Genomic DNA, 57,671 nt, shown 5'->3' with positions numbered 1-57,671 from the left:
CCCAGGTTGAAAATATCGCTGTTATTGCCTTTACGCAGGTAATCTACAGCACGCAGATGGGCGTCAGCCAGATCGCTGACATGAATATAGTCACGGATGCAGGTGCCGTCAGGGGTATCATAGTCTTCCCCGAACACTGAGATATGTGGCCGCTGCTTCAGGGCCGCCTGCAGCACAAGCGGAATCAGATGGCTCTCCGGACGGTGATCCTCCCCGATTTTACCGCTCTCATGCGCCCCGGCCGCGTTGAAGTAACGGAGGGACACGTACTTGATGCCCAGCACTTTATCAAACCAGGCCATCATGCGCTCCATCATGAGCTTGGTTTCACCATAGACGTTGGTAGGCTCCGTGCGGTCTCCTTCTTCAATCGGCACCTTTTCAGGCTCGCCATAAGTCGCAGCTGTGGAAGAGAATACGATTTTGGAAACACCCGCCTCCTTCATCGCCTCAAGCAAGCAGAGCGTCCCGAATACGTTGTTGTCATAGTACTTGCCCGGGTTCTGCATGCTTTCCCCAACGAGTGAATTTGCCGCAAAGTGAATGACTGCATCAATCTCATTTTCCTTGAACACTTTGGCAAGCAGTTCCTTGTCGCGCAGATCCCCCTCATATAGCTTGCCGCCAAGCAGCGAACCGCGATGACCAGTCTGCAGGTTATCCACAACTACAACATTTTCGTCTCTGTCCAGCAGAGCCGCAACGGTATGAGAACCAATATACCCGGCTCCACCTGTCACCAAAATCGTCATCGTCACATGTCCCCTTTCAGTTCTTTAACTCCGTCGCCTACTCCGCAAACGTAAAAGCTGCCTTCAAGTCCGGTACGAGTCTTATACGCCTCACCGACCTGCTTTACAAACTGATCCACATCCCCTTCATGCACCAGGGAAACTGTACAGCCTCCAAAACCCGCGCCTGTCATACGTGCCCCGAGCGTTCCAGGAATGCGCCGTGCTTCCTCCACCATCACATCCAGCTCCGTGCAACTGACCTCATAGAGATCGCGCAGGGAATCATGGGACGCATTCATCAGCTGTCCGAATGTGACCAGGTCGTTTTTGCTCAGTGCCTCGACCGAGGCCAGCACACGGGCGTTTTCTTCAACCACGTGCCGGGCCCGTCTTCTGACCGTCTCATCTTCGATCCGGTTCTCCAGTGCCTTGAACTGCTCCTCGGTGAGCTGTGCCAGATATTCCAGCGATGGCATCTCCTTGCGCAAAATGTCCAGTGCTTCGACGCATTGAGTACGGCGCTCATTATAAGCGGAGTCCACCAGCCCCCGGCGTTTGTTTGTATTGCCGATGATCAATTTATAATTGCCTGTCTTAAACGGTACCTTCTTATATTCCAGCGTGTCACACATCAGCAGGATCGCATGATCCCTGGCGCCGTTGGCCACAGCAAACTGGTCCATGATGCCGCAGTTCACGCCGACATAACGGTTCTCGGCCCGCTGGGAGAGCAGGGCGATTTCAACCGTGTCCGTTGCCTGTCCCTCAAGGGACAGCAGCGTGTAACCCGTAACCACCTCAATCGATGCCGAAGAAGACAATCCCGCACCGTTTGGAATCTCTCCGTGGAACAGCAAATCGTATCCGCTGGAGAGCTCAATGCCTTTTTCCTTCAGTTCAACGATCACGCCGACCGGGTAATCCACCCATTCGCCTGTTTTCTGCTTGCCGGCGTCTTTGACGGGTATGACCATCTCATATTCAAAATTGGTGGAAGCAAAATGCAGCTCGTCATCATCCCTTGCCCGTACCACCAGTGTCGTTCCGAATTCCAGTGCCGCAGGCAGCACATACCCGCCATTATAATCGATGTGCTCCCCGATCAGGTTGACCCTGCCCGGCGCCTGAAACAGGCGCAAAGGCTGGGCTCCGTCCCCGTATTTTTGCTTGAATTGTTCTGTCAGCTCATGTGTATTCACTTATTATCCACCCCACTGCAATAGTCAGTTCTTGATCATGTGCGGCTTCGGCATAACCGGGTTGCCGACCGCGCCGTTACAGCAGCATTTGATGATTCTGCTTTATGTAGACAGTATAATTGAAAAACGCTCTCGATGTAATGCAGCCATGTGTTATACATATGGATAAATGTGACCTCGGACAGTAAAATGAAGATAAACGCGACCGAAGTCCCAGACCCTGCTTTAGAAAGGAGGAGGCATTATGGATCATTCGGCACACACTTATTCCGTAGCTTCCAATCCGGTGTATTACGAGCACAGCCCGCTTCATGTGCTGTTCGCCGGAGAAAGCCAGACGAAACCGGGGCATGCGCTTGGTCCCAAGCTGTATGATTATTATCTGCTCCATTTCGTGGAATCCGGTCACGGCTGGTTCCGGACGGAGCAACGGACCTATCACCTGAGTGCAGGAGACTGCTTTCTGATCCATCCGGGCCAGTTGGTCAGCTATGTATCCGATACCGATGCCCCCTGGCGGTACAGGTGGTCCGCCTTTATCGGCAGCGAAGCCGACCGTCTTATCGAGGAAGCCGGTTTCGGAACGGATGCACCGGTATTCAAAGCTTTCGGAGACAGCCGGATTCCGCAATGGATTCACGCCATGCAACAGACCTTTTATGGCAGAAAAGCAAGCTCCCATCCTGCTTCCCTCGGCTATCTGTACCTGATCCTCGCCGAGGCGGGAGAGCATCTGACGGAAGCTGCCAAGCTGCCTGGGCCTGACTCACAGGTCAGAATCACGGTCAAACAAATGATTCAGTACATGTCTACACAGTATGCCCACCCGGTGTCCATCGAACAGATGGCCGCCAGCCTCGGTTATAACCGGGCCTACTTGTCCCGTATTTTCAAGAAGGAAACCGGCCTGTCACCGGTGACTTATCTGCTCAAACTGCGGATCGACAAGTCGCGGCAGCTGCTGCGCGAACGGCCGGAGCTGTCCATTGAGCAGGTCGCCGCCTCGGTGGGGCTGCCGGACGCACTTTATTTTTCCCGCCAATTCCGGCGCTTCTACGGGCAATCCCCGACAGAATACCGGATAACGGTCGGCAAATAAAGCCCGGATAAGTCAGCAGCCCGCTCTTATTGGCGGGCTGCTTTGCGAACGGCTTCTGATGCGCCGTCCTATTATACCGTTTATTTATGGCCTTCCTGGCCCCCTGCGGGCTGAAGGATGGAATCAATTCTTTCCAGTTCGTCATGCGTAAATTCCAGGTTCGAAAGAGCCGCAACGTTCTCTTCAATCTGCGACACCCGGCTTGCGCCGATCAGAGCCGAGGTCACACGCCCCCCGCGCAGCACCCAGGCCAGCGCAAACTGCGCAAGGCTCTGCCCGCGCGCAACAGCCATCTGATTCAGGGCCCGCACTTTACGGATCGCTTCCGGGGTAATTTGCTCTTTATTCAAAAAGACCGACGTGCCTGCCGCCCGCGAATCCTCTGGTATCCCGTTCAAATATTTGTTCGTCAGCATTCCTTGGGCAAGCGGGCAAAAGGCGATGCTTCCAATGCCGTTTTCATCCAGCACATCCTGCAGCCCGTTTTCAACCCAGCGGTCCAGCAGCGAATACTTCGGCTGATGGATCAGCAGGGGTGTGCCCAATTCCTTCAGAATGCGGCTCGCTTCTGCGGTCTGTTCGGCATTGTAATTCGACACGCCCACATACAGCGCTTTGCCTGACCGGACGATATGGTCCAGCGCCATCATCGTCTCCTCCAGCGGAGTCTCGGGGTCAAAACGGTGGGAATAGAAGATGTCCACATACTCCAGTCCCATTCGTTTCAGGCTCTGATCCAGGCTGGAGATCAAATATTTGCGCGATCCCCACTCGCCGTAAGGGCCGGGCCACATATAATAACCGGCCTTTGTGGAGATAATCATCTCGTCACGGTAGGGCTTCAGATCGCCGGCAATCACCTGACCGAAGAATTGCTCCGCCGAGCCGGGTGGTGGTCCGTAGTTATTTGCCAGGTCAAAGTGGGTAATGCCTAAGTCAAACGCCCGGGTAATCATGTTGCGTCCGTTCTCAGCATTGTTGATTCTGCCGAAATTATGCCATAATCCCAATGAAATGACCGGCAGCTTCAGCCCGGATTTACCGGTACGGTTGTATTTCATGCCTTCATAGCGGTCTTCGCTAGCCAAGTAAACCATACCCATCCCTGCCTCTCTGACTATGAAATAGTAACTGATAAATACTTCCAGAGTTCATCATAGCTCTTTTATCCGGCCTTTGACAAGAAAACGATTACAGTCTTCCTGCATCAAGCTTGGCCTGTGGACAATATTACCGCCACCCGCTCCATCACCTGTCCGATCGGATCGGTAATCAGCAGATTCGCCTTTGCATCGTAAGGGGTCGAATCGGCATTCATAAGCACGGTTCTCGCCCCTCTAAAATAAGTAACCAGCGACGCTGCCGGCTGAACCGTCAACGAGGTGCCTCCGATGATCAGCATATCCGCACGGGAAATGGCCTCGACGGAATCGTAAAGCGTCTCCTGGTTCAGCTCCTCCTCATATAAAACGACATCAGGCTTGATGATCGCACCGTCATGCTGACAGCGCGGAACCGCATCCTCTGCCGCCATAACTTCCTCCAGACTGTAAAAACGTGCGCATTTCATGCAGTAATTCCGGTGCACAGAGCCATGAAGCTCCAGCACCCGGCTGCTGCCAGCCTTCTGGTGGAGTCCGTCAATGTTCTGTGTGATGACCGCCTGCAGCCTGCCCTCCATTTCAAGGCTGGCCAACAGTCGGTGGCAGCCATTCGGCTCTGCGTCAGGATGCAGCATTTTACTGCGGTAAAAATCGAAAAAAACGTCCGGATGCTCCATAAAAAACGTTCTGCTCAGCATCACCTCCGGCGGATAGGGCAGCTGCTCTTCCTGCCGATAAAGCCCTGCGGCAGACCTGAAATCAGGGATACCGCTTTCCGTCGATGTTCCCGCTCCTCCGAAAAATACAATATTGCGGCTTTCGCCGATCCATTGTGCCAGCCTTTCCTCCGGCTTCATCTTTTATCCGCCTCCATGACGTTGAACTTGTTCAAAACCTGACCTGCAAATCCTCGTAGCTGTGAAAAATGATATCCGCATCCGCCAGATGCTCTGTCAGCTTCGGGTCGGGGGCAAAGCCCAGCTTCAGCCTCACACCGGCATGCTTTCCCATCTGCATATCCCCGTTGCTATCCCCGATGATCACCGTATCGGCCGGGGCTACATCCAGTTCTTCACAGGCTTTCAGCACCATATCTGGTGAAGGTTTCCCTTCCCTGACATTATCATAACCGATCACGGCCGCAAAATGGTGGCGGAAGCCGAGCCAGTGCAGATGCTCCACCGCTTCCTTCCCGGCGTCCGAAGTGACGACCCCAAGCTTCAGTCCGGCTGCCCGGCATTGTTCAAGAAATGGGGATAGTCCCGGAAAAGCCTGGGCAGGACGGCGGTTGCGAAGATCGGTCATGGCTGTTTTGCTGAAATGCCTGACCTGCATCACCGCCTCATCCCATGGCACCCCGGCTGCGTAGAGCTGCCATGCCAGCAGACCGGTCGTTTCCTCAACCGTGCCCATAGCAAACGGTCCGCGCAGGTCGTAGCTGACAACACACCCCTTACGGTCAAGCACAGTTCCCAGAAGCCGCTCCTTGCCGCCGATAATTTCGGCCCCGATGACAGCCAGATGCCGTTCCATCATATTCAGGACAGAGCCCGCCCATGGTCCCCACATCTGCAGGAAATGCAGCAGCGTCCCGTCTTTATCAAACAGGATCGCCCGGCAGGGCTCAAGACGTGTCCCGATCTGCAACTCAGGCATGCTCTTCCTCCCTTACGGCGGTATCCCTGTTCACGATTCCCGCACTGGATGATTCTCCCTAATTATAACTCACCTTTCCGCAAAACCATATCAAAGGAGAGATGTTAGGAGCCACCCAGAAACGAAAGCAGCAAGCTTTATCAAAGCGTATCACCATGGCAAAAGGCCGGTCAAATTCAGGGATCAGGCACTCTTACCCGCTCCCTCCATACAACCGACACAATTCAGGTAAATGTGAGCGTTTACTATTGTGAATATTATCACAATATACACTGCCGGAATATCGTATGTTTGGAATATAAGATTTTTAGAAAATACGGCGGCTGTGCCGACCGTATGGAGGGATAGGTTATGAACGGCGTGTCGGCCCGTAGTGGAGATGCTTTTTTTCTGAACTTAAGATTTTTATTGATCGTATGCGTGTTTGCTGCCAATGCGCTAGAGCCTTTAATATATGTCAGCAGTCTGGCAGACCGTTGGTATACCTGGATCTTTATGTTTCACATGCCGCTGTTTGTGTGGGTGACCGGTTATTTTACCCGTCCGAACCTGAAAGGTGAAACAGGTGTTAAAACACTGCTGCAGATTATGGTTCAATACATTATTTTTCAAAGCCTGTACTCTCTGCTCGACGCTGCTTTCTTCCACGTTCAGGGGGTTCATCATTCCTTTTTTGCCCCTTATCTGCTGCTGTGGTTCCTCGCCAGCCATTTCTGCTGGAGACTGCTCCTGTTGGCCATGCGGCGGCTGTCGCCGTCGATACAGATTACCGGTTCCATCGTGCTGGGCACGCTTGCCGGATACATCCCCTTTGAGGGGACGTGGCTGAGCATATCCAGAACCTTTGTGTTTCTGCCTTTTTTTGTGCTTGGTTATCATATAACTTATGAAAAAATATCATTTCTCCTGACCCCACGCTTCAGATCTGCCGCTATTGCGGGGTCCCTGCTGATGCTCGCTGCAGCGGTCTGGACATCTGCCCATCTGCAAACAGGCTGGCTGTACGGAAGCATGACTTTCGCCGGGCTGGGACACGGAGAATGGTATGCTGGTTTATTCCGGATCGGCATCTACCTGCTGCAGCTCGCAGCGTCGGCTGCCTTCCTTGGATTCGTGCCTTTTGCTGCCGGCTGGCTGTCACGGTTGGGAAGCCGGACTTTATATGTGTTCCTGCTGCACGGATTTATTATTCGTGGGGCGGCCTCATTGGGAATATATGCTTATATCCATACAACCTTTGGCACCCTATGCGTCATGATCGTAGCCTGCCTGCTGACCGTCCTGCTCGCCCTGCCTGCCGTCAAGCGTGCTGTGCATCCGTTAATTGAGCCGAATGTGGGTTGGATCTTTAAGCGCATATCCAAAATTTCTTCATCTTTCAAAAAGCACTTCTTCAAAAGGAGTGATTTGTTATGGCACGAAATCGCACACAAGAGCGGTAAAAACTGATCGTGCGTCTAGTTCCAGGAAGCTTGTCTCGCAGTAGCGGTGACAGGCTTCTTTTTTGTGCAAAGCTCTTTCATCTTCTGTAATATATATAGAAAAAAAGCCACAGTTATGGTAGACTTTCTAGAAACCATTCACTGCTTTCAAGCGTTGATTTGCAGCGCTAAATCAATATAGGAACCTGGGAGGACAGACTTCATGACAGCTAACAAGAAGAAGATGCGATCAGATATGATCAAAAAAGGCTTTGACCGTGCGCCTCACCGCAGCCTGCTGCGGGCGGCGGGAGTAAAGGAAGAAGATTTCGACAAGCCGTTCATCGCTGTGTGCAACTCTTACATTGATATTGTTCCCGGACATGTTCATTTGCAGGAATTCGGCAAAATCGTTAAAGATGCCATTCGCGAGGCTGGTGGTGTGCCTTTCGAATTCAATACCATCGGTGTGGACGATGGCATTGCCATGGGACATATCGGCATGCGTTATTCCCTGCCAAGCCGCGAAATTATCGCCGATTCCCTTGAAACGGTTGTGTCCGCACACTGGTTCGACGGCATGGTCTGTATCCCCAACTGTGATAAAATCACGCCTGGCATGATGATGGGCGCCCTGCGCGTCAACATTCCAACCATCTTCGTCAGCGGCGGACCGATGAAAGCCGGTAAAGACAAGAACGGCCGCTCCATCTCCCTGACTTCCGTATTTGAAGGCGTAGGCGCTTATCAGGCTGGCAAAATTGATGATCAAAGTCTGCTGGAGCTTGAACAATACGGCTGTCCGACCTGCGGCTCCTGCTCGGGCATGTTCACGGCCAACTCCATGAACTGTCTTGCTGAAGCATTAGGTCTCGCGCTTCCGGGCAACGGAACCATTCTGGCTGTTGCTCCTGAACGCAAAGAATTTGTTAAGCGCTCTGCAGAGCAGCTCATGGAACTTATCAAAATGGATCTGAAGCCACGTGACATCGTGACTAAAGAAGCCATCGACAACGCCTTCGCACTTGATATGGCCATGGGTGGCTCCACGAATACGGTGCTGCATACTCTTGCGCTGGCTAATGAGGCGGAGGTCGACTATCCGATCGAACGCATTAATGAAGTTGCTAACCGTGTACCGCATCTGTCCAAGCTGGCTCCCGCTTCTGATTATCACATCGAGGACGTTCACAATGCCGGCGGCGTAAGCGCCGTGCTGAATGAGCTATTGAAAAAACCGGGCGCTCTTCATGCGGACTGTATTACCGTTACCGGTAAAACGCTACGCGAGAACGTGCAGGATCAGCCAATACTGGATGAGAATGTTATCCACCGTCTTGACAACCCTTATTCCGAGCGCGGCGGACTTGCCGTACTGTTCGGCAATCTCGCTCCGGAGGGCTCCATTATCAAGGTCGGTGCTGTGGATCCATCTGTTGGCGGATACCATAGAGGCCCTGCCATCTGCTTTGATTCTCAGGAAGATGCCCTGGCTGGCATCGCCAACGGTAAAGTCAAGGAAGGACATGTGGTCGTTATCCGCTATGAGGGGCCGAAAGGCGGACCAGGCATGCCGGAAATGCTCGCTCCTACCTCCCAGATCGTCGGTATGGGCCTTGGCGCCAAGGTTGGCCTGATTACGGACGGACGCTTCTCAGGCGCTTCCCGCGGCATCTCCATCGGCCATATCTCTCCGGAGGCGGCTGAAGGCGGACCCATCGCTTTCGTGCAAGACGGCGATTTCATCGAACTGGATCTTAACAACCGCACGATTCAGCTTGAGATCAGCGACGAGGAATTTGACCGCCGCCGCGCCAACTGGAAAGGCTTCGAGCCGAAAGTAAAAACAGGCTATCTGGCCAGATATTCCAAGCTTGTTACGAATGCCAGCAACGGCGGTATCATGAAAATCTAATCGTAAAACACAAAATTCCTGCCCCCATCCTTCACGGGGAGCAGGAATTTTTTCTGGATATACCACCCTTTTTCATGCAATCGTGCTTGTCGTGCTGTTCACCGTCTGGGCGGAAGCGGTACCCATGCCCATCTCTTCCGCAGGCTCGGATAGCGGATGATCTTTCAGGGTCATACCGGTCCTTGCAGAATCATTCTTCAAGAAACGGCCCATTAACACAGAGGCCGGCATGACGATGAGCTTCGGCACGAGCAGATCTGAGCGATGCTTCAGCCTTTCCTGCCCGGATGGATGGATGACGCTCAGCAACAGCCGCAGATACAGCGTCGATGAGGCCGCGAACAAGCCTGCGGGAAGGTCACGGATGATAAAACCGAGCTTCTCCGCACCACGGTTGATCATGCTGACACCGTAAATGGCTTTGACTCCTGCAAGCCTGGGATCATTAGCGACTTTTGCCGCCAGATATGGCAGCTGTTTCTCTACGGAACGGATTATCTGGATCGCTACATGCATGGGTGTCTTGGCAGTAGAGCCGATCTGGTATAGCCTTTCATTATCAAAATGCAGTTCAAGCACCTCATCACCTTTGACAAGTGAGGAACCATCGGCAAAATCTACAGGACTTCCCTTATATGTGCGCTGTCTGAAATGCAGAAATGGCTCCTGCGGGTTCGCAGGCTCAAGCCGGAACAGGGCGTGAAAGACACGTTCATACAGCATCCAGCCCCGGACTATGCCTTTTTTGAACCAGCCTGCAGAATGCTTTGTGCTCATTTCCACTGCACCTCCTGCCAACTCGTCTATCCGTACACTACGCAGACCTCTGCGGCCAGCCTCAATCAGCACCCGCTCCAGCGCAATCAGCATATTTTGGGGAGCGTCGGCATTGGCGCCGAGCGTCCTGCCACAATCGTGCAGCAGCATAACTTCCCCTCCGCGCAGCTTTTGCAGCATTCTTCGGGTCAACCGGTCCGCCCCCGTCTTGATGCGCCAATCCCCGAACATGGAAGACCAGAGAACGATGCGGCGTCCATTCGATTTGGCGAAGTCGAACAGATTCACAATGCCCCAAGGCGGTCGGTAATAGGCCGTACGTTCGCCGGTGACTTCATGGATGATTTGCTCTGTGCATAAAATCTGCTTGCGCACGGTTGCCGGACGCATAAACCAGTTGGATTTATGCACATAATTGTGGATACCGATCAAATGGCCCTCTTCATAGATTCTCCGCAATACAGCCGGATGCTGCTCTGCATTCGCGCCCACGACAAAAAAAGTCGCTTTGGCATTGAAACGCTGCAGCAAATCCAACAATTGAGGGGTATAAACGGGATCAGGCCCGTCATCAAAAGTAAGGGCGAAAGCTTGCTCCTCCTTCTTTCCCCGCCGGAATACCCGGAAGCCGAACAAGCGGCTTATAATCCCGGGGATAAAAGCGTAAAATGATGTAATGTAAAAAAGCCATAGCAGTACATTCTGCAGCACGTCTTATTCCCCACTTCTCTATTTTGACATAGCGTGCCGTTCGCCTATTTTTTTCAATCCACGCTCCTGTGTAACGAGCGACCTGAGGAAAACTCACTAACTTTATTTTAACATAAAAGGCTAGAAAATAAGGCTGACTTTATATAAATAGTGTACAATATACAAAATTGATCTTACCCGAAAAAGGAGTCGTTGTATTTTATGCTGCCACTTTATAAAAAGTATTGGCGCACTGCCTTTGATATAGCACTGATTGCGCTGACCGTCTATCTGATTCTGTTCGTATCCAGCCAATTGTACCATATCGCGGCACCCGTGTTTCTCTCTTTCGTCGTATTCTGGTGCATTGAACCGTTGGCCCGTTACCTTCACAAAAAGGGGATGCGCAAGCCGTTCGCTTCAGCTATTTCCGTGCTGCTGTTTATCGTCATCCTGCTCGCTTTATTTTTCGGGCTGGGACTGATTGTGGTAACACAGCTCATGCGGCTTGCCGACGATCTTCCGCAATATACCTCCATTGTGCAGCAGGCGTTTGTAAATCTGACCGCTTTTTTGCAGGGTAAAGCCGCCAGTTTACCGCCGTCGATCACGCAAAATATCAACGATTATTTTACAACAGCCACGAAGCTGGCCACAAACTGGGGTACCAGTGCCCTGCAGCACGTCGTTGCCTTTCTCGGCACGTTCTCTACCTTCATGACCAACTTCGGGATTGCCATCATCCTGGCTTTTTTTCTCAGCATGGAGATCGATCTGTGGAAGGTCATTGTGCGCAAGAAGACACCGCATACGCTGAAAACCGCATTTAGCTTTTTCAGAAACCATGTTTTGAAAGCGATCGGATCGTATATAAAAGCCCAGGCTATTCTTGTATCGATCACGTTTGTCATTATTTTTCTCGGACTGCTGATTCTCGGCACAGGCAATGCCTTTGCAATTGCTCTCATAGCAGCGGTGTTTGATATTCTCCCGCTGCTGGGCGTGCCGGTCATCCTGATCCCGTGGGCCGTCTATCTGTTCATCATCGGCAATACCGGTCTTGCCATCGGGCTGTTGGTGCTTTTGGCGGTTGCCATGCTCGTGCGCCAGCTGGCCGAGCCGAAGATTGCAGGCAATTCCATAGGCGTTACCTCGGCCTATCTGATGCTGTCGTTCATGTTTATCTCGCTTTCGATTTTTGGGGTAGCCGGTCTGATCCTCTCCCCGATTCTGCTCATACTGATCAAGGAGCTGTGGCAGCAGGGCTATCTGCAGAAATGGATTCGTTTCCCGAAAGAAGAGTTCGAAGAACCGCCGTTTCTGGCCAAGCTTCAGGAGGAAGAAACGCCTTCTTCCGAAGAAGCAAGAAAGTCCATGACTTGACCAAACAGTTTTGTAGCCTGGTTCGGCGTATCCGCCGGAGCATTCTGTACAAGGACGGCCACCGCATAGCGCGGCTTTTCCACCGGACCATATCCGATAAACCATTGATTGTTAACCGCCCTGCCGGCCTGTCCGGTTTGGGCGGTTCCTGATTTCCCGGCAAGCTTCCACTTGGCGGAAGCCAACCCTTTGCCGGTTCCCTCCTGTACAACCTTCTCCATCCAGTGCAGCAGGGTATGCGCAGTGTGCGGGTGTATTTTTCCTGTAGCCGCAGGCAGAGCATGAGCGGGCAGCTCAAGAAGAGTTCCCCCGTTCGCATATTGAATGCGGCGCACCAGCCGCGGCGAGCGCACTTCTCCGTTATGCAGCAGTGTGACCACAAGATTCGCCGCCTGTAACGGAGTCATTCTCACATCCCTTTGCCCGATGGCCGTCTGCACGCGTGCTCCTGTATCCTCCGCCTGAGCCCGGCTGTCGAATATGCGGCCAGCCTCCTCGCCATCGAACAGACGGAGCTGCTTCATTCCGGCCAGATTCACTCCCTCCCAGCCGACCTGCCGCCCCAAGCCAAGAGCCTCGGCCATCTGTACAAGCTGTCTGGAGCTCAATCGTTCCGCCAGCTTGGCAAATACGGTGTTGCAGGACTCGGCAAAGCCTTGCTCAAGGGATAGTGTCCCATGGCCCTCTTCCTTCCAGCAGGCCAAGCCGTAGGCACCATAATCTCCGTGGCAGTGAAAGGTTTCGCCCTCCTTGGCAGCTCCGGTCTCCAAGGCGGCTGCAGCTGTGACAATTTTGAAAATGGAGCCGGGTACGGCCGCCTTCACAGCGCGGTTGGACCAATCGGAGCCCTGCGGATTGACATGGCGGGGGTCGTAAAAAGGACGCGATACCATTGCAAGCACATCGGCGTTGCCGGCGTCCAGCACCACCACTGCTCCTTCCTTCATTGGGCTGTGCTCTGTCAGGCTTTCGATCTTGCGCTGCAGGGCAAGATCGATCGTCGTTTGCACCTGCAGCGGATAATAGCTGTTGGAAGGCTTGTTCATTTGCAGCCCCGTAGCGGGAAGCGTATGACGCTCAGCATCTACCAAATGGGATATAAAGGTTTCTCCTTCTCCTTTCAGCAGCGGCTGCAGTGTTTTCTCCAAGCCGGCTGCTCCTGACGATGTACGGTATGAATCCTCAGGCTCGTATAGAAATCCAAGCCACTGCATGCCGTTCCGCGCCCCCTCGTACCTTCTCCTGTATGGCAGCACTTCTGCCGCCCCGGGAGCAATCCGGGCAATGTAGGCGGCTTCCCGGTCCGTCAACTCCAAAGGCATGCCGCGGCTGTCTTGCCAGATCAGGGGCGAACCGAGACCTTTCCAGCGGCGGAGAAGCTCAGCAGGAGCGGTATTCAGAATCCGGGCCAGTTGCCCAAGCCTGTCATCCTGCTTCACAGGCCCTCCGGGAAACAACACAGGCACCCGGACCCAGGTGCCTGTTATGCTGCGCCCGGACCTGTCCGTAAAATCTCCCCGGCCCGTATCCACCACAATCCCCTCCTGCCGCTGAATAACGGCTTGCTCCCTTACGGTTCTGTTTCCGTTAGGGACAATGCTGCGCACGAAAAAGGTCTGAATCCATCCTAAACGGATGATAAGGATAACTATGAGCACAGAAAGCACAACCGTTACATATTGGATTCGCTGATGCCGTTCGTTCCTGTTCGTCTGGTGCCGCAATCTCGGTCCGCCTCCTGTAAGCTGATCTTGGGAATAGTATGTCCCCGTGCCGTTGCTGTCAAACGCCCGCCTTCCCGAAAGGTCACTGAACACAGAAAGGGAGCAGCCGTAGCAGAAAATCTGCTTGCAGGCTGCTCCCTTATACCCATCATACGAATGCGTTGCTTTGCTTATATTCTGAAGTTGGACAACGTTTGCTGCAGGCTGCCAGATACGTTTTCAAGCTTCTCGGATAGCTGTACGAGCTGACTGGCGACATTTTCCTGCTCACTGCTGAGCGAAGCGACCTCCTCTGAGGTGGCGGAGGATTGCTCTGCTACAGCGCTGACATTGCCCATGGCATCAGACAATACCTCCTGCGATTGATTAAGTTCTTCAATCGACCCGGTCACCGCAGTCAGGCTGCTGATGAAGTCCTCCATCTGCTGCTGTACAGACTGGAATATTTCCGAGGTCTCTTCAACCGCTTCAATTTGCTGCCTGAACAAAGGATACGCGTCTGTTAACGCCTCCACCGTCTCATTCATTTCGGTAACGATGTTATTAATGATGCCGCTAGCCATAATAATGGCCTGCCGGGATTGATCGGCCAGCTGCCGGATTTCATCCGCCACCACCATGAACCCGCGTCCGGCCGCGCCTGCACGTGCCGCTTCGATGGTTGCATTCAGGGACAGAATATTCGTCTGCTTCGTAATGTTCTGCATCGCATCCAGCATCTTGAACACTGTGGAAGTGGTTCCCTTCAGCTTGTCCATTTTGGCGACGAGTGAGCGTGTCGTTTCTTCCGTTACCTTGGTCTTGCCCATCAATTGCTTGAGCTGCTCGCTGCCTGTTTCACTGGAGCGTCCCACCTCCCGCGCTGCCTCTCCCATTTGCGAATTGGAAGCGATAACGATCTTCATCTGGCGCGTAATATTGTCGGTCAGTGTACTGCCGCGCTCCGCCTCTGTAGCGAGACTGGAGGCGCCGTTCGCAATTTCCTCGGTCGCTACGGCAATTTCCCTTGCTGAGATGGCTGTCTTTTTGGAAGCATCGCTCAGTTCGGAGGCTGTCAGCAGAACGTCCTTGGCCGTTGAATTGGTCTGCTGCACCAGCTCCGTAATTTGCTCCATCATTTCATTAAAGCTTGTGGAGAGCTGACCGATTTCATCCCTGGACCGGTAATCAGTGCGAACACCCAGGTTGCCTTTGGCTCCTTCGTTCATGAGATCCTTCATCCGCTTCAGCGGACGACCGATCATGCGCACCATCAACCAGCCAAGCAGTACAGCTACGATTGCAGCCGCAATCACAAACACCCAGGTAAGAATCAGAATGCCTTTGGTGCTTTGCAGCAGCGCGGATACGGGCACGATTCCGTTCAGAATCCATTGGGATGTGCCGAGCGTCGTATGAACGGACAGCACTTCCTGGTCCTTGCCATTCAAATCCACCCTAACCGTATTGCTGCCCTGAGGTTCTTTCAACTCTTTCACATAATCCAGAGTCTGTCCGCTTCCCACCATATCCTGCTGGTTTGACGCCACCGGGATGCCATCCTTGGTTACCAGGTGAATGGCTCCGCCATCTCCCAGATCCAGCCCCTCCAGCTGCTCTTCAAGAGAGCTCAGCTTGAGGTCCATCACCAGCACATACTTGGCGCCGAGCACGGACAGATCATTCATCGAACGGACCAGACGGTAGGTCTTGATGCCGGAGCTGCTGACTTCCGTTGGCAGCCAGCGGACCCCTGTGTTTTGCAGCATTTCTGCGAACCACGGCTCTGATCTTACATCCTTTTTATTGCCTGTTCCCATGATGACCCCATTCGGGTCTTCGGGATACAAATAAATGGACTCGATCGCTTTATTGTTAAACGCCACGTTGGTCAGCTTCTTGGTCACCGAATCGATCGCCATGAATGCATCATAAGAAGAGATATCCGGATTGCTTATCGTCCGCAGCAGATCGGCAATTTCCGTATCGAAGAAGATTTGGGTTGAAGTATCCAGAAAACGCTCCAAAATGATGTCCAGCTTTTCGGATGTCTGATTTACTGTCTGCTGATAAGCCAGTGCAGCATTCTGCTCGATTGTATTGCGAGCGGTTGCATAAGATATCGTCCCCAGGCTGACCACTGCGATCATAATCGTAATAAAGAAAATCAGGAACAGCTTCATCCCCACAGACTTCACAGGATTCGCTTGTTTGATCAAGGATATGTAATTCTTTGGTGATTTTTCAAAATCCGTGCCGCTTCCTTTTCTCATTCCCGGGTCTTTCTCCCCACCATTGACCAAGCCTTTTATCCGCTCGCGAACCTTCCAGTTCATCTTCATTGAAGGCAATTTCAGTTTGTTCTTCAGGCTTGACGCCTGTGCCTCTTTCTTTTCAGTTTTTTTAGATTCTTCAGTTTTTTTCTCTCTTGTTGGCTTTACGCCCATTTTTCTCACCTGCCGGAAGTTATTCAATTCCCCACACTATCCTTAACACTCTTTTTATGTATTTAACGATATTATACGACAAAAGTTGGTCTTGTCAGCCTAAATTGCCAAAATAAACTGAAACTTTTTTCCTATAAAGCTATAAAAAAAAGAGGCCTCCCGACCGATATACGAGAACCTCAAACATATATTCCCAAAAAAATGTTTCTTTATTTCCGCTTGCGCATCATATCAAAATAGGAAACAGGCTGGTCTACGATCATCTTTACCGGCTGCAGCGGATGACGGGCAGCGTCCAGTTCGTTGCCTTCTTCATCCCATAGCTTGCCTACCGTTTGCTTGAAGAATGTGCCCCCAGGTCCGAAAAATTCGATCTGCTGCCCAGGCTTGAAATGGTTACGCTGCTGAATCGTCGCCAAACGTGTCTCCGGATCGTAATTTAGCACCAGTCCGGCGAAGTCGTAAGGTACGGCCTTTTCTTCCGGCTCGTAAATATGATCCTCATGATCCGGCGTATCATAGAAAAAGCCGGTGTTCAGCGGACGGTTAGCCGCTTTATTCATTTCCTCGATCCACTCCGGCTTCAGCACGTAGTTGTCCGGATCAGCCATGTACGAATCAATCGCCTGGCGGTATACATTGATCACCGTTGCCACGTAATGGATGGATTTCATCCGTCCTTCCACTTTGAAGCTGTCCACACCGGCATCAATCAGATCGGGGATATGCTCGATCATGCACAGGTCCTTGGAGCCCATGCTGAACGGGTTATCCTGCTCATCATACAGCGGGAGCTGGTTCACTCCAAGACGAAACTGCTCCAATACCCGGTTATCTCTGGCTTCTTCCTCAGATACCCAAACCGTGGATGAACGAGCGTCTTCAAATAAATCATACTTCCAGCGGCAAGACTGACAGCAGCCGCCACGATTGGAGTCACGGTCTGTAAAGTGATTGGACAGCACGCAGCGGCCGGAGAAGGAAGAGCACATCGCACCGTGAATGAACGCTTCAATCTCGATATCCACATGCTCCTTGATTTCCGCGATTTCATCCATGCTCGTCTCCCGGCCCAGTACGACACGTGGCAGCCCTTCCTCTTTCCAAAACTTCACGGCTTGCCAGTTCAGCGTCGATTGCTGTGTGCTCAGATGCACCTCCAACTCAGGCACGGCTTTGCGAGCCACCTGGATAATGGCCGGATCGGCCGCAATGATAGCAGAAATCCCCGCCTCATGCAGCTTGCGCAAATACGCTTCAATGCCTTCAACATCTTCATTGTGGGCATAAATATTCGTAGCCACGAACACCTTGGCGCCATACTTTTTGGCAAACTCGACGCCTTCCTTCATCTCCTCAAAACTGAAATTGTCGGCGTTGGAGCGCAGGCCATAATGCTGGCCGCCAATGTAAACGGCATCAGCGCCATAATGAATGGCAAATTTCAGTTTTTCCAGATTGCCGGCCGGAGCGAGCAGTTCCGGTTTATCCAGACGGTAACGTGTGCCCGTATATTTACGCTTGGTTAAAGTCCCCACCGTTTCGTTCCCCCCTATATTTTTTAATAAACCTGTTCTTTATAGAAAAACCCGAAGGAAAGCTCCCTTTCCGGGTCCTGCAGTCTGCGCACTTCATCCAGCCATGCTTCATCATAAGCATAGTCTTCCGGATTGTTAAAGTAGCTGTCGATAGCCGTACGGTAAGCTTTAACCACCGCCTCGTTGTAGGCTGTCGGCTTGAGAAGGCCCTCGATTTTGAAGCTGTGCACTCCTGCTGTCATCAGTAAATGGAGGTCTTCGATAATGCATATATCATCTGAGCTCATAATATGAGTCCCGTTGATATCCTCATAGATCGGAAACTTCTCTTCCCTGCGCTCAGCCTCGATCAGGAACAAATGACGGTCCTTCCCGAGATCACCCTCCACCGGTCTGCCCTGATGCTGCATGTAGCTGGCCACCAGACGCCGCTTGGAATGGTAAATATTCGTCATCCCGTGCACCTGCACCTGGGCTTCAATCTTCAGATCGGGGATCATTCCCGTTATCTCATCCATATTGAGCTCCCGTGCCAGCACAACACGGGACGCTCCCTTTTCTCCCCAATAATTGGCGGTGGAATAGTTGGTTGAGGTCATTTCCGCATTCCAGAACAGCGCGATACGGGGAGCATACTCCTTCACGGCTGCAAGCACGGACGGATCATTGAACTCCACCGCATCCACCCCTATGGAACCGAGCATCTGCACATAATCCGGAATTTCGCGAAGCAGATCATTGGTCATCAGATTATTCATGGAAACATATACTTTGGCGCCACGTGAATGCGCAATCTCTACCGTATCTTTGATTTCGTCGGGTGTAAAGCTGCCCGCCAGACGCATGCCGAACCGGTCTTCTCCGATCAGCAGCGCATCCGCGCCTGCATCCAGCATCTGTACAGCTTCCCCCGGTGAAGCTGCCGTTACGAGCAGTTCGGGTTTATCAGCCACTGGGTTACCTCCTATTGTGTCACACTTTGACTTTGTTGGATATTGTTTAAATGTTCCTGATATGTCTTGGCGAATAAGTGCTCCTGCGAGCCATCCTTTTTCGTAACATAGAAAAAATAATCCGTCTTGGCCGGCTCAAGCGCCGCTTGAATGGAGCTTAAGCTCGGGCTGGCAATCGGGCCTGCCGGCAGACCCTCATTCGTATACGTATTATAAGGCGAATCTACTTCCAGATCTTTAAACAGCAGCCGTTCCTTCTGCTTATTCAGCATATATTGAACAGTTGCGTCAATTTCAAGCTTTTGCCCTTTCTCCAGCCGGTTATAGATAACCCCGGCGACAATCGGGCGCTCCTGATCCACAACCACCTCACGCTCCACCAGAGAAGCGACAGAAAGCAGTTCATGAAGCGTTTCGTGGCGCTCCTCAAGCTCTTGCTCCAGATTCGGAATACTGTCCAGCTCTTTCTGAGTCTGCTCCAGCATAGCCGCCATAATTTCTTTCACCGAGCTGCCCTTGGGCAGTTCATAGGTTTCCGGAAACAGATAACCTTCCAGCTTATACCTCAGCTGCTTGTCCTCCGGAATATGCGCCAGCAGGGGCATGTCAAATTGTGCCGGGTCATTCGCAAGCTTCAGAAACTCTTCCTTGTCAGCAATGCCTTCCTGCTGCAGTCTATCGGCAATTTGCAGCACCGTAAATCCTTCGGGAATGGTAAACTGGATCATCTCCTCCGGCACAACATCTCCGCTGGACAGCTTGGCAATCAATTGCTCATATGTGATGCCCGGCTGTACTTCATACTTGCCGGCCTGAAAGTTGCTGCCTTGCTCCGTTAGCTTTAAGTAAGCTTTAAAAACAGTAGAATTTCGAATAAGTTCTTTCTGCTCAAGCAAATCTGCAATCTGGGATGTTCTCATTCCCTGCTCCACGGTAAACGCAACGGTTCCCGCTTGCTGTTGGACAGGCTGCATCATTTGCCAAAGATAGAGCGCCGCTCCTGCTACGACAAGTAATAAGACGAGCAGCAGCACTCCGGTCCTAGCTTTGCGCTTCAAAATATCCAACCCCTTCACAGCCAAAAAGAGCGGACAAGTCCGCCCTTTCCGGGATATCATTCAATCTAAAGTCGAGGTTATTCCGGGAACGTGCACTCATCGTACAGCTCCGCAATATCCTCCCATTCGTCATCGTCTTCGATGACCGTCAGCTCAGGCTTATCGCCTTTCCATACCACCCTGAAAAGCTCATACTCCCCCGCAGCCGCCTTCTGTCCACACAGAACCGCATATGCCTGTCCGCCTACCTCAAATTCGGCCTCCAGCGTGTAAGGAACAGAATGTCCTTCCCCGTCTTCAAGCTCCACTTGTGAACCGAAGGTTTCCTTCAATCCGGTCGTCCAGGTCAAATCCTCACGGGAATACATTGTCATTTCTCAAAATCCTCGTCATCTGCTTCTACAAAGGTATTAAATGTTTCTTCAACAATTTCCCATTCGGCATCATCCGTAATCGGGTACAATTTAATATCGTCACCGTCTTCCTCATATCGGAAGGCGTATACATCGGTTTCATCTTCTTCGGGTTCGACCGGTGCAACCATCATATATTTGGCATCAGAGCCATCCACTTCGAATTTCATGATGACCTCGAATTCTTCTTCGTTGCCCTCTTCGTCGTCAATATAAATAATTTCCGGCTGCTCTTCTTCCAGGTCCAATCGATTATCTGCCATCAGCGAAATCCCCCTCACCTTTTAATGTTAGCATCCAAATAATTTTGCAAAATCAAGCTTGCGGCCATTTTGTCAACAACCTGCTTGCGCTTCTTCCGGCTGACGTCTGCTTCCAGCAGCGTCCGCTCTGCGGCGACGGTTGTTAGCCGCTCATCCCAAAGGTGAACGGGGATGTTCAGTAACTCGCGTAATCTTTCGGCAAAAGCCATTGCAATTTCGCCCCGTGGGCCAACGGTTCCGTTCATGTTCTTGGGCAAACCGACAACAAGCTCGGAAATCTCGTTGCCCCGCACCAGCTCGGCAATCTTGCCATATTCGCTCTCGTCCTTACGCCGTTCGATAACTTCTAATCCCTGGGCGGTCCAGCCGAAGGCATCGCTCATGGCGACGCCAATCCTGCGGTCCCCGTAATCCAGACCCATCACTTTCATTCCGTCTTCCCCTGACGATGGCTGGCCAAATAAGAACGGACCAGTTCTTCGATCAGCTCATCACGTTCTTTCTTGCGCACCAGACTTCTGGCGTTGTTGTGTCGGGGAATATAAGCCGGATCCCCCGACAGCAGGTAACCGACGATCTGATTGATGGGATTGTATTCCTTCTCGACCAGAGCATCGTATACCGTCAGCAGTATTTCCTGCGCCGACGCTTCCTTCTCGTCGGCCTTGACATTAAACTTCACCGTCTTATCCATGGAATCCATGTAGACACCTCGCTTCCACAAAAACATGACACACATGTTTATGCCAGCTATTCCTCTATATCATATCATAACCTGGTGCCTGCAAGGAAATTAACGGCCCTAATTTCCCAGATTTCTGTATATTTTTCAGAATTACGGCTGGTTTATTCAACTGCCGGAAGCCGCAGTCACCAGCTCGACTGCTCGGGCAAGCGCTTCGTCAAGCTTGGAGGCGTCCCGCCCTCCCGCCTGTGCCATATCCGGACGGCCGCCACCACCGCCGCCGCAGACGGCCGCGATTTCTTTCACCAGCTTGCCGGCATGAATACCCGCTTTTACCTGCTCGGCAGGCACTGCCACGACAAAGTTTACTTTATCCTCCATCGCTGCTCCAAGCACAAGCACAGCGGACGGCAGCTTGCCTTTCAGCTCATCGGCAATTGCACGGAGATTATCCATTGTAGATGCCTGTACGCGAACAGCCAGCAGCTGCGTGGCTCCCGCCTGTACAACCTTGTCGGTCAACTGGCCGGCCTCGATGGCGCTCAGCTTGCCCTGCAGCGATTCGTTCTCGCGGCTGAGCTCCTTGATTTGCTGATGCAGCCCCTCAATCCGTTTCGGCACTTCATTAACGTTGGCTTTCAGAAGCATGGCTGCCGACTTCAGCAGCTCAAGCTGGCCTTCCGAATATTCGTACGCGTTGCGCCCGGTCACCGCCTCGATTCTGCGTACGCCGGACCCGATGCCACTCTCGCTCACCAGCTTGAAGAGCCCGATTTGCGAGGTGTTGCCCACATGGCAGCCCCCACACAGCTCAATGCTGTAGTCTCCCGCTTTGACAACCCGCACGATGTCCCCGTACTTTTCACCGAAGAGAGCCATCGCTCCCAGCGCCTTGGCTTCATCAATTGACATCAGATCAATGGTAACCTTGTCCTGACTCCAAATATGGCTGTTGACTCTGCGCTCAATATCCGCGAGCTCTTCGGCCGAAATGCTGCCAAAATGCGAGAAGTCGAAACGCAGGCGCGAAGCCTCCACCAGGGAGCCTGCCTGATTCACATGCTCGCCCAGCACCTCTTTCAGCGCTTTATGAAGAAGGTGCGTGGCAGTATGGTTTTTCTCAATGTCCTGGCGGACTTCAGCATCTACTTCCGCCCGTACGGTATCGCCCACGCGCAGCTCGCCCGCCTGCACCAGAATCTGATGGACATGCTGGCCCTGCGGTGCTTTGCTCATACCCTGAACCTTTGCGGTCACCGCTGCGCCATGCAATACCCCGCGGTCGCTCACCTGTCCGCCGCTTTCCGCATAAAACGGAGTCATATCCAGGACAATCTGTGCTTCCTGGCCTTCACTTATATTATCGACCAATACATCCTCATAAATAATAGCCAGTACCTTGGATTCGGTCACGAGGTCATTATATCCAACAAAATCACTTTTAACCGTCAGCTCGGACAGCGCTCCGCCCTGTACCTTCATGCTGCCGCTGTCCTGGCGTGCGGCACGGGCGCGGTCACGCTGCTCCTGCATCGCCTGGTCAAAGCCTTCGCGGTCAACCGTCAAGCCGTGCTCACTGGCATAATCCTCCGTAAGGTCAAAGGGAAATCCATAGGTATCGTACAGCTTGAAGGCGTCAGTGCCGCTGATGACCGTCTGTCCCGCCGCTTTTGCCTGCTCGCTGATCTCGGACAGAATGGCAAGGCCGTCGCTCAGCGTTTCATGGAAGCGCTCCTCTTCCGTTTTAATCACCTTGACGATGAAATCGCGCTTATCCACGACCTCCGGATAGTATACTCCCATGACGTCGCCGACGGTCTCCACCAGCTGGAACATAAACGGCCGGTCCAGCCCCAGCTTTTTGCCGAAACGAACCGCACGGCGCAGCAGGCGGCGGATAACATAACCCCGGCCTTCGTTGGAAGGCAGCACCCCGTCGCCCACGGCGAAAGTTACTGTACGAATATGATCCGCAATAACCTTGAGGGCTACATCCTTCTCAGGATCCTCATTGTATTTAACACCGGCAATGGCAGCCGTCTTCTGAATCATCGGCTGGAACAGGTCTGTATCAAAGTTGGAGTTCACATTCTGCAGGATGGAGGCAAAACGCTCCAGGCCTGCGCCTGTATCGATATTTTTGTTCGGAAGCGGCGTATAGCTGCCATCCTTGTTATGGTTGAACTGGGAGAACACGAGGTTCCACACTTCCAGATAGCGCTCGTTCTCGCCGCCCGGATACATTTCCGGGTCCGACATATCACTGCCGTAAGCTTCGCCGCGATCATAGAAAATCTCGGTACAAGGACCGCACGGCCCCTCGCCGATGTCCCAGAAGTTGTCTTCCAGCTTGATGATCCGCTCCGCAGGCAGGCCGATTTTCTCATTCCAGTATCTGTAAGCCTCTTCATCCTCCGGGTAAACTGTGACCGACAGCCGCTCAGGATCAAAGCCGATCCATTTCGGACTCGTCAGGAACTCCCAGGCCCAGGTAATTACTTCTTCTTTAAAATAATCCCCGATGGAGAAGTTGCCCAGCATCTCGAAAAAGGTATGATGTCTGCGCGTTTTGCCAACATTCTCAATGTCATTGGTGCGGATACATTTCTGGGAATTCGCGATACGCGGATTTTCAGGTTTGACACGTCCGTCGAAATAGGGCTTTAAAGGCGCCATCCCGGCATTGATCCACAGCAAAGTCGGGTCATTGTGCGGTACAAGCGAAGCGCTCGGTTCAATCGCATGTCCCTTTTCCTTAAAAAACTCCAGCCATTTGGAGCGAATTTCACTGGCTTTCATAACACATGCCTCCATCGGTTCAAATTTAGGTAAAACAGAAAAACGCCCCTGAAAAAAATCAGGGACGAAAATATCGCGGTACCACCCTGGTTATCACTGTCTGTGCCTGTGCATAAACAAGTGATCGCCTTATACAGACCGGTAACGGGGTCCTTGCCGACGGGGATGAGCCGCACTCCGAAATGAGCTTTCCGCCGTTATCTGACACAGGCTCTTGCAGCCTTCACGGGAGAACCTGTGAAGAAGCCCGCTCTCTGGGAAAGAAACCCGGCGTACTTAATTTCATCAACGTTTTATCCTGTAAACATTCACACTTGATTATACTTGCGGGTATAGGAGCTGTCAATAAAATCTAAACCGTTTTTCGTTTGATATAGTAGGCGAAAAGCCGCTGTACTACTACTTTGAGCACAGCCATTACTGGCACGGCCAAAATCAGACCCGGAATGCCTGCAACCTCTCCGCCCACCAGAAGCGCAAAAATAATTGCGAGCGGGTGCAGATGCAGCGTCCGGCCCACCACCTGCGGTGACACCACATTGGTCTCCAGAATTTGACACACAATATTCACAATAATGACCATAACCACCATTTTCATCGAGATCGTTGAAGCCATAATCACTGCAGGTGCGGCCCCGAGAAAAGGCCCCAGATACGGAATGATGTTAAAGAGCGCCACGATGCTGGCAAGAAGCAGAGCATAGGGCATTCCCGCAATCATATATCCCGCATAAGCCAAGGCCCCGATAATGACGCATACGAGAAATTGTCCCCGGATATAGTGCCCGAGCGCCGTATCGATTTCCTTCAGCATGACAACAATCCCCTTGCGGTGAGCGCCCGGAAGAATCGATACCACCGCCCGCTCAAACACGTCAAAATCCTTGAGAATATAGAAGATCAGAAACGGCACGATGAAAATATTGAGCAGCGTATTAATCATGCCCCCGATGTTATCCATAATGCCCGTAATGGCCGTGGAAATACGGTTTTCCAGCTGAAAAACCCATTGATTCATTCCGCTGCGGACGCCACCTGGCATCACTTGATTGTCCAAATCGGACAGAAGTCCCTGCGCATGCATTGTAATTTCGGGCAAATGCTCATTTAATTCTTCCAGCTGCTCAATCAGCATAGGGATGATGTTCATCAACACGACGCCAAGGCAGGTCAGGAAAAAGGCATAAATGAGCAGCACCGCCACTCCCCTTGGCATCTTCCTGCTGCTGAGCATATTCACGACAGGGTTAAGGACATAGGAAATAATCATGGCCACGGCGAAGGGCGCGATGATCGTTTTTAAAAAACCGTATGTAGTGAAAAACAGCGGACGCAGGAGCCATAGGAAGTATAAAATCATCAGACCGAGCAGCAGCAGCACACCATTACGGAAAAATCTGTTTTTGGATAAATGCTCCATCTTCTGCTTCACCTTCTTTTCTGGGACTTGCCTTCCGATTCAGTATATGCCGAAGCAGACCGGATTAACCCGCATTCCCCTTTCCAAAAAAAACGCGCCTGATCTTCCGCTATCCGGAAGAACAAGCGCGTGTTAAACTACAGCAATACGAAGCCGGCAGTCACAATCATTTAAGTGCGTGTTCAAAAAGTCAGGTTTTCAGCACCGAAGCCTATGCTTCCGAAGTGCGTTTTTTCAAAACGCTTGAGTTGAATGAAGCTAGGGACTGAGGAGCGGAGCGTACGTTTGGTGTACGTGAGCACCTGAAATGTTTCCGGAGGAAACATGCTTCGGAAGCATGCGCTTAGTCCCGGCTGAATTCAAGATTCGATGTCGAGTCCGCTTCCTGACTTACTTTGTGATCAAAAGATGACTTTTTGAACAACCTCTAAGAGGATGCGTGCGCCTGCGGGAATTCCTGGGTATACTCCTCACCGAAGAACAGATCGTCCAGTGAACTGAGCGTTCCGTCTTCTTCGACCTGGTAGACAGACATTTTATCTCCGATTACCTGCAGTTCAATATAACAGCCCCAGCAGTAAAACTGGTGAGAGCCGATTTTGCCTATATCTTTGGAATTACAATTTGGACATTTCATAAATTCACCTATCCGTTAACAGAATGTATAGCCTTCTCCAATCGCTGCTCGCTCAGCGGGGGAACCATAATCGCATTCTCCCCGATGGACATGCCGTTGGTGCAGGGCAGCCATTTCCGACCTTCGATCAGGTCTGAAACAAAACCCTCGCTGATTTCAATCCCTCTTACCTTGTTGCCCAATTCCTGATCAAAATAAACATCGGTGACATGTCCAAGCATAAGTCCCTCCTCCGTCAGAACGGACAGATCCTTAAGCTTGCTGCCGCCAAGAAGATAAGTATAATGTATGTCGTCGGCTTCCGTGTTGCGGACAGCCTGCTGATTGCGAATCATTACGGCATCTTCCCCGTACGCTACGATGTCTTCCCAATCAATGGTCTTGACGTGGGAGGAAAAGAGACTTTTCCCTTCCAGTTCAATCCCTTTAATGGTCCAGTCCGCCGTAAGTATAAAATCATGTATTTTGCCAATCTGCTTGCCGTCTTCCACATTAAATACAGCAAGACCGATCATTTCCTGAAGCTTCATGTCGGGTGCCTCCTCATCATTCATATTCCGAACATGCGGTAAAATCTTGCTCTTGCACGCAGCAGTCTTGCCGTTCGGCTGATGAAATGGAAAACAGCACTACCCTCCTTTCAATTTACGGAGCTTCCCCTAATGCCTATTACGCAGCCTTTGCGATATGGTTGCAATTTTTTCAGCCGTGTATTCCATTTCTTCCGTAGTATTACCCAAACCGAAACTAAAACGAATCGCGGAACGCAGAATATCTTCGGGAAGATTCATGGCTTGCAGAACATGAGACAGCTCAATGGAGCCGGAGGTGCATGCGGAGCCGCTTGCCGCCGCAATTCCTTCCATATCCAGATTCATCAGCATCGTCTCCGTGCCGCAGCCGGGAAAGCTGAGATTCACAATGTGAGGCAGGAAATGCTCACTGCTGCCGTTCACCGTAAATCCGCCGCTGCCAAGACTCTGCTCTAGGCCGTTCAAAAGCGTTTCACGGAGCAACAGATCATGCTCTCTCCGTTCATGAACCGCAGCGGTTGCAATGGCGGCAGCCTTCGCAAAGCCGGTGATGCCTGCTATATTTTCCGTACCTGCCCGCCGTTGCTTCTCCTGCAATCCGCCGTACTGCCGGGGCTGAAGGGCTGTGCCGCGGCGCACATACAAGGCTCCAATCCCCTGCGGCCCGTTGATTTTATGGGCCGACACGCTCAGCAGGTCTACCGGCAGATCGCGGCATGAAATCGGTAGCGCTCCGAAGGCTTGTACAGCATCGACATGAAACAGAATGCCCCGGCTGCGCGCCAGCTCCCCCACTTCAATGACAGGCTGAACTGTTCCGACTTCATTGTTGGCATACATCATGCTGATCAGGAATGTATCCGGTCGAATAGCGGCCTCTACCTCCTCCGGAAGCACACGCCCAGTGTGATCCACAGGCACATAAGTCACTTCATATCCTAGTCGTTCCAGCTCAGCACAGCTGTGAAGAACCGCATGATGCTCTATTGCTGTTGTAATGATATGACCGTTCCTGCGCCCTTTGGCGAACGCCGCTCCGAAGAGGGCCAGGTTGTCGCTTTCCGTACCGCCTGACGTAAAAATCACTTCCTCCGACAGGCATCCTAAAGAAGCCGCAACGATGTCGCGTGCTTCGCTGACCGTGCGCTTGGAGATACGGCCGAAAGCGTGCACGCTTGAAGCGTTGCCAAATTGACCAGTCATGATATCCATCATGGTCTGCGCAACCTCAGGATGTACAGGAGTCGAGGCGGCATGGTCCAGATAAATCCGTTTCATCGCAAGCCACCTCGTTTAGATATAAAACATGTAGTTGTTTGTCTGATCCTTTTCCTGATAAGTGATCAAGTCCTTAAGGGTTGTCGAATCCAGCACGCCGGCAATGCTGTCCCGGATGCGGAGCCACAAATCCCGCTTCGCCGGATCGTCTTCTTCCGTAAAATCGACGGGGGAAATCGGCCCCTCAAGCACACGGATAATATCTCCTGCAGTGACTCCGGCCGGATCGTTCGACAGGATGTATCCGCCGTATGCCCCACGGATGCTTTTGACCAGTCCCGCATTGCGGAGCGGCGCAATCAGCTGCTCCAGATAGTGCTCGGACAGCTGGTTTCTCTCGGCAATACTTTTTAAAGAAGTCGGCCCTTCTCCGTATTTTGCAGCAAGCTCCATCATGATCGTTAATCCGTAACGTCCTTTAGTCGATATTTTCAAAGGTGCCACCTCTTCATAAATAAATTGCTGCATGATGCAAAATCTATGTTAAGACAAAGCTGCATAATGCAAATTAAAAAAACATTCTATTCCGATCATAGCTCTTATGGTATCATATCCAGACCGTTTATGGTAACCTTTCCTTTCCCGATTGTCAAACTGTTTTTGCTTGCATGTTTTTACTTGCAACAAATTGTGTTACAATGTGAGGGTTAAGGATTCATATCCTTGACCAATCCAACGAAAGTTCGGTGATGACGATGGCAAAAGCCAATAAAGATACCCGTGTCGTCGTCGGTATGTCGGGAGGCGTCGATTCCTCCGTAACGGCTCTTTTGCTGAAGCAGCAAGGTTATGACGTAATCGGCATCTTCATGAAAAACTGGGATGACACGGATGAGTTCGGCCGCTGTACGGCCGAAGAGGATGCGGAAGATGTGCGCCGTGTCTGTGAGCAAATCGATATTCCTTACTATACCGTCAATTTCGAAAAAGAATATTATGATAAAGTATTCTCCTATTTTCTTGATGAATATAAGTCCGGCCGCACACCAAATCCGGATGTGCTGTGCAACCGTGAGATCAAATTCGGCGAATTTCTGAATAAAGCGCTGGATTTGGGTGCTGACTATGTGGCTACAGGCCATTATGCAAAGGTTGTGGAAAATGACGGGGTCTATACACTTTTGCGCGGCGTGGACAGCAACAAGGATCAAACCTACTTTCTGAACGCGCTCAACCAGAAGCAGCTGTCAAAGGCAATGTTCCCCATTGGGCATATCCCCAAGCCGGAGGTGCGGCGGATTGCTGAAGAAGCGGGGCTGTACACAGCCAAGAAAAAAGACAGCACAGGCGTATGCTTCATCGGCGAACGCAACTTCAAGGAGTTCCTCAGCAATTATCTGCCTGCCAAAGGTGGCGATATGGTCGATATCGTGACCGGCGAGGTCAAAGGCCGTCACGACGGCCTGATGTATTATACACTCGGGCAGCGCCAGGGTCTGGGCATCGGCGGATCAGGCACCGGCGAGCCTTGGTTTGTAGCCGACAAGGATCTGGAACGCAACATTTTGTACGTAGTGCAAGGGGACAAGCATCCGAGCCTGTATTCCACAGGCCTTATTGCCGCAGGTGTCAACTGGATTGCCGGTGTGGACGCGATTCCGTCACAGCCGCTGCACTGTACAGCCAAGTTCCGCTACCGCCAGCCCGACCAGGGCGTGACGCTGACTTGGCGCGAAGACGGCTCGGTGCATGTTGCTTTCGACCAGCATCAGAAGGCGATCACTCCCGGACAGGCTGTTGTATTTTACGACGGCGACGTCTGCCTTGGCGGCGGCACCATCGACAAGATTGAGAAGCTGCAGTTGCAGCCTCAAGCCTGATACAAGCATAAAACGGCAATACTGCAAATAGCCATTCTTCCCCTGGGAAGGATGGCTATTTCGTTGTATGGATGATATCCCCCGTTCCGCTGCTTCATGACATTCCACGATGAAGGGAAGCTATCAGGAGGCAATCGCCATTCCGAGCGCTGCTCCCGCTATGCCGAGCAGCGCAGAAGACAGCACATAGAGAACTGCCCGGCCACCGCGGCCACTGTCGATCAGTTGCAGCGTCTCGTAGCCGAAAGTCGAAAAAGTCGTATAAGCCCCGCAAAAGCCGACGCCAAGCATCCCCCATAAAGTGAGAGACAGACTTCCCTGCGAGTACAGATGATACAACATCCCCAAAAGCAGCGAGCCTGAAATGTTAATGAGCCATGTGCCCCACGGGAAAGAAGTACCCAAGCGGGCAGACACCGCTTTGCCCAAACCGAAGCGCAGCACCGCGCCGACAATACCGCCGATGCCTATCAACCAGATCATATTGTTGCGCCACCTCCGGAGCGGGAAGCCATATATTGGCCCAGCCTAATGCCTGCCAGAGACATCAGAAGTCCGCCGAGCAGGCTTGCCAGAATATACAGCAAGGATGCCGCGGCTCGGCCTTCACTCCACAACCGCAGTGCATCAACGGTAAAGGTTGAGAATGTTGTAAAGGCTCCGGTAAAACCCGTGCCGATGGCGAGGCGCAAGCGCGGTGGAATCCGCCATGTTCCCGGGGTGACTGTGAAAAACCAGCCGAGGAACAGGCAACCGGACAGGTTGATAAGCAGCACCGCCAGCGGAAACCCACCGGCCGCCGTCGGAATCCACTGCTGTACACCATACCTACTGAGCGTTCCGAGCAGTCCACCGGCACCTACAAAGATTAAATCTTTTATCATTGGTTCCAACTCTCCTATGGCGACGAACCGAACTTTGGCGGCACAAAGTTATGTTCTTTTTATTTCTGCGATTCCCGCCATTGCTGATTTTGCCGGATTTTGCTCTCATTGCCTTGCTCTGTCGCCTTATAAAAGTTTAGGTCAGCAATCTCATCCGGCAAATACTGCTGTTTGACATAGTGATTAGGAAAATTATGCGGATATTTGTAGCCGACATGCCCCAGCTTCTCCGCACCTTTATAATGGGCATCCCGCAGATGCAGGGGAACCTCCGCCGACTTGATTTCGTCCATCACGGACATCGCATTCGAGATCGCCATAACTACCCCATTCGATTTCGGGCTTTCCACCGCAAACAGGATCGCCTGGGCAACATTCAGCTTGGCCTCCGGCCAGCCGTTATTGCGGTACGCCTCCAGCGCGCTGACAGCCTGCACCATCGCTTGCGGATTCGCCAGCCCGATATCCTCACTGCTGGCAGCGATCAGGCGGCGGATGAACGTCATCGGGTCCATGCCCAGCTTTTCCACCGCATACAGAAACCAGAACAGGGCCGCATCACTGGAGCCGCGAATGCTCTTGTGAAAGGCAGACAGAACATCATACTGTGTGGATTCATCCGCTTTAACAATCGGTTTGCGGATGGACTCTTCCGCCACCTCAAGCGTGATATGGACCGTACCGTCCGCGAGCGGAGAGGTCGTCAGTGCAGCCAGCTCAAGGGCGTTCAGAGCACGCCGGATATCCCCGTTCGCCATGGTAGCGATATGATCCAGTGCCTCTTCATCGACTTTCAGCTGCATGAAACCAAGCCCTTTGGCCTCATCACCGAGGGCACGGCGCATGGCGGCCAGCGAATGCTCCCTGGTAAGGGCCTCCAGCTGAAACAGAGTGGACCGGCTCAGCAAGGCCCCGTTAACGTAGTGAAACGGATTTTCCGTCGTGGCCCCAATGAAGATGATCGTCCCCTTCTCTACTGCTGGCAGCAAGGCGTCCTGTCTGGAGCTGTTGAAACGATGCACCTCATCGAGGAACAGGATCGTTTTGGTGCCATACATCGCCTTGTTGCTTTGCGCCTGGTCGATCACCTCACGGACATCCTTAACCGAGGCATCGACTGCATTCAGACGCACAAAGTTCCCCTGCGTATGATTCGAAATAATATGAGCCAGCGTCGTCTTGCCACATCCCGGCGGGCCATACAGCAGAATGGAACTCACCTGGTCGGCTTCAATTGCCCGCCGCAGCAGCTTTCCCGGGCCTACAATATGCTCCTGTCCAATATATTCATCCAGGCTTACCGGCCTCATCCGGTCCGCAAGCAGACGGCTGCCCGGGGTCGATTCCTGGGAAAAAGAAAACAAATCCATATGTTCACATCCTTGAAAGTTTGCGTAAACCGTTCGTAACACTGTCTTCTATTTTAACACACCGCCGGTCACACTGCAGTTAAACGAGTAGTAAGTGGTTGGGGCACATACATACCGAACGGCGCATGAAGCACAAAAAGCCGAGAACAGGGAGAAGCTCGTTCCTGTTCTCGACTTTATTACCACCCATAAATCGCCGGAGATTGGCGACTTATGGGTGGCATTGATGAGTAGAAGGACGCACGCAGCAGCGGAAAGGACGAAGCAATTCCGGAAAAGCGGCAGCGTTCGCCTTTATCCCCCAATTTCATCCGCTAAAAGTATAATAAGAAATTGGGGGATAACAGCGATTGTAGGAATGCTTCGTTCTTGGAGCGCCTCATAACAGCCCTGCCCCCTCAAAAACTATGCTTCGACATATTCCGGCAAACGCTCCGCATACATAAGCCACAGCTCATGCAGTGCACGCGTACACCCGACATACAGCAGCTTCGCGTCCACGGCATCCGCAGCATAGTGCTGTTCGTCCGCATCAGCCACGATAACACCATCAAACTCCAGCCCTTTGGAAAGGTAGACAGGCAGCACCGACAGCCCGCCCTCATACTGCTTCATGGAGCCGTCAATCAGGTGAATATCGATCCCCTGCTCAGTGAAGTAGGCATGAAGCTCCTCAGCCTCCTTCAAAGTACGGGTAAGCACAGATACGGTGCGGTATTCTTTAGCAGACAGCTCCCGCAGCGCGGACAGCAGATGCTGCTTTCGCCCCTGCGGGCCGTAAGGGAGCACACGAACCGGATCACCGCTGCGGAATACCGGGACGGCTGTGATGCCGCTGCGCACGCCCTTTTCCAGAATGACATTAGCAAACTCAATGATCTCCAGGGTTGACCGATAGCTGCGCGTCAGCGCAAAATACCCCGTGTCCCCGCTATCAAACAGGGAGCTGACCTCATCCCAGCTTTGAACACCTTTATAAGCGTGAATGCCCTGGGACAGGTCCCCCAGAATCGTAAACGAATGCCCTTTCACAAACAGATCCAGCAGCGCCGTATGAAATGGTGAAAAATCCTGGGCTTCATCGATCACCACATGATCGAACCGGCTGCCCGAATCGATGTCATGCGTCAAAATATGCAGATATACAAGCGCAGGAAGATCCTCTTCGCGCAGCACATTCTTTTTCAAATCCGCCGCCGTCCCCTTCAGCACATGGACAGGAATTTCTTCCAAGATGAATGAAGGGAGAGCAGGACCTTTAATCGCCTGAAAAAGCTGTTTGTACATCTTTACCGCTTCATACTGCGGCCATTTCTTGGCATAGGCCTTTTCCCGCTGTGCCGCTTTCTTCTTCCGTTCCTTCAATGTAGTAGCGGATGCCGGCTTTTTCAGCTCCATTTCGACCCAGCGATGGATTCTCGCCAGCACACGCTCGGTGCGCTTGGCAAGGGGATATGGCCTGTACTCTTCATTGAACCAATGCAGGATTTCATTTCTGGACAGGACCGCTCCGTCCCACGGACTGAAGTCGCCCTCGGGCACCGACAGGGGCTCCAACTGCTGCACAACCTTTTCAAGCAGCCTCATAAAAACCAGTGATCCCTTAAATCGGCCAGGGGTGGCTTCATTTACCTCCGGTCTGGCTGCTCCGGACTCAAACCAGGTCTGCAGCGCTTCCTCTGCCGGTGCGAGCTGGAGGTCCGTATCCAGCATGCCGAGAGCCCAATCGTTGAAGGTGCGCTGCTGTATACTGCCGACGCCAAGTTCGGGAAGCACGTCGGATATATAATCGAGGAACATATGGTTTGGCGCAAAAATGATCATTTTTTCGGCCGATACCTGATCCTTGTACTGGTACAGCAGAAACGCAAGGCGATGCAGCGCGACAGTAGTCTTTCCGCTCCCCGCTACGCCCTGGATGACCAGCGCTTTGCCACGTTCGGCACGGATAATCTGGTCCTGTTCTGCCTGAATGGTCGAAACGATATCACGCAGACGGTTATCTTTATTCTCTCCGAGCCGGTAGACGAGAAATTCATCTGATACGGCGGGATCATCGCTCTCCCGGTTGAAGGTATCGGCAACCCTTTCCAGGATTTGCTTCCGGATCACGACATTTCGCTTCAAATAGACCAGCCCTTCAATCAGTCCTTCCGGCGCTTCATAGGAAGCAAGGTCCTCCCCGCCTGTAAAGGAGTAGAACAGGCTGGCCACAGGAGCGCGCCAATCGATCACAAGCGGATACTCCCTCACCTCTTCACGATCCACGCCTATTTTGCCGATATAAAGGGGTTTTCGTTCTCCCTTGCCCTTCTCCTCAAAATCCAGTCTTCCGAAATAAGGCTCCTGCAGACTTTTGCCCAAAGCCATGCGCCTTTCTTCCCGACCCGCTTCGAGTGCCTGCTCCGTAAAGTCATGGCCGGTATACACCGGAACCGATTGCAGCTTTTGCAGTCTGCGGTCGATTTCCTCCATAACCTGCGTCAGCCTTTGCTGTTCTTCTTGATAGGCACTTTGAAAATCTTGTTCCACTTTCAGTTACCTCCTAAGAGAGATTTTTTGTGAACTCTATCCACTTTTTCAAAAAAAGGAAGCTAAATCATATCATACCGAACAAAAAAAAGCCATAAATTATCGCTGGCCTAATGACCTGCATAACTTATGGCTATTAAAGCTCATAGAAACAATCCTGCCTCAACAAACTGTTTTTCCGCCAGCTTGCGGTACACCTCATGAGACTGGATCAGTTCCGCGTGGGTTCCTGATCCGGTTACCTTTCCGTTTTCAAGCACTATGATCTGGTCCGAGTGAACGACCGTTGATAAACGGTGGGCAATGACGATTGTAGTGCGGCCTTCCATCAAGTTGGCGAGCGCCTTTTGCACCTCATGCTCGGAGGAGCTATCCAGCGCCGAGGTCGCCTCGTCCAGCATCAGAATATCCGGGCTGCGCAGGAAGGCACGGGCAATGGCGATGCGCTGCCTTTGTCCCCCTGACAGCTTGATGCCCCGTTCACCCACCTCGGTTTTGTATTGCTGCGGCAATTTGTCGATAAAGGGAGCCGCATACGCCAGTTCTGCCGCCCGCTGAATTTCATCCATGGTTACCTCATGTGAAATTCCGTACGTAATATTTTCAAGAATCGTTCCGGCCATCATGGGGCTTTCCTGGGACACATAACCGATCTTGGCCCGCCAGCTTGAGAGTGTGTAGTCATCTATCCGGTCCTGCCCGTACCTGATTTCCCCTTCCGCAGGCACATAAAACCTTTCCAGCAGGGAGAATAACGTCGACTTGCCGCTTCCGCTCGGACCAACGATAGCGGTCGTCTGACGTGCGGGAATCACCAGATTGATATTCCGCAGCACCTCTTCCCCTGTGTTATAGGCGAAGCTTACATTTCTTAATTCGATGCTTTCACCTTCGGGAGACGCCTCCTTGCGGCTATCCTGCGGCTCCTCTTCGTGAGCAAGGATAGATTGAATCCGCTCTGTGGCGCCCAGCACCTTCTGGATTCTTGAATACAGAGTTGTGAACTGTGCCATCGGTGTAATGACCTGAAAAAGCAATAAAATAAATGCAACCAGATCCCCTGCTGTTAACATCCCCGACGCCACCCGGATTCCGCCGACACCAAGAATAAGAACGAGTACAGCGGTCATGGCAAACGTGGAAAGCGGCCCGATCAAGGCAAGAATTCTCGCCTCCTGCAATCCGAATTTGAACATGCGGCGGATTCGGTCCTCTCCGGAACGGGCTTCCCTCTTCTCTGTGCCGTAAGCCTTAACAAGGCGAATCTCTCCGATTACCTGCCCCAGCACGGAGGTCAGATCAGCCATTTCATCCTGCTGCTTTTTGGAAATGCGGTACATTTTTCGCCCTACCGGCATTAATATCAGAGCCGTTACTGGCACCACGGCCAGGATGATCAGCGTCATTACCCAGTCCAAATAAAACAGCAGCGCAATACCACCGACAACAGCGATAATATTGGATACAAAGCTGACCAGATATTCGGTAATCAGGTTCATGATCAGGCTCGTATCATTGGTTACCCTGCTCATCGTGTCTCCGGTGCGGTTGCGGTCGAAAAACGGAATCGGCAGCGCCAGCACCTTATTCCAGAGACGGGTGCGAAGGTTGGCCACAATCCGCTGTCCCGCATAGTTCAGCATATAGATCGATACCGCCGAAGCAGCTGCCTGCAATATAAATGCAGCGGCGAGCCCGATCATCACCTTTCTGCTGAGTGAATCAGCGGTAAGTCCGTCGATCAGCCCTTTGGTCATCAAAGGGACAATCAGCCCCGCTGCAGTCTGGATGAGTGTAAGAAGCAGCGCCACTGCCAATACGACACGAGGCGGATTGGAGTCCCTGATGAGCCGCGCAAACCGGCGCAGTCCGGCCGTATCCGGTCTCGGGGCGCTTGAAGTGGTCGTTTCCATTATAGCTCCCTCCTTTTGTATAGGATCTCGGGAACTGCTGATCATATTTCATCTCTCTTACAAATTAGCGTTCAGCACAAAATTGGCAATGAACAGCAGGGATATTACATACAGTACACGCGGAACTTCCCTGCCTTTTCCCGCAGCCAGCTTGGCAAGGGGATAAGCGATAAAACCAAAGGCCATCCCGTCCACGATGCTATAGGTAAATGGGATCATCACCATGATCAGAAAAGCCGGGAACGCGTCCGTAAAGCTTGAAAAATCCATTTCGCGCACATTTTGCACCATAAGCCCACCGATGATAATGAGCACTGGCGCGATCGCACTGTCAGGGATATACGTCAGCATGGGGATAAAGAAAAAGGTCAGCCCGAACATTAGCGCGGCCACCAAAGGGGTCATACCGGTTCTTCCGCCAGCGGCAATGCCTGCGGTAGACTCCGCTGCGGCTACGGTCGGACTGCTGCCGAACAGGCCGGCCAGGATGTTGCTGACCGCCAATGCCCGCAGGCTGCCTTTGAAGGTCTCAGGTCTGCCGATCATTCCCGTCTGGCCGGCGATGAGCCCGATGTTTTCAAATACCACAATCAGCAGCAGCAGGAACACGGCAATCCAGAAGGCCAGCGTGGCAAAGCCGGACAGCGTAAGATGTGCGAACAGCTCCCCGAACTGCTGCACCGTGTCCTCACTCTTCGTCATGCCGTCCGGGTGCACCGCTCCCAGTGCATAACCGAGCGCCGTTCCTGCCAGCATGCTGATCAGCAGTCCCCCCTGCACTTTGCGGATAAAAAGGACAAGCGCCAGCAGCAGTGTCATGCAGGCCGTGATCACTCCCGGATCATTAAAATGCCCAATTGCGACGAATGTAGTCTGGTGAGCGATCACAATGCCGCTCTTTTGCAGACCAATAAAGGTCAGGAACAGCCCGATTCCCACGGTAATGCCATGCTGCAGGTTGTGTGGAATCGCCTCACTGATCGTCCGGTACAGGGACGTAAAAGCGACGAAGGCAAAGAGAACGCCGGTAATCGAAACTACAGTCAGCGCTTCCTGCCAGCTCAGTTTCATGGAATGCACCAACGTATAGGTGAAAAACGCATTGATTCCCATGCCCGGCACAACGACAATCGGCGACTTCCCGCCAAATGCCATCAGCAGGCAGCCGGCAGCGGAAGTAAGCAGCGTGGCCAGCATGGCTCCCTGCAGCGGCATCCCCGCATCAGAAAGGATAGCCGCATTCACAAGCACAATATATACAACCGAAAAATAAGAAATCAGTCCTGCCGCGATTTCCTTTTTCCATAGATCCCCGGGCCTCAGCCCGAGGCTGCGGGATAGAAAGCCCTTATCCATAAACGTACTGCCTCCACATCTTCTGGGTAATCTTGTTGGACAAGCAAACATTCTCATCATACATCGCCCGGCTTCTCTTTTACAAGCGATGTAAGCTCTATCCCATGCCGCAAACATGGGCAAAAGACCTGCGAGCCTATTCGGAGGCTTCGCAGGCCTTTCGTCATGTTCATAATAACTCCGCTGCCTGGAGTCCTATTTTTCCACAGCAAGCATCTCTTTAACCACAACGCTCACCATGATCAGTCCGGCCACTGGCGGAACAAAGGCATTGCTGGCAGGCGGCTGCTTGGCTTTGCGGATCTCGGGCGCATTGTCCGGCACAATCCGCTGGGTTACATCCTGGCGCGGCTTCATCGGCTCTTCGGTGGAGAATACGACCTTCACGCCCTTTTTGATCCCGTCTTTGCGCAGCTTGGTGCGAATCACTCTTGCGATCGGGTCCATGGACGTTTTGGATATGTCCGCGACCTGGAATTTGGTCGGGTCCATTTTATTGGCCGCCCCCATGCTTGAAATGATCGGGATATTCCGTTGCAGGCATTCCTTGATCAAATGAATCTTGTATATGATTGTATCGGAAGCGTCGATGACATAATCAAGCTCGTATTTGAACAGCTCTTCGTATGTCTCTTCCGTGTAAAACATGTTCAGCGCAATCGCTTCACATTCCGGATTGATCAGCTTCACCCGTTCCACCATCAAATCCGCTTTCTTCTGTCCAATGGTTGTCGTCAGAGCGTGAATTTGCCGGTTAATATTCGTGATATCCACAACATCCTTGTCAATCAGGATGATGCGGCCGATGCCCGTACGCGCCAAGGCCTCAACGGCAATAGAACCGACACCGCCGATGCCGAGCACAGCCACCGTGCTGTTTTTCATCTTTTCGAGACCTTCAGGGCCGATCGCCAATTCGGTACGGGAAAATTGGTGCAGCATACCGGATACCTCCTTTTAACTCATATTCAGGAAATGAGCATTAAGCCTTCGTGCTTGCAGGCTTCGGTGCAAGACGAATATGCAGCTGTTCCAGCTGACTGGCATCGACTGCGGAAGGCGCGTTCATCAGCAAGTCGGTTGCGCTTGCCGTTTTCGGGAATGCAATCGTCTCACGCAGATTCGTGCGTCCGGAGAGCAGCATGACCAGACGGTCGAAGCCGAAGGCAATGCCGCCATGCGGTGGTGTGCCGTATTCAAAGGCATCCAGCAGGTAGCCGAATTTATCCTTGGCTTCTTCAGCAGACAAACCGATCGCGTTGAACATTTTCTCCTGCACGTCCCGCTTGTAGATCCGCATGGAGCCGCCCCCTACTTCATATCCGTTCAGGACAATATCATAAGCCTGTGCGCGGATTTTGCCAGGATCGGTGTCGAACAAGGCAAGGTCTTCATCCTTCGGACGTGTGAACGGATGATGCTCCGCTACATAGCGTTTTTGCTCTTCATCATATCCAAGCAGCGGGAAGTCCACTACCCATACAAACTTGAATTTGCTGTCATCGATGAGACCGAGCTGGCGGCCGATCTTGAGACGAAGCGCACCAAGAACGTCCGCGACTACCTTTTTGTTGTCTGCTGAGAAGAGAAGCAGGTCCCCCTCTTCAGCTCCCGTGCGTTCTCTTACTGCTTCAATCTCTTCCGGCGTAAAGAACTTCACGATCGGTCCCTTGAACTCACCATCTTTCACCTGAATCCAGGCCAGACCCTTCGCGCCGTAACGTGCGGCATAAGGTCCGAGATCGTCAATCTCCTTGCGTGTCCAGGTGCCGCAGCCCTTGGCGTTCAGCACCTTCACTTCTCCACCCTTCTCAATGACGGAGGAGAATACCTTCACACCGCTGTTTGCCAGCAGATCGTTCATCTCAATCAGCTCCAGACCGAAGCGAAGATCCGGCTTATCAGAACCATACTTGCTCATCGCTTCCGCATGGGTGATGCGTTGGAACGGCGTCTCCAGCTCCACACCGATCGTCTCACGGAACAGCTTCACCATCAGCTGCTCCATCATTCCCAACAGATCGTCCTGCTGCATGAAAGAGGTCTCGATATCGACCTGTGTAAATTCAGGCTGACGGTCTGCGCGCAGATCTTCATCGCGGAAGCAGCGGGCAATTTGATAGTAGCGCTCAAGCCCGCCCACCATCAGCAGCTGTTTGTAAATTTGCGGCGACTGCGGCAGCGCGAAAAACTCGCCATCATGCACACGGCTTGGCACCAGATAGTCCCGTGCCCCTTCCGGGCTGCTTTTCGTTAATATGGGTGTCTCTACCTCGATGAAATCCTCCCCGTCCAGGAAATCACGGAACACCTTGGCTGCTTTGGAACGCAGCTTCAGTGTCTGGTGCATCTCAGGACGGCGCAAGTCCAGATAACGATATTTCAGACGGAGCGATTCGTCGACTTCAATACCGTCCTCAATGAAGAACGGAGGAGTTTTGGCCGCGTTCAGCACCTCGATCTCGGTAATGCGGACCTCAACCTGACCTGTAGGCAAATTCGGGTTTACCGTTTCAGCGTCACGCTGCACAACTTCCCCTTTGACCTCAAGCACATATTCCGTGCGGACACGGTCTGCAATCTGCAGCGCATCTCCCGAATAAGCAGGATTAAATACGATTTGCACGATCCCGCTGCGGTCGCGAAGATCGATAAACAGCACGCCCCCAAGGTCACGGCGCGTCTGCACCCATCCGTTCAGGACGACGGTTTCTCCGATGTTGGCTGTAGTTAGCTCTCCACAATGGTGAGTCCTTTTCATGCTTGCATCCCCTTTATCATTTTGAATTTTAAACGGTTATGAAGGTTAAGCCAGTGGTTTCAACTCATTAACAAGATCATCGAGACGGACCGTCCGCTGCTCCCCGCTATCCATCGACTTGAGCGCAATCTCGCCGCGCTCCAGCTCTTCATCGCCGAGGATCGCAGTATAACGGGCATGGAACCGGTCGGCCGATTTCATCTGTGCCTTCATCTTGCGGCCCAGATAGTCGCGTTCGGCGGAATAGCCTGCACGACGGAGCTTGAACAGTTGCTTCGTCACTTCACGGTTGGCAGCTTCGCCAAGAGCCACCAGATATACATCCAGCGGTTTGACGGCATCAAGCCCGATCGACTGGTGTTCCAGAATCAGCTGAATACGCTCCAGCCCGATGCCAAAGCCGATACCTGGCTGATCCGGTCCTCCGAGTTCACCTACAAGCCCGTTGTATCTGCCTCCGCCGCCAATGGTGTCAATGGCGCCAATCCCTTCGGCTTTAAGCTCGAAGGCTGTCATCGTGTAGTAATCAAGACCGCGCACGAGCCGGTGATTCAGCTTGTACTCGACACCCATATCCGTCAAATACTGCCGCACCTTCTGAAAATGTACGGTGCACTCCTCATCCAGACTGTCGAGAATGGACGGTGCGTCCTTGAACTTGTCCTGATCCACCTTGCAGTCCAGCACGCGCAGCGGGTTGCGATCCATCCGGGATTGACAGTCCTTGCATAGCGTATCACGCAGGGGATTCAGGAAATCCAGCAGGCGCTGGCGGTAGGCCGCCCGGCTGGCCGGATTGCCGACGGAATTCAGTTCCACCTGCACTCCCTTCAGTCCCAAATCAAGGCAGAACTGGTAGCCTAGCGCGATAACCTCCGCATCAATGGCCGGATCAGTAGCTCCGAACGCCTCCACACCGAATTGGTGAAACTGGCGCTGGCGCCCGGCCTGGGGCCGTTCATAACGGAACATCGGCCCGATATAATACAGTTTGGTTACATCAGGCTCGCCATACAGCTTATTTTCCACAAAAGACCGTACAACACCGGCTGTTCCTTCCGGGCGCAGCGTCATGCTGCGGTCGCCCTTGTCCCTGAACGTGTACATTTCCTTCTCCACAACATCCGTCGTCTCGCCTACACCACGAACGAACAGCTCTGTCTGCTCGAACAGCGGAGTGCGGATTTCACGGTAGTTGAAGCGGCGGCATAGTTCCCGCGCTTTTTTTTCGACAAACTGCCACTTTTCCACAACACCTGGCAGCAGATCCTGCGTGCCGGTCGGTTTTTGAAAGGCCATGTCCATCATCCCTCCGTCTAATTGTGCCAATCTGCCTGTTCTTAGGCAGCAGCCCGTCTTCTTGGCAATCCGTGAACAAAACAAAAAATCTCCCGCCCTGTTCATAAAACAGGGACGAGAGATTGCCGTTTATATAATCACCCGTGGTACCACCCACATTCCGGAATATGCCGCCTGACTTAAAAAGTTCACGCTCATATCCGCTCAACGTATAACGCCCGTGCCGCGCAGCACAGCTACTGACCACCATAATTCATCAAAATGCCGTGGAGGTTCGCCGTCTGTTCTCGGGGAAGTCATTCGTCCGCTCATCAAGGGAGCTTTTACAGCCTGGAAGCTCCTCTCTGTGCATGTGGGGTCGGAGTACTCGGTCCCGTCATCAAATCATTATGCAGATTATTATTTCCTGATTTTAATGAACTAGCGTGGCAAAGTCAAGATGGTGTATCATCCGATGTCAGAAAACAGCATAATTTGGGCAAAAAAAACCTGCGGAAACGGTCCGCAGGGTTCATAAAGGATATATTAAAGGGGGTCATGCTGCTATTATATACAAGCAATATTAAGGGATTGTTTTGTTAATATTACATTTGTATTACAGTAGGTTTTTGACGATATTTGTGCAGGCTGGGCGGAAGCTGACCTTATTCGTCGAAGCGGTCGACATAAGCATGGTTGGCACGCAGCTTGTGCACAATTTCCTCATAATCCGCATCGTCCACCTTCGCCGACAGGACATATTGCAGCTTGTCATTATCCTCTGACGAGAATACATCCATTGCATCCAGCAAACCGGGGGTATCCTGCAAATCTTCTCTGCGGACGCCTTCCTGATTTCTGTCAGATGCCAACGAAACGACGCTGTCACCATAGCTCGTCCCCGCTGCGACAGCACCCGCGGCACCGCCCGTATTCATTGACCCGGCTGTATTGTAGGGAACGAATGGGATCAATAGGCGTCTGTCCCGTCCCAACGTTCCACCCAACTGCCCGACTTCCAGATGCTCTGTCCGATAGGCTTGCAAAGAGGTTCTTGCCCCCTCCGCCTCGTCTTCGGTCTTGAAATAGGCTTGAATTTGCTTTGGCATGTCAAAACCCTCCCTCAGGATTTTGTCCAGCTAGCAGAATTAACGCTTCTACTGCCAGCAAAAAAGCTACTTTACTCATATTGCTCAAAACTCCTTTCCGGTAGGATATTCACATTCTGTTATTACCCGAAATTTCCTTATATCTAACACGCACCCTGAGTTACTTAATACATCTGTGCCTGCCTTGGCGGCAGATTCCCTTCAAGTCCTCTCCCTTTGCCCAAAGCGCAGAATTCTGACGACCTTTCATCAGCCGCCGTAATAGCCACCGCCTCTTTCCTGCTTCCGGGAAAACAAACTGCGGTGGTTACAGCACCTGCTTCTTTGGGAGCTTGCCGCATGGATTTCACCCTCCTGCCTGCTGATCATTGACAGCTATTAGCATTTCCCTAACGGCAGAAGCTTATGAAAAGCAAAAACGTCCGCAAACCCGATCCCTTTGATCAGATTCGCAGACGTTTATCCGCTTATTTTGTTGCTGGAAGTTCTTATTCGGAGCGGCTGTCCACGATCATCGTTACAGGCCCCCAATTGGTCAGGGACACGTCCATCATCGCACCGAACCTGCCCGTCTCAACCGTCAGCCCTCGCTCCCGCAAACGGCGGTTAAAAGCTTCATAGAGGCCTTCAGCGATCTCCGGCTTGGCAGCGGCCATGAAATTTGGCCTTCTGCCTTTACGACTATCCCCGTACAGCGTAAATTGGGACACAGAGAGCACAGCACCCCCGGCCTCCAGCACACTGTGATTCATTTTCCCCGCCTCGTCCTCAAAAATACGGAGATCAGCTGCCTTATCAGCCACATACACCGCATCCTTCTCCGTATCCTCATGCGTGACGCCTACAAGAATCATTAGACCTTCGGCAATCCGGCCCACAACCGCGCCCTCAACGGTAACCTTCGCCTGCTTGCAGCGTTGTATGACGATCCTCATTCCTTATTCTCCGTTCCTTGCACTAATAGTCTGCTACTGCATGATTCGGTGTACGGTGTACACGTCTTTCACCCGTTTGATCCGTTCCACAACAGAATGCAAATGCTCAGTATTGCGTATCAGAATGGTAATGTGCATCATGGCCATCTTGTTCTTGTCAGAGCGGCCTGTGATCGCGGCAAGATTCGTCTTGCTCTCCGAAATGGCCTGCAGCACTTCATTCATGAGCCCGTTGCGGTCATGGCCCGTAACTTCGATATCAACACTGTAATTGGCCTCAACTGCTTCTTCCCATTCAACGTCGATGACCCTTGCCTGCTCTTCCCCGTCACCACCACTGCCTGGAATGTTAGGACAATCGCTACGGTGCACGGATACTCCCCGTCCTCTTGTTATATATCCGACGATATTGTCTCCGGGCACAGGGTTGCAGCAGCGGGCAAAACGAACGAGCAAATTATCGATACCTTCCACCCGAACTCCGTTGGTGGGGCGTCCTCTCCGTTCCGTGTTCGGCTTGATCTCCTTCATCTCGGACGTCAGTTCAAGCTGCTTCGCTTCTTCCAATTCTCTTTCTTTACGCAGCTTTTCCGTCAACCGCGTACATATCTGCGCGGCCGTAATCCCGCCAAAGCCGATAGCCGAAAGCATGTCCTCCGTGTCGTGGAACGCGAATTTGTTGGCGACCTCCTGCAGCTTGTCGTCTGTCATCCAGGCGGACGGGTCGATGCCGAGGCGCTTCAGCTCGCGCTCCAGGCTCTCCCGGCCCTTTTCCACATTCTCTTCCCGTTTCTCCTTCTTGAACCATTGCTTGATCTTGCTGCGGGCATGGGACGACTGCACTATTTTCAGCCAGTCCTGACTCGGGCCATAGGAATGCTTGGAGGTCATGATTTCGACAATATCCCCGGTTTTCAGCCGGTAATCGAGGGGCACGATCCTTCCGTTGACCTTGGAGCCAATCGTCCGGTTGCCGACCTCCGTATGAATACGAAAAGCGAAATCAAGCGGCACCGAACCGGCTGGCAGCTCAATGACCTCACCTTTAGGTGTAAATACAAACACCAGATCGGAGAAAAAGTCCATTTTGAGCGATTCCACAAACTCCGAGGCGTCCTTGGCTTCATTCTGCAGCTCCAGAATCTCACGAAAGAAGGTGATAGTATCCTCGGGATTAACATTTCCGTTACTGCCTTCTTTATAGGCCCAGTGTGCGGCGATCCCGTACTCTGCCGTCCGGTGCATCTCCGTCGTGCGTATTTGCACCTCTGTGGGCTCCCCGTTTGGTCCTACCACGGTGGTGTGCAGGGACTGGTACATATTCGCCTTCGGCATGGCGATATAGTCCTTAAAGCGCCCGGGCATCGGTTTCCAGAGCGTATGGATAATGCCCAGTGTCGCATAGCAGTCCTTGATGTTGTCGACAATAATACGAATAGCAAGCAGATCATAGATTTCGTTGAACTGCTTGTTCTTGGTCGTCATTTTCTTGAAAACACTGTATATATGCTTGGGGCGCCCGGATAAATCAGCATGTATACTCATTTCATCCAGTTTTTCCCTTATTTTAGCAATGACATTCTCTATAAATTGCTCCCGTTCCGCCCGCTTTTTGTGCATCAGGTTGGCAATACGGTAATACTGCTGCGGGTTCAAATACCGGAGCGCGATGTCTTCCATTTCCCATTTAATGGCCGATATACCCAGGCGGTTCGCCACCGGACAGAAGATCTCCAAAGTTTCGTAAGAAATCCGGCGTTGGCTCTCTTCTGACTGATATTTTAGCGTTCGCATATTGTGCAGACGATCCGCAAGCTTAATGACAATGACCCGGATATCCTGCGCCATGGCAATAAACATTTTGCGGTAATTTTCATTCTGCTGCTCTTCTTTGGAGCGGAACTGGATGCGTTCGAGCTTCGTGAGTCCGTCCACCAGCATCGCGCATGTATCGCCAAAATGTTCGCGGATCTCATCCAGCGATACCGTCGTATCCTCCACTACATCATGCAGAAGAGCCGCAATGACGGAGAGAGTATCCATCTGCATGTTTACGACAATATCAGCTACAGCCAGCGGGTGAAGAATGTAAGGCTCACCCGATTTACGGGTCTGGCCATGATGAGCCTGATCTGCGAAGTCATAGGCTTCCCGGATGCGGAGAAGATCGGGTTCCCGGATATAGGCTCCAGCCTTTTCAAGTAATTGCTCTATGCCCATTCTGCTCTTATCCGTGTCCTTTCTATACAAAATGGAACCCGACGGTTTGCGAAGCTCGTGCAGGTTCCCCAAAGTGATTTCCTATAATTATGACGGTTGCAGCCCGGAACGTCAACTGTCGGAGCGTGAAGATTAAGTAAGGTAATATATGACGAAAAACAATGAATAAAAGAGGTTGTTCAAAAAGTCATCTTTTGATCACGAAGTAAGTCATGGAGCGGATTCGACATCGAATCTTGAATTCAGCCGGGCCTAAGCGGATGCTTCCGAAGCATGTTCCTGCGGAAACATTTCAGGTGCTCACGTACCCATGTACGCTCCGCTCCTCAGTCCCTAACTTCATTCAACTCCAGCGTTTTGAAAAAACGCACTTCGGAAGCATAGGCTTCGGTGCTGAAAACCTGACTTTTTGAACTCGAACTAAAACGGAATATTTGTTATTGAAAAATTTGCTGAAAGTCTTTAATGTAAGTAAGAATGACTAAAGGCGGGATGAAAGCTGCGTCTTTTTACACTTTCAACATTTCACTTAAGGAGTGAATGCTTTGCAGCGCGAAATTCAAGTACAAGAAAAGCTTCCGCTGGGCCCCGGATTTCTCTTGAGCCTTCAGCACCTCTTTGCGATGTTCGGCAGCACCGTGCTCGTGCCGAACATATTCGGTGTCGATCCAGGCATGATTCTGCTCATGAATGGCATCGGCACCCTGTTTTACATTTTTCTCTGCCGCGGCAAAATCCCGGCCTATCTTGGTTCCAGCTTTGCTTTTCTCTCCCCGGTGGGAATCGTGCTGGCCGCCAACCCGGAGTCGGGCTATTCCATGGCGCTAAGTGCATTTATTGTTACCGGTGTGGTATTTTGTATTGTTGCCCTCATTGTGAAAGTTGCTGGCACTACATGGCTCGATGTTGTATTCCCTCCGGCTGTCATGGGAGCCATTGTGGCATTAATCGGCCTTGAGCTCGTTCCGGTTGCGGCCGGCATGGCCGGTTTTATCAACACGAACCCAACACAAGCGTGGACGCCCGATCCAAAGAGCATCACACTTGCCCTGGTAACCATGGCAGTCACTGTACTGGGAGCCGTCCTGTTCCGCGGCTTTGCCAAAATCATTCATATCCTGCTTGGCATTATTGTCGGTTATTTACTCGCTTATGCGATGGGGATGGTGAATACAGGCAACATTACCGCAGCACATTTTCTGGATTTCCCGACCGTTACGACGCCTACCTGGAATATGACAGCTATTTTGACCATTTTGCCGGTGTCTCTCGTTGTCATCGTAGAGCATATCGGCCACCTGCTGGTAACAGGTAATATCGTTGGCAAGGATTTATCCAAGGATCCCGGCCTGCACCGCTCCCTGCTTGGCAACGGAATTTCAACCATTCTGTCCGGCTTTGTAGGCTCCACACCAAATACGACCTATGGGGAAAATATCGGGGTCATGGCTCTTACCAGAGTATATTCCATATGGGTCATCGGAGGTGCGGCCATTATTGCAATTTTGCTCTCTTTCTCCGGGACGTTCTCGGCGGTCGTCGCCAACATCCCCACTCCGGTCATGGGCGGCGTATCCTTGCTGCTGTTCGGTGTCATTGCCGCGTCCGGATTGCGTATCTTCGTGGAGCAGAAGGTCGATTTCTCCAAAGCGACCAATATGCTTCTCGCCACACTAGTGCTTGTTGTCGGCATCAGCGGCGTCAAACTGACGCTGGGAACTGTCGAGCTTAAAGGTATGGCTTTGGCAACAGTAGTGGGTATCCTGCTCAGCCTGCTGTTCAAGCTGTTTGACGTCATGGGCTTGTCCAACGACAAAACCGATAAGCCCTTTGTAGAGAAAACATCGGATTGATCCGATCCATTACATGCAAAAAAGCCCCCGGCTTCCTCAAAGAGGAAACCGGGGGCTTTTGCTATTTCATTTTTAATAGGTTACCAGTGAAAATACATTCACATCAGGCAGCTTGGCGCGCCCGTTCAGTTCAGCCAGCTCGATCAGGAAGGCAGCCCCTGCCACATTGCCGCCGAGTTGGCGTACCAAATTGACGGAGGTGGAGATAGTACCGCCTGTAGCCAGCAGATCATCCGCAATCAGCACATTTTGCCCCGGCTTGACGGCATCATTATGCATGGCCAGCTTGTCTGATCCGTATTCCAGGTCATAACCGGCTTCAACCGTTTCGCCTGGCAGCTTGCCACTTTTACGAATGGGAACAAAACCCACGCCCAAGGCATAAGCCAAAGGAGCACCTACCACAAAACCTCTCGCTTCAGGTCCGGCAATCAAATCGATTTTTAAATCCGATACCATGACCCTCAGTTCGTCAATCGCTTGGCGGTAAATATCTCCCCGATTCAACAATGTTGTAATGTCCTTGAAGCTGATGCCCGGCTGCGGGAAATCAGGAATAACACGAATATACTGTTTATAGTCCAAAATGGATCCTCCTACCTGAAATAGAAATCTTATAAAGTAAGTCTGAAGCATGCAGGAATGTCATGATTTATGAGATGTAATGAAGCGTTCCGGTTCAGGATACCCCTTCCAGCCTGGACATCATCCAGTTGGCCAGCTGGGGTGTTTCAGCATCAAGCAGGTAACGCTCCATCTCGGCGGCTTCATTCAGTTCATGAAACCGGTGCGAAGAAGTCAGCTCTTTTTTGGGTGGATTAGGGACACAGCTTAATTTCCCGTCCTCTCTATGTACAAAACCGAGCTCTTCAAATACTTCCAGCACCCTGGACATCATTCTTACAGAAACCGAGCATTGCCGGCTTAATGCGGGAAGAATCGTTTTTTCATCAAGCGGGCCCGATCCCAGCTTTCTCAGAAGCACGTAAATGCGCTTGAATTGCTCACGGTCGGGCGCTTCCAGCCGGCCATGGTAGCCATTCTTGGAATGCATGACAACGATATTCTCCACCTTGGGAAATATCGTCCACAAGGCATTAAACTGTTCTCTGGTTCCCGGAAGATCAAGCAAAAACAAAGTCCGCACAGTGTCCTTAACCGCCAGATCTGCTGATTCGTTCTCCGGCAGGATGCCAGTATTCTTATCATATACCCAAATCCGGTCAGCATTCAATGAGCTTGTCTTGCGAAAAGGTGAATGGGGGCCGACAACGGCAGCCACAGGCGCGCGGTCTGCACTGTCCTGATGAAAGATGCGTGTACAGCGTACAATAAGTCCTACCGGGTCCGCTTCTCCACGGAAATCAAATACCTGCGACGCCGTTACCTGGATATCCTGCAGCATAAGCTGCAGTGAACGCTTGCCGTTCCACTCATTTATGGATAATTCCCCCAGCACATCCACTAATAAACCTGGCTGCAGAAAATCCGCAAGCTCTCCGCGCCCGAAGGCAACCACATCCAGCATGGAGCCGTCCTGCTCCATGACCAGCTTCAGATGCGTTTTTTCCTTGCCCATTTTCCGGGCCTCACGAAGCCGCAGCTTACGCAACACCAGACGCGGAGACGGATTGGCCATGCCAAACGGCTGCAGCAGCTCCAACTGCTCGGCAACATTCACGTTCAGCTCACCCAATCTGCATTCCACATCAACCTCGGCAACCGGAACGAAATGCTCAGGCAACAAACGGGCATCCGCAAAATGATGAAGCCTTTGCTCAAACTGCTCCAGCCTGTCACGATGCAGACTCATCCCGGCGGCTGAAGGATGCCCGCCAAAGTGATCCATCAGCTCTTTGCAATCCGTCAGAGCTTCATAAATATCAAGACCAGGAATAGAGCGGGCTGAGCCTTTGCAATTCCCGGTTTCCGGGTCTATACCCAAAATAATTGTTGGACGATAATAACGCTCCAGCAGCTTGGATGCCACAATGCCGACAACCCCCACATTCCAGCCTTCCCCCGCAATGACAATGACCGGAGGCAGACCAGAGCCGCTAATTTTGTCTTCCAGCATTTCAATGGCTTGGCCTACGATATCGTTAACCACCTGCTGGCGTTCCTTGTTCAACAGATCCAGCTCGTGGGCAAGCTTGTCCGCTTCACCGGCATCCTCGGTGGTCAGAAGCGCCACAGCCCTTCCGGCATGATCCAGCCGTCCGCTCGCATTGATGCGTGGCGCCAGCGCAAAAGCAATATTGACAGAGCTTACAGCGGCCATGTCTACCCCGCTTATCTGCAGCAGCGCCTCTATGCCCGGGAAAGCAGAGGCTCTCATCGCCTCGATTCCCCGACGGACGATGACCCTGTTCTCATCATGCAGCGGCATCAGATCCGCTACCGTTCCAATCGCGGCAATCTCGAACCAATGGGCAGGAACTTCACCCAGCAGAGCCTGTGCCAGCTTGAGGGCCACTCCTACTCCGGCAAGCCCCTTAAACGGATACGGACATCCGGGAATCTTCGGATTAATGAGGGCATAAGCTTCCGGCATAACAGCCGGCGGTTCGTGGTGATCTGTCACGATCACATCCATCCCAAGTGCCGCGGCATAAGCAATTTGCTCCACCGCGCTGATTCCGGTATCTACCGTAATGACCAGGCTAACCCCCTGCTGGTGAGCCCAATCCATGGCATGATTATGCAAGCCATAGCCTTCATTGGAGCGATGAGGGATATAGATGTCATAAGAAGCCCTCAAACGTCTCATCAATTGAATCATAAGCGCTGTGCTGGATACACCGTCGGCATCGTAATCCCCGTAAATTAATATATGTTCATTACGCTCAAGCGCCTCCCGGATACGCGGGATCGCCCGGTCCATACCCAGCAGCAAATACGGGTCATACATCGATTCATCCTGTCCGTGCAAAAAGCGGTGTGCCGACTCGGACGTGTCTATCCCCCTGTTTGCCAGCAATGAAGCCAGCAGAGGAGAAATTTGCAGTTCACGGGCCAGCTCGTCTCTGACAGCAGGGTACGGCTCTGCAATTTTCCAGCGGTACTGCGATTGAAGCAATAGATTTCACCTTACTTTCCGTGCCGTCCGCTTCACTCATTGGATTAGCGGCGAAACATCATTCTCTGGCAGTTCATGATTCGTCTTGTACGGGTAAAGCGACTGATAAGGGCTAAACTGTATTTTGACATCTGTCACTCTGGCAAAACGGGTCATCAGCAGCGTCCTGGCACGTTCCGCAATTTCCTGCGCCTCCTGCACCGTGATGCGGGGACTTACGCTGATAAGAGCGTCAATGGTTACGGCATCGTTAAACTCCACTGCCTTCAGGCTTACAATGGTAACTACACCACGCACTCTCTGAACCGTCTCCATATATAGACGTACATCCTCTTCCCGAAGCTCCTCAACAAGGGGACCGTAAACGGATTGCACAATCAGTAAATAGCCTTTGCGAAGCACAAGGCAGGCGATGAGCAGGCCCGCAACCGGATCCAGATAAAGAAGCAAACTCAGGTCGAATGCCTGGCCTGCCATCGCTCCACTCATCCCGAGAATGGCTGTTAAAGATGAATATAGCGAGAAACGATGTTCATTAATGTGAGTATTTACTTCCGCTCCACCTTTTTTCTTGATGAATCTGTATTGGAATTGAAAAAAGGCTTCCTTTAGAGCTAATGCGGCAAATGCGGTAATCAAAGCATAGATTCCCGGCACAGAAGGCTCACCCGCAACCAGAGATCGTATAGCCGTGCCTGCCAGCTCCAATCCGGTCATTAATAACAGAATCGCAAACAGTACAGGGACAGCAGGACGTGCCTTTGGATTATCGTGATGGCTTCGTCTTTCCACTCGGGCTCCGGGCTTCCCGGCAGTCAGACGCCGGGCCAGACCTGCCGCTGCATCTGACGCGGCATACAGCCCGTCTCCCATCAATGCCTTGCTGCCCGAGATATATCCTGCAGCGCCTTTTAACAGAGTTATTATCAGGTCACCGGCGATTCCTGTCCACGCCGCCGTCTCCGATGACCGGCTACGTTCGCTTTTCACAACAGTTCCCCCTCATTCCTGTACATGCCTTGGACAAACGAATGGACTAGAAAGCCGCGCCCTGTCAGACGCGGCTTCCTGTGCTCAGTTTCATTTATGGATTGGCCGGTTTTGCCGCTTTGGCTGCAGGCGGCTTCTGCTTGGATTTCAAGCCAAGCCACAGCGGCGCCGCAATAAAGATGGAGGAGTAGGCCCCAAAGAGCAGACCAATAACCATAGAGAGCGAGAACATTCGGATGGAAGCACCGCCGAAGATCAGCAGACATGCCGATGCAATGAAAACGGTAAAGACAGTGGCCAGCGAGCGAGTCATCGTTTGGGCAATGCTCTGGTTGACGACATCCGCTAGATCTGTCTTGGACTTTTTCTTTGCAAAGCGCAGATTTTCACGGATACGGTCAAATATAACAATCGTATCGTTAATCGAGAAACCTACGATGGTCAAAATCGCGGTAATAAAGGTCAGATCGATCTCCAGCCGGAAAATGGCAAAGATGGCGATGACCAGAATCGCGTCATGCAACAGCGATACAATCGCCGCAATGGCAAAGCGCCATTCGAAACGGATGGATACGAAAATCGCGATCGCCACACAGGCAATCAAAACCGCGTAAATGGCGTTACGCTCCAGTTCCTTGGCCATCTCCGTATCCACGGTATTGACTTCGAAGGAAGCTCCTTGATCCAGCTTCGAGTTAAAGGCAGATTTCAATTCATTGACCTGCTGATCGTTTAGTACTTTGGAGAAGCGAATGCCGAAGCGGTCATTCCCAGGCGTGTAATCAACATCTTCTCCAATTCCCTGTGAATCCAGCAAAGATTGAATCTGGGCCTGAGTAACCGGTTTCGTCAAATTCACGTCTATATTGGACCCTGAACGGAAATCGACGCCGTAATTAAGTCCGAAAATGGACACACATATAATCCCTACGATAGCCAGCGCAATCGAGAATCCGTAAAAATATTTGCTGGCCTTCATATAATCCCAATTCCAATTAAAGCGCACGAATCTCACTCTCCTTTACACCGAAATACTTAGGCTTCTTAATCACATCAGCCTTGATCAGGAGATTGAGCAGGAAACGTGAGAAGAACACGTTGGTAAGAATACTTACGACAATGTCCACGATTAGCACCAGGGCAAAACCTTTAACGGAACCCGTACCCAGTGCAAACATGACAAGCCCTGCAATAATTGTTGTAATATTGGCGTCCATTACGGTACGGAAGGAATTCTTGCCTCCGGCAACCATAGAAGAGCGGATGGACTTGCCGCTAAGAATCTCCTCTTTGATCCGTTCATAAGTAATGATATTCGCGTCGACCGCCATGCCGATCCCGAGCACGAAGGCCGCGATTCCCGGCAGTGTCAGCACGAAATCACCGAAATAGAAGATGGCAAGCACCAGCCATGTATGCAGAATCAGACAGAAGCTGGCAATCAGGCCCGGAACACGATACATCAGAATCATGAACAGCAAAATAATAACCGATGCGATCAGACCCGCAACAATCGTCTGATGCAACGATAATTGCCCCAGTGTGGCGCCGACGCTCTGCGAATATTTCTCTGTAAGGCTGAGCGGCAGTGCACCCAGATTAATGGTATCGGCAATGCGGCTTGCTTCTTCACGAGTATAACTACCTGTAATCGAGGCGTTGCCGTCTGTTAGCTGTTGTCTTACCTCTGGAGCTGAAAGCAGTTCCTCATCAAGATAAATGGCCAGCACTTTTCCAGTCAAGCGCTTGGTTAACTCAGCAAATTTGGCGCTGTCCTTCACTTTAATGCTAATTTCGGGCTGATTCAATGAATTGGATACAACAGAAGCGCCGTTTTCTACAAAATCCTCACCGCGCAGCTCAATTTTGCTGTAAGTTCCCGGCTTATCTCCCTCAGCCGCGCTGCGGAAAGTCAATTGAGCCGGTTTCTTCAGCATGGCGCGCATTTCCGCTTCATTCGTCACACCAGCAATCCGTACACGGATACGGTTACTCCCTTCCGTGGTTACTTCAGGTTCGCTGGTCCCCATAGCATTGATTCTTGCCTCAAGACTTTTGGCAGTCTGCAAAAGCGATTCTCGTGTTACTGCTTGTCCTCCCTGCATGGGCTCTGCTTCGTATAAAACTTCAAAGCCTCCCTTTAAGTCGAGGCCCAATTTTAAGCTTTGCAATAAGGCCGGGCTGGTCCCGATCATAACTCCAGCGGTTATGAGCACGACCAGGATGAAACTTACCACTCTCTTCATGCCGTCCCATGATCCCCTTTCAATTCTCAATATTCCTATTATAGCACCTCAGCAAATGCAGTCAATTTGACCACAAAAAAGATCCCCTCCCTATTCGAAAGTGGATCCCCGGAGTGCGGACATCGTTAAAAAGTTCATGAAGCTGGTCGCTTTCAGCGAAAGAATATCGTTCACAAGCTTATGCAGCGGGGGGATTCCCTCTTGCTCATATTTACTGCTCACACAGTCCCAGACATCCTTGCTGGTCACATACTCGTAGCCTACCATTCTAAGCTCTTCAGCTTTGCTGCGGCACAGCATCTCCACAGCCTCTTCCAGATAATGTTCATCCAGCTCTTCCATGCCCATTGGCTTCAACCTCCTGAACCGTGCTATTAAAAGGATTCTACTCGCTCTTAGCCGTCCAGCAAACATAAACCGTACATGCAAACAATATATGTAATCCGTCCTTCCGTCAACTACAATATCCCGCCTTTCTTAATTTACCATTCAGGTTATTCACAGGCTTGTCATGAAAGAGGACAGGTTAGGCATATCCATTTACTACATGCTGTAAGCAGGTTCAGCCCAAATCTGACGGAAGAGGGAGTTGCGGTTGAGAAAACAAACCTTTATTCAAGGAGCCATCATACTGCTTGCCGCAGGTATCATCAACCGGCTGCTAGGCTTCGTTCCGCGCATTATGCTTCCCCGTATCATCGGTCCGGAAGGCGTCGGATTGTACCAGCAGGGATACCCGTTTTTCATAGTCATCATCACACTCATCACCGGAGGAATCCCTTTGGCTGTCGCCAAACTGGTCGCTGAAGCCGAGACGGAGGGGCGCCCGGAGCGCTCCAGTCGTATCCTGTATACTTCACTCGAATTCACGGTTGCCCTGGGTATGATATTTCTGATTCTCTGCCTTGTCTTTGCTCCCTGGATTACAAACCATATTCTTACAGACAACCGTGTGTACCACACTTTTGTCAGTATGACGCCCATGATTGTTATCGTGGCAGTATCATCGGTGTACCGCGGCTACTTTCAAGGGAAGCAAAACATGATTCCGTCCGCGGCATCTTCCATAGCCGAAACCGTCATCCGTATTATTTGTGTCATTTGGTTTTCGTATCTGCTGCTGCCCAAGGGAATCGAATTTGCTGCCGCCGGCGCTATGCTTGGAGCCATGGTCGGCGAACTGATCGGCATGTTCGTATTGCTGTGGCAGTACGTCAGGCACCATAAGGATCCTCCTAAGGATATTCAACCTAAGGGGAGTCTTTCCGGAAAAGTGAAAATACTCAGGCCCCTGCTGTCCCTATCCATACCGGTGACCGCCAGCAGACTGGTCGGTTCAATTTCCTACCTGCTTGAATCAATCGTGCTGATGCGCAGCCTTGCGGCTGCAGGAATTGCAACCGCCGTAGCAACCGCCCAGTATGGTGTGCTGCAAGGCATGATCATCCCGGTGCTGCTTCTGCCCGGCGCCTTGACCACTTCTCTGGCTATCTCGCTCGTTCCTTCCCTGTCCGAAGCTGCTGCAGGAGGGAACTGGACGGTTGTTCACAGCCGGCTGAACCAGTCTCTGCGGCTCTCTCTGGTTACCGGCGCTCCGTTTGCCGTACTAATGTACGTGCTCGCTGAGCCGGTATGTATGCTGCTGTACAACAGCACAGAGGCCGCCGGGATGCTGAAGCTTATGGCTCCATTTGCCCTGTTCATTTATATTCAAGCCCCCTTGCAAGCTGCCCTGCAGGCGTTAAATCGTCCAGGCCAGGCGCTCATGAATACCGCAGCAGGGGCTATTATTAAAATCACGCTGATCATCGCCCTTGCATCCCGGCCCGAATACGGTATTTACGGTGGCGTAACCGCCATATGTGTAAACAGCATGGCTGTGACCCTGCTGCATGGATACAGTGTAAGCAGACTGCTTGGCTATCAGATGAAGCCAGGGGATTGGTTCAAAACGGTTGCCGGGATGCTTTTGATGGGCGGGGCCGTGTTGTATGCCTACCGCCATCTTCCTTTCAGCGACTCGCTTTGGCTGCAGTTTATCAGTTCGTCTTTGAGCGGAATAGTGCTGTATCTGGTGTTTATGACTTGTACAGGCATGATCGTGTGGGATCAGTTGCACCGCATCCCCTTTGTGCGGAGGTGGTTCAGAACCTGAGAGGAATAGCCGGGAAAAAGCGCTTATTGCCTCCTGTCCCCCGCACTGACATACAGCTTGCCGTTGTGGTCCAATGTACACAGAAAAATATCCTTGAAATCGTTATGGCCTTGAAGCTGAATTTGATTTTTCAGCCAGAATCTGGTCTTGTTTAACTTCTCAAGATTGGCGTCCTGCACTTTACCGTCCATAATGAGCGGAATGGGGAGCCCTTCATACTTGAACTTTTCAAGATCCTTCCTGGTGGGAGAGGACACGCCCCCTTTAGCAGATGGTGAGGCTGCATTCTCTGAATTGTCCGTATTCTCAAGGCCGTTTATTTTCGGGATCACCGTAAGTTTGCCGCTCGTCTCCAGGATCGCATAATCTACTTCCGATATACTGGCTATATTTTGCTCCCTCAACTGGAGCATCAAATCATCCAGATTGTATCGCTGCTTGGCCATGATTTCGCGATCCAGCTCGCCTCCGGCAATAATTACTGCAGGCTTGCCGTCAAACCACAGCCGTAAGCCACGGTTTTTCAGACTAATATAAGCTATGCTGATCTGAAGGATCAGCAGTGTTACCAGAGGCACAAACGCATTATAAAGAGGACGATCGACATCCTCCAGCGAAAAAACAGCAATTTCGGCCATCATGATAGAAATAATCAGATCAAAGAGGGACAGCTTGCCAATTTCCCGTTTGCCCATGATCCGCATAATCACATAAAGCACCACATACATCAGCACCGTACGAAAGATATGCATTCCTATATGGTCAACCATAGCAAATCTCATCCTCCTGTGTACCCCACTTGGGAGATCAGAACGCGTATAGGTATTCTCGCCCTGACCAGGTCGTCGCATACAGTAAAATTGACTTTTAATTAATGGAAAAAGTAACGGCGAAAAAGGATAGCTTGTACTATCTGCGGCCGCGCGGCCATAGAATGGGATATATGATATTTTCGGAGGAGGTCAGTAAGATGGATTTGATCCGCCGTTGGTCCAATCGTGTATCCAGCCCCCTTTTATCCGGTCTGTTCTATGCTTTTGTATGGATGATGGTCGGGGCGCTTATACTGTCCTTGCTGCTATGGCTCACCGGCATGCAGGAGCAGGACTTATCCCTTTTCACTTACATTGTTCATGGCATCTCCATGCTGGCAGGCGGTTTTGTATCAGGCAGAAGATCGGAAAAAAAAGGCTGGTATCAAGGGGGACTAACGGGGGTGGTTTACGGGATAGCCGTTCTGGTGATCGGCTTTTTGGCCTTGGATTCGCGTGTAAATATACAGGATCTTTTGCACTTGTCTGCAGCCTTCATTCTTGGCGCTTTTGGAGGAATGCTGGGGATCAACCTGAGTAAAACATCCTGAATGGAACTTTCTTGATACATGAAAAAAACGTAAGCGTCAAATCTAACCCACCTTCAATACAAACGGAAACCATGCGAAAATGAAGGCAATCCAACGAAAGCGG

At 51.8% G+C, this 57,671-nt stretch carries 49 protein-coding genes (1 of these 49 running past the window's edge); 8 read left to right on the top strand and 41 right to left on the bottom strand.

Features of this window, described 5'->3' with window-relative positions; all coding sequences use genetic code 11:
* Together galE and ACE5LO_RS17565 are read right to left on the bottom strand one after the other, a co-directional pair.
* A protein-coding gene (gene galE / locus ACE5LO_RS17570; protein ID WP_375521310.1) for a UDP-glucose 4-epimerase GalE crosses the window boundary here: on the bottom strand, window positions 1-752 show its 5' portion. Its footprint begins 238 nt before the window's first position; the window shows 752 of its 990 coding nt (coding positions 1-752); it begins with the start codon at window positions 750-752; its stop codon lies beyond the left edge, outside the window.
* A 2-nt stretch (window positions 753-754) separates the two neighbouring features.
* Window positions 755-1,933 carry a galactokinase gene (locus ACE5LO_RS17565; protein ID WP_375521309.1) on the bottom strand — a complete coding sequence of 393 codons (1,179 nt, stop codon included), beginning with the start codon at window positions 1,931-1,933 and terminating at the stop codon, window positions 755-757.
* Window positions 1,934-2,177: 244 nt separating this feature from the next.
* On the opposite strand from ACE5LO_RS17565, the gene ACE5LO_RS17560 reads away from it, so the two are divergent.
* Window positions 2,178-3,032, top strand: a complete 855-nt coding sequence (locus ACE5LO_RS17560) for an AraC family transcriptional regulator (RefSeq protein WP_375521308.1) — start codon at window positions 2,178-2,180, stop codon at window positions 3,030-3,032.
* 80 nt (window positions 3,033-3,112) lie between these two features.
* On the opposite strand, the gene mgrA is transcribed toward ACE5LO_RS17560, so the two are convergent.
* The 3 genes from mgrA to ACE5LO_RS17545 all read right to left on the bottom strand — a co-directional run bounded on the left by mgrA (window position 3,113) and on the right by ACE5LO_RS17545 (window position 5,791).
* Window positions 3,113-4,129, bottom strand: coding sequence for an L-glyceraldehyde 3-phosphate reductase (gene mgrA / locus ACE5LO_RS17555; protein WP_375521307.1), 1,017 nt, complete (start codon window positions 4,127-4,129; stop codon window positions 3,113-3,115).
* A 110-nt stretch (window positions 4,130-4,239) separates the two neighbouring features.
* The gene (locus ACE5LO_RS17550; RefSeq protein WP_375521306.1) at window positions 4,240-4,992 is read right to left on the bottom strand and encodes an NAD-dependent protein deacylase; all 753 of its coding nucleotides are present in this window, start codon (window positions 4,990-4,992) and stop codon (window positions 4,240-4,242) included.
* 31 nt (window positions 4,993-5,023) lie between these two features.
* Window positions 5,024-5,791 carry an HAD family hydrolase gene (locus ACE5LO_RS17545; RefSeq protein WP_375521305.1) on the bottom strand — a complete coding sequence of 256 codons (768 nt, stop codon included), beginning with the start codon at window positions 5,789-5,791 and terminating at the stop codon, window positions 5,024-5,026.
* A 351-nt stretch (window positions 5,792-6,142) separates the two neighbouring features.
* Here ACE5LO_RS17545 and ACE5LO_RS17540 point away from each other — a divergent pair, with 351 nt between their 5' ends.
* Both ACE5LO_RS17540 and ilvD read left to right on the top strand, forming a co-directional pair.
* Window positions 6,143-7,240 carry an acyltransferase family protein gene (locus tag ACE5LO_RS17540; protein WP_375521304.1) on the top strand — a complete coding sequence of 366 codons (1,098 nt, stop codon included), beginning with the start codon at window positions 6,143-6,145 and terminating at the stop codon, window positions 7,238-7,240.
* A 195-nt stretch (window positions 7,241-7,435) separates the two neighbouring features.
* A complete protein-coding gene (ilvD, locus tag ACE5LO_RS17535; RefSeq protein ID WP_375521303.1) occupies window positions 7,436-9,127 on the top strand; it encodes a dihydroxy-acid dehydratase in 1,692 nt (563 codons plus the stop codon).
* 72 nt (window positions 9,128-9,199) lie between these two features.
* Here ilvD and ACE5LO_RS17530 read toward each other — a convergent pair whose 3' ends face one another.
* Complete coding sequence (locus ACE5LO_RS17530) at window positions 9,200-10,612, bottom strand: polysaccharide deacetylase family protein (RefSeq protein ID WP_375521351.1); 1,413 nt, start codon at window positions 10,610-10,612, stop codon at window positions 9,200-9,202.
* A gap of 204 nt (window positions 10,613-10,816) precedes the next feature.
* Between ACE5LO_RS17530 and ytvI the strand changes: the two genes are divergently transcribed.
* Complete coding sequence (gene ytvI / locus ACE5LO_RS17525) at window positions 10,817-11,977, top strand: sporulation integral membrane protein YtvI (RefSeq protein WP_375521302.1); 1,161 nt, start codon at window positions 10,817-10,819, stop codon at window positions 11,975-11,977.
* Here the strand turns inward: ytvI and ACE5LO_RS17520 are convergent.
* The 15 genes from ACE5LO_RS17520 to cymR form a co-directional block, all read right to left on the bottom strand.
* The gene (locus tag ACE5LO_RS17520) at window positions 11,926-13,701 is read right to left on the bottom strand and encodes a peptidoglycan D,D-transpeptidase FtsI family protein (protein WP_375521301.1); all 1,776 of its coding nucleotides are present in this window, start codon (window positions 13,699-13,701) and stop codon (window positions 11,926-11,928) included. The two genes, ytvI and ACE5LO_RS17520, sit on opposite strands and share 52 nt — an antisense overlap.
* 170 nt (window positions 13,702-13,871) lie before the next feature.
* Window positions 13,872-15,953: a methyl-accepting chemotaxis protein gene (locus tag ACE5LO_RS17515; protein ID WP_375521300.1), complete on the bottom strand. Its 2,082-nt coding sequence runs from the start codon at window positions 15,951-15,953 to the stop codon at window positions 13,872-13,874.
* 383 nt (window positions 15,954-16,336) lie between these two features.
* The gene (locus tag ACE5LO_RS17510; RefSeq protein WP_375521299.1) at window positions 16,337-17,665 is read right to left on the bottom strand and encodes a peptidase U32 family protein; all 1,329 of its coding nucleotides are present in this window, start codon (window positions 17,663-17,665) and stop codon (window positions 16,337-16,339) included.
* Window positions 17,666-17,688: 23 nt separating this feature from the next.
* Window positions 17,689-18,618: a peptidase U32 family protein gene (locus tag ACE5LO_RS17505; RefSeq protein ID WP_375521298.1), complete on the bottom strand. Its 930-nt coding sequence runs from the start codon at window positions 18,616-18,618 to the stop codon at window positions 17,689-17,691.
* Between the two features lie 11 nt (window positions 18,619-18,629).
* Window positions 18,630-19,676: an endolytic transglycosylase MltG gene (gene mltG / locus ACE5LO_RS17500; protein ID WP_375521297.1), complete on the bottom strand. Its 1,047-nt coding sequence runs from the start codon at window positions 19,674-19,676 to the stop codon at window positions 18,630-18,632.
* A 77-nt stretch (window positions 19,677-19,753) separates the two neighbouring features.
* Window positions 19,754-20,050: a DUF1292 domain-containing protein gene (locus ACE5LO_RS17495; RefSeq protein ID WP_375521296.1), complete on the bottom strand. Its 297-nt coding sequence runs from the start codon at window positions 20,048-20,050 to the stop codon at window positions 19,754-19,756.
* Window positions 20,047-20,352 (bottom strand): DUF1292 domain-containing protein, encoded by a 306-nt coding sequence (locus ACE5LO_RS17490; RefSeq protein ID WP_355320535.1) that lies wholly within the window; start codon window positions 20,350-20,352, stop codon window positions 20,047-20,049. Before ACE5LO_RS17490 ends, ACE5LO_RS17495 begins: the two co-directional genes overlap by 4 nt.
* 14 nt (window positions 20,353-20,366) lie before the next feature.
* On the bottom strand, window positions 20,367-20,783 hold the full coding sequence (gene ruvX, locus ACE5LO_RS17485; RefSeq protein ID WP_375521295.1) for a Holliday junction resolvase RuvX: 417 nt from the start codon (window positions 20,781-20,783) through the stop codon (window positions 20,367-20,369).
* Complete coding sequence (locus ACE5LO_RS17480) at window positions 20,780-21,055, bottom strand: IreB family regulatory phosphoprotein (protein ID WP_355320537.1); 276 nt, start codon at window positions 21,053-21,055, stop codon at window positions 20,780-20,782. The genes ruvX and ACE5LO_RS17480 overlap by 4 nt, the downstream gene beginning before the upstream one ends.
* Before the next feature lie 147 nt (window positions 21,056-21,202).
* Window positions 21,203-23,836, bottom strand: coding sequence for an alanine--tRNA ligase (alaS, locus tag ACE5LO_RS17475; protein ID WP_375521294.1), 2,634 nt, complete (start codon window positions 23,834-23,836; stop codon window positions 21,203-21,205).
* A gap of 352 nt (window positions 23,837-24,188) precedes the next feature.
* Window positions 24,189-25,256: an AI-2E family transporter gene (locus tag ACE5LO_RS17470; RefSeq protein ID WP_375521293.1), complete on the bottom strand. Its 1,068-nt coding sequence runs from the start codon at window positions 25,254-25,256 to the stop codon at window positions 24,189-24,191.
* Window positions 25,257-25,683: 427 nt separating this feature from the next.
* Complete coding sequence (locus ACE5LO_RS17465) at window positions 25,684-25,893, bottom strand: YrzR-like zinc ribbon domain (protein ID WP_355320540.1); 210 nt, start codon at window positions 25,891-25,893, stop codon at window positions 25,684-25,686.
* Between the two features lie 8 nt (window positions 25,894-25,901).
* Window positions 25,902-26,423 carry a PRC-barrel domain-containing protein gene (locus ACE5LO_RS17460; RefSeq protein WP_375521292.1) on the bottom strand — a complete coding sequence of 174 codons (522 nt, stop codon included), beginning with the start codon at window positions 26,421-26,423 and terminating at the stop codon, window positions 25,902-25,904.
* Between the two features lie 129 nt (window positions 26,424-26,552).
* Window positions 26,553-27,704: a cysteine desulfurase family protein gene (locus ACE5LO_RS17455; RefSeq protein ID WP_375521291.1), complete on the bottom strand. Its 1,152-nt coding sequence runs from the start codon at window positions 27,702-27,704 to the stop codon at window positions 26,553-26,555.
* A 15-nt stretch (window positions 27,705-27,719) separates the two neighbouring features.
* Window positions 27,720-28,139, bottom strand: coding sequence for a cysteine metabolism transcriptional regulator CymR (gene cymR, locus ACE5LO_RS17450; protein ID WP_375521290.1), 420 nt, complete (start codon window positions 28,137-28,139; stop codon window positions 27,720-27,722).
* A gap of 260 nt (window positions 28,140-28,399) precedes the next feature.
* On the opposite strand from cymR, the gene mnmA reads away from it, so the two are divergent.
* Window positions 28,400-29,524: a tRNA 2-thiouridine(34) synthase MnmA gene (mnmA, locus tag ACE5LO_RS17445; RefSeq protein WP_375521289.1), complete on the top strand. Its 1,125-nt coding sequence runs from the start codon at window positions 28,400-28,402 to the stop codon at window positions 29,522-29,524.
* A 123-nt stretch (window positions 29,525-29,647) separates the two neighbouring features.
* Here mnmA and crcB (ACE5LO_RS17440) read toward each other — a convergent pair whose 3' ends face one another.
* The 13 genes from crcB (ACE5LO_RS17440) to ACE5LO_RS17380 all read right to left on the bottom strand — a co-directional run bounded on the left by crcB (ACE5LO_RS17440) (window position 29,648) and on the right by ACE5LO_RS17380 (window position 45,882).
* Complete coding sequence (crcB, locus tag ACE5LO_RS17440) at window positions 29,648-30,007, bottom strand: fluoride efflux transporter CrcB (RefSeq protein WP_375521288.1); 360 nt, start codon at window positions 30,005-30,007, stop codon at window positions 29,648-29,650.
* The gene (crcB, locus tag ACE5LO_RS17435) at window positions 30,004-30,405 is read right to left on the bottom strand and encodes a fluoride efflux transporter CrcB (RefSeq protein ID WP_375521350.1); all 402 of its coding nucleotides are present in this window, start codon (window positions 30,403-30,405) and stop codon (window positions 30,004-30,006) included. Before crcB (ACE5LO_RS17435) ends, crcB (ACE5LO_RS17440) begins: the two co-directional genes overlap by 4 nt.
* A gap of 62 nt (window positions 30,406-30,467) precedes the next feature.
* Window positions 30,468-31,778 (bottom strand): replication-associated recombination protein A, encoded by a 1,311-nt coding sequence (locus tag ACE5LO_RS17430; RefSeq protein WP_375521287.1) that lies wholly within the window; start codon window positions 31,776-31,778, stop codon window positions 30,468-30,470.
* A gap of 405 nt (window positions 31,779-32,183) precedes the next feature.
* Entirely contained in the window at window positions 32,184-34,310 is a 2,127-nt protein-coding gene (locus ACE5LO_RS17425; RefSeq protein WP_375521286.1) for a HelD family protein, read from the bottom strand.
* Between the two features lie 143 nt (window positions 34,311-34,453).
* Entirely contained in the window at window positions 34,454-36,223 is a 1,770-nt protein-coding gene (locus ACE5LO_RS17420) for an ABC transporter ATP-binding protein (protein ID WP_375521285.1), read from the bottom strand.
* 57 nt (window positions 36,224-36,280) lie between these two features.
* The gene (locus ACE5LO_RS17415; RefSeq protein ID WP_375521284.1) at window positions 36,281-37,579 is read right to left on the bottom strand and encodes an NCS2 family permease; all 1,299 of its coding nucleotides are present in this window, start codon (window positions 37,577-37,579) and stop codon (window positions 36,281-36,283) included.
* Window positions 37,580-37,774: 195 nt separating this feature from the next.
* The gene (locus ACE5LO_RS17410) at window positions 37,775-38,521 is read right to left on the bottom strand and encodes a tRNA threonylcarbamoyladenosine dehydratase (RefSeq protein WP_375521283.1); all 747 of its coding nucleotides are present in this window, start codon (window positions 38,519-38,521) and stop codon (window positions 37,775-37,777) included.
* A 40-nt stretch (window positions 38,522-38,561) separates the two neighbouring features.
* Complete coding sequence (gene aspS / locus ACE5LO_RS17405; protein WP_375521282.1) at window positions 38,562-40,340, bottom strand: aspartate--tRNA ligase; 1,779 nt, start codon at window positions 40,338-40,340, stop codon at window positions 38,562-38,564.
* Window positions 40,341-40,385: 45 nt separating this feature from the next.
* The gene (gene hisS, locus ACE5LO_RS17400) at window positions 40,386-41,639 is read right to left on the bottom strand and encodes a histidine--tRNA ligase (protein WP_375521281.1); all 1,254 of its coding nucleotides are present in this window, start codon (window positions 41,637-41,639) and stop codon (window positions 40,386-40,388) included.
* 644 nt (window positions 41,640-42,283) lie between these two features.
* Window positions 42,284-42,727, bottom strand: a complete 444-nt coding sequence (locus ACE5LO_RS17395) for a hypothetical protein (RefSeq protein WP_375521280.1) — start codon at window positions 42,725-42,727, stop codon at window positions 42,284-42,286.
* A gap of 164 nt (window positions 42,728-42,891) precedes the next feature.
* Window positions 42,892-43,068 carry a hypothetical protein gene (locus ACE5LO_RS17390; protein WP_375521279.1) on the bottom strand — a complete coding sequence of 59 codons (177 nt, stop codon included), beginning with the start codon at window positions 43,066-43,068 and terminating at the stop codon, window positions 42,892-42,894.
* Between the two features lie 147 nt (window positions 43,069-43,215).
* Window positions 43,216-43,662, bottom strand: coding sequence for a D-aminoacyl-tRNA deacylase (gene dtd, locus ACE5LO_RS17385; RefSeq protein ID WP_375521278.1), 447 nt, complete (start codon window positions 43,660-43,662; stop codon window positions 43,216-43,218).
* A gap of 33 nt (window positions 43,663-43,695) precedes the next feature.
* Entirely contained in the window at window positions 43,696-45,882 is a 2,187-nt protein-coding gene (locus ACE5LO_RS17380; protein ID WP_375521349.1) for a RelA/SpoT family protein, read from the bottom strand.
* A 545-nt stretch (window positions 45,883-46,427) separates the two neighbouring features.
* On the opposite strand from ACE5LO_RS17380, the gene uraA reads away from it, so the two are divergent.
* Window positions 46,428-47,735, top strand: a complete 1,308-nt coding sequence (gene uraA, locus ACE5LO_RS17375; RefSeq protein WP_375521277.1) for a uracil permease — start codon at window positions 46,428-46,430, stop codon at window positions 47,733-47,735.
* Between the two features lie 72 nt (window positions 47,736-47,807).
* On the opposite strand, the gene ACE5LO_RS17370 is transcribed toward uraA, so the two are convergent.
* From ACE5LO_RS17370 to ACE5LO_RS17345, 6 genes are all read right to left on the bottom strand, one after another.
* Complete coding sequence (locus ACE5LO_RS17370; RefSeq protein ID WP_375521276.1) at window positions 47,808-48,320, bottom strand: adenine phosphoribosyltransferase; 513 nt, start codon at window positions 48,318-48,320, stop codon at window positions 47,808-47,810.
* A gap of 94 nt (window positions 48,321-48,414) precedes the next feature.
* Entirely contained in the window at window positions 48,415-50,814 is a 2,400-nt protein-coding gene (gene recJ, locus ACE5LO_RS17365; protein ID WP_375521275.1) for a single-stranded-DNA-specific exonuclease RecJ, read from the bottom strand.
* A 36-nt stretch (window positions 50,815-50,850) separates the two neighbouring features.
* Window positions 50,851-51,804 carry a cation diffusion facilitator family transporter gene (locus ACE5LO_RS17360; protein WP_375521274.1) on the bottom strand — a complete coding sequence of 318 codons (954 nt, stop codon included), beginning with the start codon at window positions 51,802-51,804 and terminating at the stop codon, window positions 50,851-50,853.
* A 94-nt stretch (window positions 51,805-51,898) separates the two neighbouring features.
* Window positions 51,899-52,810, bottom strand: a complete 912-nt coding sequence (gene secF / locus ACE5LO_RS17355; RefSeq protein ID WP_375521273.1) for a protein translocase subunit SecF — start codon at window positions 52,808-52,810, stop codon at window positions 51,899-51,901.
* A complete protein-coding gene (secD, locus tag ACE5LO_RS17350; RefSeq protein ID WP_375521272.1) occupies window positions 52,800-54,050 on the bottom strand; it encodes a protein translocase subunit SecD in 1,251 nt (416 codons plus the stop codon). The genes secF and secD overlap by 11 nt, the downstream gene beginning before the upstream one ends.
* Window positions 54,051-54,140: 90 nt before the next feature.
* Complete coding sequence (locus tag ACE5LO_RS17345) at window positions 54,141-54,398, bottom strand: post-transcriptional regulator (protein ID WP_375521271.1); 258 nt, start codon at window positions 54,396-54,398, stop codon at window positions 54,141-54,143.
* 247 nt (window positions 54,399-54,645) lie between these two features.
* Between ACE5LO_RS17345 and spoVB the strand changes: the two genes are divergently transcribed.
* Entirely contained in the window at window positions 54,646-56,205 is a 1,560-nt protein-coding gene (gene spoVB / locus ACE5LO_RS17340; RefSeq protein ID WP_375521270.1) for a stage V sporulation protein B, read from the top strand.
* A gap of 23 nt (window positions 56,206-56,228) precedes the next feature.
* Here the strand turns inward: spoVB and ACE5LO_RS17335 are convergent, their stop codons facing one another.
* On the bottom strand, window positions 56,229-56,975 hold the full coding sequence (locus ACE5LO_RS17335; protein ID WP_375521269.1) for a YetF domain-containing protein: 747 nt from the start codon (window positions 56,973-56,975) through the stop codon (window positions 56,229-56,231).
* 200 nt (window positions 56,976-57,175) lie between these two features.
* Between ACE5LO_RS17335 and ACE5LO_RS17330 the strand changes: the two genes are divergently transcribed.
* On the top strand, window positions 57,176-57,568 hold the full coding sequence (locus ACE5LO_RS17330; RefSeq protein WP_375521268.1) for a TIGR04086 family membrane protein: 393 nt from the start codon (window positions 57,176-57,178) through the stop codon (window positions 57,566-57,568).
* Window positions 57,569-57,671 lie beyond the last annotated feature (103 nt).

The organism is Paenibacillus medicaginis (genome assembly GCF_042138635.1).
Lineage (GTDB): Bacteria > Bacillota > Bacilli > Paenibacillales > Paenibacillaceae > Paenibacillus > Paenibacillus medicaginis.
This window is presented reverse-complemented; position numbering and strand designations above follow the sequence as displayed.

Excerpts from the sequence above, each read along its gene's own strand:
- mgrA (WP_375521307.1), bottom strand. The coding sequence starts at position 4,129 with ATGGTTTACTTGGCTAGCGAAGACCGCTATGAAGGCATGAAATACAAC.
- ACE5LO_RS17420 (WP_375521285.1), bottom strand. The coding sequence starts at position 36,223 with ATGGAAACGACCACTTCAAGCGCCCCGAGACCGGATACGGCCGGACTG.
- alaS (WP_375521294.1), bottom strand. The coding sequence starts at position 23,836 with ATGAAAGCCAGTGAAATTCGCTCCAAATGGCTGGAGTTTTTTAAGGAA.
- ilvD (WP_375521303.1), top strand. The coding sequence starts at position 7,436 with ATGACAGCTAACAAGAAGAAGATGCGATCAGATATGATCAAAAAAGGC.
- mnmA (WP_375521289.1), top strand. The coding sequence starts at position 28,400 with ATGGCAAAAGCCAATAAAGATACCCGTGTCGTCGTCGGTATGTCGGGA.
- ACE5LO_RS17395 (WP_375521280.1), bottom strand. The coding sequence starts at position 42,727 with ATGCCAAAGCAAATTCAAGCCTATTTCAAGACCGAAGACGAGGCGGAG.
- ACE5LO_RS17460 (WP_375521292.1), bottom strand. The coding sequence starts at position 26,423 with ATGAAGCTTCAGGAAATGATCGGTCTTGCTGTATTTAATGTGGAAGAC.
- ACE5LO_RS17470 (WP_375521293.1), bottom strand. The coding sequence starts at position 25,256 with ATGGAGCATTTATCCAAAAACAGATTTTTCCGTAATGGTGTGCTGCTG.
- ACE5LO_RS17480 (WP_355320537.1), bottom strand. The coding sequence starts at position 21,055 with ATGGATTCCATGGATAAGACGGTGAAGTTTAATGTCAAGGCCGACGAG.
- dtd (WP_375521278.1), bottom strand. The coding sequence starts at position 43,662 with ATGAGGATCGTCATACAACGCTGCAAGCAGGCGAAGGTTACCGTTGAG.
- ACE5LO_RS17335 (WP_375521269.1), bottom strand. The coding sequence starts at position 56,975 with ATGGTTGACCATATAGGAATGCATATCTTTCGTACGGTGCTGATGTAT.
- ACE5LO_RS17540 (WP_375521304.1), top strand. The coding sequence starts at position 6,143 with ATGAACGGCGTGTCGGCCCGTAGTGGAGATGCTTTTTTTCTGAACTTA.
- ACE5LO_RS17560 (WP_375521308.1), top strand. The coding sequence starts at position 2,178 with ATGGATCATTCGGCACACACTTATTCCGTAGCTTCCAATCCGGTGTAT.
- ACE5LO_RS17410 (WP_375521283.1), bottom strand. The coding sequence starts at position 38,521 with ATGCTGCACCAATTTTCCCGTACCGAATTGGCGATCGGCCCTGAAGGT.
- ACE5LO_RS17490 (WP_355320535.1), bottom strand. The coding sequence starts at position 20,352 with ATGGCAGATAATCGATTGGACCTGGAAGAAGAGCAGCCGGAAATTATT.
- ACE5LO_RS17550 (WP_375521306.1), bottom strand. The coding sequence starts at position 4,992 with ATGAAGCCGGAGGAAAGGCTGGCACAATGGATCGGCGAAAGCCGCAAT.
- ACE5LO_RS17455 (WP_375521291.1), bottom strand. The coding sequence starts at position 27,704 with ATGAAACGGATTTATCTGGACCATGCCGCCTCGACTCCTGTACATCCT.
- ACE5LO_RS17415 (WP_375521284.1), bottom strand. The coding sequence starts at position 37,579 with ATGGATAAGGGCTTTCTATCCCGCAGCCTCGGGCTGAGGCCCGGGGAT.
- crcB (WP_375521288.1), bottom strand. The coding sequence starts at position 30,007 with ATGATCTGGTTGATAGGCATCGGCGGTATTGTCGGCGCGGTGCTGCGC.
- hisS (WP_375521281.1), bottom strand. The coding sequence starts at position 41,639 with ATGGCCTTTCAAAAACCGACCGGCACGCAGGATCTGCTGCCAGGTGTT.
- ACE5LO_RS17430 (WP_375521287.1), bottom strand. The coding sequence starts at position 31,778 with ATGGATTTGTTTTCTTTTTCCCAGGAATCGACCCCGGGCAGCCGTCTG.
- ACE5LO_RS17390 (WP_375521279.1), bottom strand. The coding sequence starts at position 43,068 with ATGCGGCAAGCTCCCAAAGAAGCAGGTGCTGTAACCACCGCAGTTTGT.
- ACE5LO_RS17545 (WP_375521305.1), bottom strand. The coding sequence starts at position 5,791 with ATGCCTGAGTTGCAGATCGGGACACGTCTTGAGCCCTGCCGGGCGATC.
- ruvX (WP_375521295.1), bottom strand. The coding sequence starts at position 20,783 with ATGAAAGTGATGGGTCTGGATTACGGGGACCGCAGGATTGGCGTCGCC.
- ACE5LO_RS17330 (WP_375521268.1), top strand. The coding sequence starts at position 57,176 with ATGGATTTGATCCGCCGTTGGTCCAATCGTGTATCCAGCCCCCTTTTA.
- ACE5LO_RS17380 (WP_375521349.1), bottom strand. The coding sequence starts at position 45,882 with ATGGGCATAGAGCAATTACTTGAAAAGGCTGGAGCCTATATCCGGGAA.
- ACE5LO_RS17345 (WP_375521271.1), bottom strand. The coding sequence starts at position 54,398 with ATGGGCATGGAAGAGCTGGATGAACATTATCTGGAAGAGGCTGTGGAG.
- ACE5LO_RS17465 (WP_355320540.1), bottom strand. The coding sequence starts at position 25,893 with ATGAAATGTCCAAATTGTAATTCCAAAGATATAGGCAAAATCGGCTCT.
- ACE5LO_RS17495 (WP_375521296.1), bottom strand. The coding sequence starts at position 20,050 with ATGACAATGTATTCCCGTGAGGATTTGACCTGGACGACCGGATTGAAG.
- aspS (WP_375521282.1), bottom strand. The coding sequence starts at position 40,340 with ATGAAAAGGACTCACCATTGTGGAGAGCTAACTACAGCCAACATCGGA.
- secD (WP_375521272.1), bottom strand. The coding sequence starts at position 54,050 with ATGAAGAGAGTGGTAAGTTTCATCCTGGTCGTGCTCATAACCGCTGGA.
- ACE5LO_RS17515 (WP_375521300.1), bottom strand. The coding sequence starts at position 15,953 with ATGAGAAAAGGAAGCGGCACGGATTTTGAAAAATCACCAAAGAATTAC.
- ytvI (WP_375521302.1), top strand. The coding sequence starts at position 10,817 with ATGCTGCCACTTTATAAAAAGTATTGGCGCACTGCCTTTGATATAGCA.